We start from the raw sequence: 56479 nt of genomic DNA, 5'->3' as shown, positions 1-56479 counted from the left end.
ACGTCCAGAATGTCGATGTCGCCGTTGGTGGCACGCCCGCCCGCCTGTTCGGCCAGATAGGCCATCGGGACGCATTCATAGATCAGCCGCAGGCGGCCGTTTTCATATCCGGGGCGCGCGTCGGCCGGGTAAAGGAACACGCCGCCCTGCATCAGGATGCGGTGCATGTCGCCCACCGCCGCCGCAAGCCAGCGCATGTTCACGTCGCGCCCCTGCGGCCCGTCACGGCCAAGGCGCAGATCGGCGACCCAGGCCTTCAGCGGCGCCGACCAATGGCGTTCGTTCGATGCGTTCCAGGCAAAGGTCTTGGCCTTCGCGGGCAGGCGCAGGTTCTGGCGTGCGATGCGGAAGGCGTCCACTTCGGCATCGAAGGTGGCGACATGGACGCCCTGCCCCACCGACCAGCCGAAATCGACAGAATGCCCGAAGGACGCATAGCCCGCCGCCACGATGTCTCGGCCCTTGCGCAAAAAGCCTTGGGGCCCGGCAGGCAACACGGTGAACAACAGGCCAAGGGGCGCGCCGATGCCGATGCTGCCAGACCCGTCGATGGGGTCGATGGCCACGTCGAAGGCCCCGTCGGGGTTCAGGGCGACGATCTGCTCAGCCTCTTCGGACAGGACCTGACGCACGCCCGCGGCGCGCAGGGCGGCGATCATGTGGTCATGGGCGGCGACGTCCAGCGCCTTCTGCTTGTCGCCGCTGTCGTTGGTGCCGACGATGGCATCGGGATCGCCGTGCAGACGCCCCGCCGCCAATCGCTGCGCCAGGGGCGGCAGGGCCTGCGCGATGGCCAGCACCACGCCCTCGGGGCCGGTGGCCGACAGCATGTCGGACAGCAACGGGCCGGTCGGTGCACTGTCATTGGGAAGGTGCAGCATGTTCAGCCCTTGCTATACTTGGCATCGACCGCGTCGATGGCGTTCACATTCCCAGCCGAGCGGCCTTGGGCGTCGAAATTCATGGTTTCTGCCAACCACGCATCGGCGATGGCCTTGGCCAGTTCCGACCCGATGACGCGGGCGCCCATGGTGATGATCTGCGCGTTGTTCGACAGCGCCGCGCGTTCGGCGGAATAGGTGTCATGGGTCAGCGCCGCGCGGATGCCCGGCACCTTGTTGGCCGAGATGCAGACCCCGATGCCCGTCCCGCAAACCAGAATGGCGCGGTCATAGGTGCCGTCCAGAACCTGCGATGCCACCCGGTCCGACAGGTCCGCATAAAAGGCATCCGGCCCGGTGTCGGTGCGGCTGATCTGGGACACGTCGTGGCTGCCCTTCAGGTGGTCGGCCAGAATCTGGGCCAGACCTTCGCCTGCGCTATCGCCTGCAATTGCCAGTTTCACTTTATTCCCCCTCGTCAAATGGTTGCGGCGCAGCGCGCCAGAATATCCAGATAGCCCTCGACCGCCCAGGCCGACCGCCCGATGAACAGCCCGTCGATATGCGGGCAGGCGATCAGTTCCTGACAATTGTCGGGATTGACCGAGCCGCCATAAAGACAGGGCACCTTGCGTCCCAGCACGTCCTGCGCAGTGGCGATGATCTCGGCTTGGCGGGCGTCGGCGTAATCCGAGGTGGCAGGAATGCCGTTGTCCCCGATGGCCCAGACCGGCTCATAGGCCAGCAGGATCGTCGCGGCCTTTTGATCGTCCGACAGCCGTCCCAAGGCGCCACGAACCTGCGCCGCCAGCACCTCGGTCGCGCGGCCCGCTTGGCGTTCCTCCAGCGTCTCGCCGATGCAGATCAGCGGGATCAGGCCGTGGCGGACCGCGGCCTCGACCTTGAAGCCGACCGTGGCGTCGGTTTCACCGAAATGTTCGCGCCGCTCGCTGTGGCCCAGTTCGACGATGTCCAGCCCGCAATCGGTCAGCATGGGGGCGCTAATCTCGCCGGTCCAGGCGCCCTGATCGGCCCAATGCATGTTCTGGGCGCCGGTCTTGACGCTGGTCTCCGACAGGATCTGTGCGACCTCGCGGCAGGCGGTAAAGGGCGGGATGACAAAGCGCTGGATGCGCGGGTCGCGGTCCCTGTCCGCGGCGGCAAGGGCGGTGGCGAAGTCCCGCGCCTCGGCCAGGGTCTTGTTCATCTTCCAGCTGGTGCCGATCCAGAAATCCGTCATGTCGTCAGTCCTTCGCAATACTCAGGCCGATGCCCGCACGTTCCAGATGCACCAGCGCGTCGGAGGCAGGCATGGCATCGGTGATGATCGTGTCGAAATCGGTCAACCGCGCCAGCGATTGCAGCGCCGAGCGGCCGAACCGCTGGTGGTTGACCACCAGCACCTTGCGTTCGGCCACCGCCATCATCGCCCGCTTGGTCCGCACGGCATTGTCGTCCATGTGGAACGCCTGCAGCCCCAGCACCGCAGGGGCCGAGATGAAAGCGATGTCCGCACGCAGGCGCGACAGCGAATCCTCGGTCACCATGCCGAAGAAGCCGTTGAACTTGGCGCTGAAGACCCCGCCAAGCGCCATCAGCGTGATGCGCGGCGCGCCCTTCAGTCGGTCGATCACGGCGGCATTGTTGGTGATGACCGTCAGCGGCCCCTTTTCCACCAGGCTGCCCCCCAGCAGCGCCGCCATCGAGCCGTCGTTGACCATGACGGACATGCCCGGCTCGACCAACTCCAGCGCGGCGCGGGACATGCGGGCCTTGGCCTCGGCGTCCTGGGTTTCGCGAATACGGAAGTCGCTTTCGAACTGGGTGCCCGCATCGATGGTCGCCCCGCCACGCACCTTTCGCAGCAGGCCCGCCTGATCAAGATCGTCCAGATCGCGATGGATGGTCATTTTGGACACGGCAAAGCGTTCGACCAGATCGTCCAGATCCACGGCGCGCGTTTCCACCAGCAGATCCATGATCGCCTGTCTGCGTTCGTCGCGTTTCAAAAGCCGAATCCTCCGGAAGCCGTTGCAGGCTTCATAACATCGAACATGGGACGATCAATGCCATGAAATGTTATTTTGTGATTTAAAAATGTTACAAAGCCATGACAGGGGCCGCGCTGCCCATTTTCCGGGCTGGAACCTTCACTGGCATGCATCGTTACGCTGCCGACAATCCAATCGACTTCGAAGGATGACACATGCCCTCCAACGCTCCTCTTTTCGACAGGCTGGCCATCGGCGACATCGACGCTGCGAACCGTATCGTCATGGCACCGCTGACCCGGTCGCGGTCAACCCCGGATGAATTGGCGCAGACCGATCTGCACGCCACCTATTATGGCCAACGCGCCGGTGCGGGACTGATCGTCAGCGAGGCGACGCAGATCAGCACCGAAGGTCAGGGCTATGCCTGGACCCCCGGCATCTATTCCGACGCCCAGATCGAAGGTTGGAAAAAAGTTACCGACGCGGTGCATGCCAAGGGCGGCAAGATCGTCTGCCAGCTGTGGCACGTGGGCGCCATCAGCCATAACGTCTTCCACGACGGCGCGGCGCCCGTTTCGGCCAGCGCCTGGACCCCCAAGGGCGAGGCTTTCGTCGGCGACCTGCTGCCCGACGGCCCGACCGTGCCTCACCCCGAAGCCCGCGCGTTGGACACCGATGAAATCCCGCGCCTGCTGAACGATTACCGCCATGCCTCGGAATGCGCCCGCCGCGCAGGTTTCGACGGCATCGAGGTCCATGGTGCAAACGGCTATCTGATCGACCAATTCCTGCGGTCGTCGGTGAACAAGCGCACCGATGCATACGGCGGCTCGGTCCAGAACCGCATCCGCCTGCTGGTCGAAGCGGTCGATGCCTCGGCCGAAGCTTGGGGACCCGGTCAGGTCGGTGTGCGCCTGTCGCCTCAGGGTGGCCCTGGCGACAGCCATGACGACGATCCCGAAACGCTGTATACCGCTGCCGCCAAGGCGCTGTCGGGCAAGGGACTGGCCTATCTGCACGTCATCCGCCCGAACAACCACACGGGCGACGGCAAGGGCAAGGATCAGGCCGCCGAGCTGATGGCCAAGATGAAACAGGCCTTTGACGGCGTCTTCATTGCCAATGGCGAATTTTCGGCCTCCGAAGCCGCGACCTGGGTGCAGGACGGCAAGGCCGACGCCATCGCCTTTGGCCGCGACTTCATCGCCAACCCCGACCTGCCCGCCCGCATCGCGCAGGACGGTCCCTATAACGAGCCCGACCCCGATACCTTCTACGGCGGCGGTGCCAAGGGTTACACGGACTATCCGACGCTGGATCAGTCATAATCACAGGCGCGTCCGGTTCCAGCCGGGCGCGCGTTACTGCACCAACTGGCGGGCCGTGGCTTCATCCGTGATCAGGCCCGTCAAACGTCCACTGTTCAGCACGGCCCTGATGGCACGGATTTTCTCCTGCCCCCCGGCGATCACGACAATACCGTCATTGCCCGTTCCCGTCAGATCGACCGACAGCGTCCGCGAACTCAACGTCGTTTCCAGAACGCGCCCGCTTTCGTCAAAGAAATGACCCATCATCTCGCCAATGGCACCGCCTGCGTGGATTTCGGCGATCTCATGCGGCTCGATCATACCGGATGCGACCAGCTGAGCGCCTGCATCCACCGTCCCCATTCCCACGAATTTCAACGTCGCGCGGCTGGACAGGTCAAAGATGTCCCGCACCCCCGGTTGGGCCAGCAAGATCGCGCGATCGCTTTCAGAGTTGGCGAAAAACGGCACCGGCAGGACAAACGCACTGGACCCGGTTTTCTCCGCCAAGGAATGCATCACGTCATGCGGATTGGCAGCATAATTGCGTGTCAGCCCGCCCAACAGGGACACGAAATCGACGCCCTTCGCCTCGAAGTGCGGCAGTTGGGCGACGGCGGCGGCCAAGGTGCGACCATGGCCAAGGCCGATGATAGGATGATCGCCGCGTTCGATTTCACGTCGCAGGAACGCAGCACCGGCAAGGCCAAGAGCGCGTAGGGGAATGCCGTCTTCGCCCAGATCGGGGGCAACCTCGCAATGGGTCAGGCCAAAGCGGTCGCACAGCTGATCCTCCAGCTGGACGCATTCGACGATCTCGCCGTCGATGCTGACCTTGACCACACCCTCTGCGACAGCGCGGGCGATCAGGCGGTGCGCCTTGACGCTTGGCACGCCAAGCCGCTTGGCCACCGCCGCCTGCGTCAGCCCGCCTGCGTAATGCAGCCACGCCGCCCTGATCGCCAGACTTTGTTCGGGGTCCGAGGGGGCCCGCCGCGCCATCAGCCCGCCCCCCGCATGATCGCCCGCAGTGCGGCGAGATCCAGTACTGCCGGATTGGCCTTCATCGACGATGATGCTGCGGCGGCCTTCGCCGCCTGTTTCTGCGCGTCGGCATCGATTCCCTGCGCGGTCAACCTGGGCAATCCGGCATCCGCCGACCATGCGGCCAGCAGATGCGCGGCGCGTTCGACATCGGCGTCCGGTTCACCGAATGCCGCGCCGATCCACGCGCCCACCTGATCCAGCCGCGCGGCCAGTTCTGCGTCCTGAACCGCGCGGCGATTGGCCAGCAGGACATGCGGCAACAACGCCCCGCAGATCGCCCCATGCGCCGCGCCCGTCATCCCGCCAAGCGGTCCGGCCAACCCATGCACCGCGCCCAAGCCTGCATTGGCCAACGCCAGCCCGCCCGTCAGGCTGACCCACGCCATGTCATCACGGGCGGCGGGGTCTTCGGATTGCATCAGCCGCGTCAGCGCCGCCAGACCGCGCGGGATGGCATCGCGGCACAGCGCATCGGTCAGGGGGTTGGCGCGGGTGCAGACGAACGGCTCGATCACCTGCGTGATGGCATCCAACCCCGAGGCCAGCGTGACCCCGCGCGGACATCCATCCGTCAGCGCCGGATCGACAATCGCCAGACGCGGCAGCATCTGCGGGTCGCGCAGGCTGACCTTGCGGGCGTGTTCGGGCACACCGATGACAGCATTGCGCGTCACCTCGGCCCCGGTTCCAGCGGTGGTGGGCATGGCGATGAACGGCAGCGGCGGGTGATCCAGCGGCAGACCCCGCCCCACAACCTCAAGATGGTCCAGCATCGGGCGGGTCGCGGGGACCAGCGCGGCGATGGCCTTGCCCGCATCGATGACCGCGCCGCCGCCGATGGCAATCACGACCTGCGCGTGGCGTGCCGCGTCAACGCCTGCTTGCACCAGCGCCACATCGGGTTCACGGGCCACGGAGAAACCGGTGACGACGCATCCCTGCGCCTGCATCGCATCCGCCAGCCACGCGGACCGCGCGGGGTCGCGCCCATGCACCAGCAGCACGTGCTTGCCCAGTGCCGCCACGCGACCGGCGGCATGATCCGCCTGCCCGCGTCCGAACAGGATTTCAGTGGCAGTGGAAAAGGCAAAGGGGCTGAGCATAGGGTTATCCTGTGATGAACAGCCTCAGATATTTAGCTTATCCGCGCCGGTGTCGATATGGCGCGCCCAGAATGCAACACTTTCGGCGATTTGCGCGATGACCTGCCGGTCGTTGGGCTCGCGTTCCTTGAAGCTCAGTTCCAGACAGATCTCGTTATCAACCGCGCCTCCCTGCTCCAAAGCCCGCAGTAGGGGTGCAGGCTGGATAAGACCCTTGGCGTTGAATTCGGCGGTGAAAGGCCGGTGGCCGCCCTTATCCATCAACGATTGCTTGATATGGATGATAGGGCTGACCTTGGGCACCGCGCGGGCCCATGCATAGGGGTTGAAGTTGTCGGGATTGTCGCTGGTGACATCGCCATGATCGATATCGGCCATCATCCACATCGGGATCGCCATATCGGCGGCGGTGATCCGGTCCTGCAAGGTCATGGCGCTGGCGATGGTATCGCCAAATTCGCGACCCACGCTCATCGGTTCCCAGAAGAGATAATCCAGTCCGGCGGCCTTGGCATGATCGGCCACCTCGGCCCAGCAATCGATGGCTGCGCGGATCAGATCGTCCCGCCGCGCAGGATCGTCGAAATCGCGATAGGTCATGATGGCGAATTGCGTGCCCACGCTGGTGCCGCCCAGATCGGCGGTGATATCGGCAAAGGTCTTGAACCAGTCAACGTAATATCGCCGCACATCGGCATCGGGATGGCCGAAATGGTTCAGCCGCCCATAAGGGCCGGTCATGCCGCTGGTTACGCGCACCCCCGTGCGGTCCAGCGCCGCCCGCATCTGGCGGGTCAGGCGGCGGATCACAGGCGCGGGCCAGCCCGGATTAATGAATTCATGCGTCAGTTGCAGGTTGCGGATCCGCAGGTCACGCGCGACCGTCCCGATCAGATCATCGGGTTCGGCCAAGCGGTTCACCAGCGGATTGGTGTTCAGCGACAAGGTCAGAGCCATGATCCTATTCCCCCTTCGCGGTCAGCCCGGATGTTGCGAACCAATCCGCGAAATAGGCCTGCTGCTGCTGGCTCAGGTGCAGATAATGCTTGGTGCGGCGGGTCAAAATGTCCTCGGGGGTTTGTGCCCATTCACGGGTGACCAGATAGCGGACCTCGGCCTCGTAGAGGTTGCCGCCGAAATAGATGCCCAGATCGGCAAGGCTGGTGGCACCTGCGACGACATCACGGGTGCGCGTGCCATACAGACGGCCATAATGATGGATCAGATCGCGCGGCATCCAGGGGTTCAGTTCGCGCAGCAGGTTGGCATAGCTTTCATAATCGGCATTCGCCATCTCGCCCCCCGGCAGAGGCGCGGTTTCCGTCCAATCGCCGCCCATATCGGGGAAGATATCGCGCAGCTTATGCATGCCGCGTTCGGCCAACTCGCGGAAGGTGGTGATCTTGCCGCCAAAGACGTTCAGCAGCGGCGCATCGCCCGTCTGGTCCAGATCAAACACATAGTCGCGGGTAACGGCGGATGGATTGCCCTGCCCGTCGTCGAACAACGGTCGCACGCCCGAAAAGCTGTGCAGCACATCGTCGGGGCGCAGCTTTTCCTTAAAATAACGGTTCACCGCGGCCAGCAGATAGTCGATTTCGGACGGGTCGGCGGTCACATCCTCGGCCCGTCCGTCATAGGCGATGTCGGTGGTCCCAATCAGTGCCTTGCCGCCCTCGTACGGGTTGATGAAGATCACCCGCTTGTCATGGTTCTGCACCAGATAGGCGTGATTGCCCGCCCACCATTTCGGCACGATGATATGGCTGCCCTTGACCAGCCGCACATTGCGGGCGGAATTGGACCCCGCCACGCGGGTGATGAAATCGCTGACCCAAGGTCCGGCGCAATTGACCAGACAGCGGGCGCGGAAAATTCGGATCTCGCCGGTGTTTTCATCGCGGGTGGTGACCGTCCAGGCGCCGTCTTCGCGACGCGCCTGCGTGCAGGCCGTGCGCGTCAGGACGGTTGCGCCCTTTTCGGCGGCCCCTACGGCATTCAGCACCACCAGACGCGCATCATCGACCCAGCAGTCGCTGTATTCGAACCCCTTGTGATAGCTGTCCAACAGCGGCGCGCCTTCGGGCACGCGGCGCAAATCCAGCGTGCGCGTGCCGGGCAGCTTCTTGCGACCGCCCAGATTGTCGTAAAGGAACAACCCCAGACGGACCAGCCATGCGGAACGGTCTTGCGGGCTGTGAGGCAGCACGAAGCGCATCGGCCAGATGATATGGGGGGCGGCGCGCAACAGAACCTCGCGTTCGATCAGCGCCTCACGGACAAGGCGGAATTCGTAATACTCCAGATAGCGCAAGCCGCCATGCACCAGCTTGCCCGACCGCGAGGATGTTCCCTGTGCAAGGTCGTCTTTTTCACACAGAACCACCGACAGGCCACGGCCCGCCGCATCGCGCGCCATACCGGCACCGTTGATGCCCCCGCCGATGACGAAAAGGTCGATCATGTCGCTATTGCTGGTCATCGAAAACTCCTGTGCGGGTGGCGGCAAGGGCGTTCCATGTCGGCGGCAGAGCCGCACGCGCGGCGCCAAAGGCCGGGAACAGCCGGTCATAGGTTGTGGCAAGGGCAGGATCAGGGGCCTCGGACGGGCCGAGCAACGGCGTGACCCATTCGGCAATACATGCATCCATATCGGGATAGGCACCGATGGCGACGCCGGCCATCATCGCGGCGCCTGCGGCACCCGCCTCATCGCGCTGTGACACGCGGACGGGGGCGTTCAGCGAGGCCGACAGAATGGCGCGCAGTCCGGCCGAGCGTGACGCCCCGCCCGTCAGACGCAGTTCGGACGGCAGCGGCCCCATCGCGGCATAGCAATCACGCATTGCCATGCCCAGACCTTCGGCCACGGCGCGGACCATATCGGGATAGCGGTGGCCAGCCGACAGGCCGATGAAACCGGCCCGCGCATCGGCGTTAACGAAGGGTCCGCGTTCCCCCGCATCCGAGATATAGGGGTGATATAAAATCTGTCCGGGCCGTGATTGGTCGAGCCATCCCTCAAGCTGGGCAACCAGATCGCGGTGACTGACCTGTTGCCCCATATCGGACATGATCCCCGCCGCCACCGACAGCACCCAGTCAAGGTTCAGCGTCGCCGCCATATTCGTCTGGACCTGCGTGACGATGCCCGCAATCGGCAGGCAGATGACATAGCCCGTGCCCTGATCGTTCAGCACCACCTGCCCCGCATCAACCGCGCGCAAATGCACGCCTGTCGATCCAACAGTCGAACAGGCCACATCGCCCGCCCCGCCGCGAACGCCCGCGCCAAGCGCCGTCATCACCATATCGACATAGCCAAGTGAGACCGGTGTTCCCGCCAGCAATCCTGTCTGATGCGCCGCATCGGCGGTCAAGGGATGGGTAATCTGCGTGCCGTCGATGATCTCGGGCAGCAGATGGCGGCGACGTTCCAGCCCCAATGCCGAGATGACATCGTCGTCATAGGCGCGGGTGCGGAAGTTGCCAAAGGTAAAGCTGGCCTCGGACGGGTCTGTGGCCCGGATGCCCGTCAGGTTCAGATACAGCCAGTCCTTGCAATGCAGCGCGACCTGTGCGCGATCCAGCAGATCCGGCGCATGAGCATCCATATGCGCCATCTGCGCGCCCTGCTGGCAGGTGTTCAGACCGGTGCCGGTCGCCATGAAGCGGGTGCGGTTCATCGGGCCAGCGGCAAGGCCGTCCACGGTTGGCGCGGCGCGGGCATCCAGCCACAGCCACGCGTCCCCCACCGGACCGTCCTGCCCGACCAGCCATGTGCCATCCCCCTGACCGGTCACTGACAAAGCAGCAGTGCGCTTGGCCAGATCGGGGATGCAATCACCCAAGCCAAGCAGGGCCGTCGCGCAATCATCCCATGTGCGGCCCATGGCCTGGGTCGCCGATCCGCCCGGCCCCGTCTGATAGGTGTTGGGAACCGAAAACGCACCCAGTTGCGTGCCTCCCAGATCAAAGGCGACCGCCTTGATGACCGAGGTGCCCGCGTCGATGCCGATCAGGATATCAGGACCGGACATGGCGCCCGGCAGTGTTGATGGTTGCGGTCATGACTTCCCCTCCCGTTCGCACCGGGCTTTGGACCGGTAGGTGCGCCTTGTGGTCAGTCTTACAGTACCGCATCCCCGCATTAAACGTATTTTTTTACGGACACAGCAATTTATTTCAGTTAAGCTTGCCTTAGTCCCGCGTCAGATCGCGCGGTGACCAGGGGAATCGGGGCATGCCCTGCCCCGCGAAATAGCCGGAGGGGAGGCCGGATCACATGCAGCCATCGCACCAGTTCACCCTGCGCCCCCGGTTCCATCACCACAGCGGGGCCATGACATGACCAGCACATCCTCAGCACCCAAAGCACCCGCCGCATCGCGTCGCGGCCTGTATCTGTCGCTGGCACTTGGCGTCGCGGTTCTGGCCGCCATCGCGCTGGACACCACCGTGGTTCAGGTCGGATCGGACGCTGACGCCCGCCAGCAGGCGTTTTCGGCCGATGATTACGGCACATCCGAATTTCCGCGCATCCAGTCGGTCGTGCAGGAACGCGCTGTCGATGCCGAAACGCTGGCAACGGCGATTGCCGCCGATAAGGATGCGGCGATTGCCGAATACGGCACGCCGGCCTCGACCGGCGCGATCATGATGGTCACCGTAACCGGCGTGGCCGGTGAGCCGCGCGCAGGCGTCTATCCCCTGACCGTCGAAGGGCTGCCCGAAAAGCAGAAAATCCGCGTCCAGACCGGTCCCGCCATCAATGGTACCGAATTGCGCGACGCAACCGGCGACATCGCCTTCGGCGGCTTCAAGAACCAGATCGAATATCAGGACGCCGGTGCGGGCATCAACCGTGCCATGGCGGCACAGATCCTGACGCCGCTGGATACCGCGAACCTGACGGGCAAGACCCTGACCGTCACTGGAGCATTCCGGTTAATCAACCCTGCAAATTGGATGATCACCCCCGTCACCTTGGAGGTCAAATGACCGACCAAACCGTTCTGGCCGCCCGCAACGTCGCCAAATCCTATGGTCATGTGCATGCCCTAAAGGGTGTGAACTTCGACATCAGCCGGGGACAGGTGACGACGCTGTTCGGGGAAAATGGCGCAGGCAAATCGACCCTGATGAAGATCCTGTCAGGCGTGATCCAGCCAACATCGGGCGATATCGTGCTGGACGGCCAGTCTGTCAGCTTTGCCAATGCGAATGATGCGCGCGACCGGGGCATTTCCATCATCCATCAGGAACTGTCGCTGGCGCCCAATATGTCGGTGCGCGACAACATCTTCATGGGCCGCGAAATCAAAGGCGCCACCGGCGTCGATTTCGCCGAAGAAGACCGTCAGGTCCGCGCCCTGATGGCCGAGCTGGAAGAAGACATCGCCCCCGACACCCCCGTCGAGGAATTGCGCCTTGGCCAGCAGCAGATTGTCGAAATCGCCCGCGCCTTGTCGGTGGACAGCCGCATCCTGATCATGGACGAGCCCACCAGCGCCCTGTCAGCCACCGAGGTCGAGGTGCTGTTCAAGGTCATCCGCGACCTGACCGCCAAGGGCGTCAGCATCGTCTATATCTCGCACCACCTGGAAGAAGCGCTGACCATCACCGATCACGCCGTGGTGCTGCGCGATGGGACGATGACCGCCTATGCGCCGCGGGCCGAGATCGATTTGGAATGGATCGTGCGCAATATGGTTGGGGAAAATTACGACCTTGGCAGCCCGCCGGACAGCGACAAGGGCGGCGTCGCCCTGTCTATCCGCGATCTGTCGGTCCCCGACCCCGCAGGCTTCGATCTGGTCGACAAGCTGTCGCTGGATGTCCGGGCCGGTGAGATCGTCTGCATCTATGGCCTGATGGGCGCCGGCCGGACCGAGCTGTTGGAAACCGTTGCCGGTCGGCTGAAAGCATCTGGCGGCGAGGTAGTGTTGCAGGGATACGAGATCTCGCATCTGTCCATCGCCCAGCGCATCGCCCGCAGTCTGGCACTGGTGCCCGAAGACCGTCAGCGCGACGGCCTGGTCCAGACCATGACCGTGGGCCAGAACCTGTCCTTGGCATCCATCGTGCGGTTCACGCGCGGGTTGTTCACCAGTAGCCGTGATGAACGTCAGCTGGTCGATGACAGCATCCGGCAGGTGACGGTGAAAACATCGGGCGGACATGCGGCCATCGGGTCGTTGTCGGGCGGCAACCAGCAAAAGGTCGTCATCGGCAAGATGCTGGCCACCCGGCCCCGCGTCATCATGCTGGACGAACCATCGCGCGGCATCGACATCGGTGCCAAGGCCGAGGTGTTCCGCCTGCTGGCCGAAGGCGCGAAAAGCGGCCTTGCCGTGATCTATTCGACATCCGAGGTCAGCGAATGCCTGTCCATCGCGCATCGGATCATCGTCATGCACAAAGGCCGGATCACGGCCGAATTCGACAGCAGCGTCTCGAAGGAAAAGATCATGGCCGCCTCGGGCGAGTCCGTGGCAGCCTGAGCGCGCGAGGGAGGAAACCATGTCCGCAACAACCATCGCCACCCCCGCGAAAGGTCGCCAGTTGAATATCGGCCGCCTGCTGCTGGAAGGCCGCGCCTTCTTCGCGCTGATCGCCATCATCGTGGTCTTTTCGCTGATGTCGCCCAACTACTTCTCGGTCGGGAATTTCCTGATCATGTCCAGTCAGGTCGCCATCTATGGCATCCTGTCCATCGGCATGCTGCTGGTGATCCTGAATGGCGGGATCGACCTGTCGGTAGGGTCGATCCTTGCGCTGTCCGGCGTCGTCGCTGGCGCGCTGATGCAGGGGGTGGAACTGGATAGCCTTGGCGTCATCCTCTATCCGCCGGTCTGGGCTGTGGTTCTGCTGACCCTGTGCGTTGGTGCTGCGGTCGGGGCCGTCAACGGTGTGCTGATCGCCATCTTCAAGGTGCCGCCCTTCGTCGCGACCCTTGGCGTCATGTATGTGGCGCGCGGCGTTGCGTTGCTGATGACGAACGGGCTGACCTATAACAACCTGCGCGGCACCGAGGCTTTGGGCAATACCGGCTTCAACTGGCTGGGTTTCAACCGGCTGGGCGGCATCCCGATTTCGGTGATCGTGCTGGGCACCATCGCCATCCTGTCGGGGCTGATGCTGGCACGTTCGGCCTTTGGCCGCTGGCTTTACGCATCGGGCGGAAATGAACGCGCGGCTGAACTGTCGGGCGTCCCCGTCAAGCGCGTCAAGATCACCGTCTATATGGTGTCGGGCATGCTGGCCGCGGTCGCAGGTCTTGTGCTGGCATCCCAGCTGACCTCGGCTGGTCCCACGGCCGGCACAACATACGAACTGACGGCCATCGCAGCGGTCGTCATCGGCGGGGCCGCCCTGACCGGCGGGCGTGGCAATGTGCGCGGCACGATGCTGGGCGCATTCGTCATCGGGTTCCTGTCGGCCGGCCTCGTGATTATCGGCGTCAGTTCCTATTGGCAGACGGTCTTTACCGGCGCGGTCATCGTGCTGGCCGTGCTGATGAACTCGCTTCAATACGGCAGCGGCACCCGCAAGGGTTGACCCCCGTCCCCCGCTTTACCGTCCGCAGAGGAGACATGCGGGCGGCCAAGACCGCCACTTGCGGCAAACAGACCAAATTTAGGGAGAGTAGAGATGATGAAGATGACACGCCGGATGCTGATGGCCGCAGTTGCCACCGTTCCCCTGATGGCCGGATCGGCATGGGCCGAAGGTCTGATCACGGTAATCGTGAACGACCCCGCCAACCCCTATTGGTTCACCGAAGGCGAGGTCGCCAAAGCCACCGCCGAGGATCTGGGATATACCGCCAATGTCGCTGCCCACCGTGGTGATACCAATACCGAAAGCACGCTGATCGACACAGCCATCACCAATAAATCGGTGGCGATCGTGCTGGACCCGGCCAATGCCGACGGATCTGTCGGTGCCGTGCAAAAGGCCGTCGATGCGGGGATCCCGGTCTTTCTGGTGAACGCCGAGATCAATCAGGAAGGTCTGGCCAAATCGCAGCTGGTGTCCAACAACGCCCAAGGCGCCGCCCTCGGGGCGCAGGCTTGGGTCGAGGCAATGGGCGAAGACGGCGGCACCTATGTCGAGCTGTTCGGCGCACCCTCGGATAACAACGCCCAGACGCGGTCGAACGGCTATGAGACCGTCCTGAGCCAATATCCAGAATTCGAGAAGGTCGGTCAGGAGGTCGCCAATTGGGACCGCACCCAGGGCTATCAACGTATGCAGTCGCTGTTGCAGGCGAACCCCGACATGAACGGCGTGATGTCGGGCAATGACGAAATGGCGCTTGGTGCCATCGCGGCATTGAAAGAGGCCGGCAAGCTGGACGGCGTTCTGGTCGGCGGCTTTGACGGATCGCCCGACGCGGTCGATGCCGTCAAAGCGGGCGAGATGGCCTATACCGTCCTGCAACCCGTCGCCGTCTTTGCCGAGGAGGCCGTGCGTCAGGCCGACAGCTTTATCAAGACCGGCGAAACCGGCGTCGATGCCGAAAAGCAACTGTTCGATTGCCTGCTGATCACCACGGACAATGTCGACAGCTACAGCGCGCCTTTCGTGCTGGACCAATAAGCACCGGATCGGGGCGCGTGTGATGCGCGCCCCCTCTCTTTGGAAAGTCCCCCATTATGGCGCTGATCCTTGGCATCGATAACGGCCTGACCGTCACCAAAGCAGTGGTTTTCGATGAAACCGGCCGTGTCCTGTCCACGGCCCGCCGCCGTGTGGCGCAATCCATGCCGCACCCCCGCCATGTCGAACGCGATATGGACGACCTCTGGGCGCAAACCGCCGCGGCCATTTCCCAAGCCATTGCCGAATGCGGCCAACCTGCCGCGCAGATTGCTGCTGTTGCCGCTACGGCGCATGGTGACGGCCTGTATCTTCTGGATCGACAGGCCCGCCCGCTTGGGGCCGGCATCCTGTCGCTGGACAGCCGCGCGGGCGATATTGCCGATGGCTGGCAGCGCGACGGCACGGCGCAACTGGCACTGGAACGCACGGGGCAGATGCCGCATGCATCCGCGCCATCCGCCATTCTGGCGTGGGTGCGCAACAACCAGCCCGACCGCTTTGCCCGTATCGGCCATGTTCTGGCCTGCAAGGATTGGCTGACATTCTGCCTGTCGGGCCGTATCGGCACCGACCTGACCGAGGCCAGCACATCCTTTACCGATGTTCGCACCCAAAGCTTTGCACCGGATATTCCTGCCATCTTCGGCCTGAACATCCCCCTGCCCGACATCGCCCTGCCCGATCAGGTCGTGGGGCATGTGACCGATGCCGCCGCGCGCCTGACGGGCCTTGTCGCGGGCACGCCGGTTGTGGCGGGGCTGCATGACGTGACGGCCTCGGCCCTTGGCGCGGGCGGTTATGACAGCGGCACGGTGGCGATTGTCGCGGGCACCTATTCCATCAACGAAACACTGACCACGCAGCCTTTGTCCGATCCGCGCTGGTTCTGCCGCAACGGCATCCGGCGGGGTGAATGGAACGCGATGGCCATTTCGCCTGCCTCGGCGGCGAATTACGACTGGTTTCTGGATACGCTCTGCGCGGTTGAACGCCAGCAGGCGCAGGATCAGGGTCGCGCTCTGCATGCCGATATCATCCCGGAAATCGAGGCGGCGCTGGCCCGACCATCCTCGGCCATCTTCCACCCCTATCTGTTCGGATCGCCGCATGGTCCGACCGCCAGCGGTGCGTTTTTCGGTCTGCGCGGCTGGCAGGATCGTGGCCATATGCTGCGCGCCGTGATCGAGGGCATCGCCTTCAACCACCGCCACCATGTCGATGCCTTGCGCGACGGGTTCCAGCCGCAGGTGGCGCGGCTGACCGGGGGCATTTCGCGCAGCCCGGTCTTTGCCCAGCTGTTTGCCGATGTGCTGGCCATGCCCGTCACCGTCACCGCCACCGACGAGGCCGCCTCCTGGGGTGCCGCCCTCTGTGCCGGGTCGGGCGTGGGGCTGTTTGCATCCCCCCGCCATGATCCGCGTGATCTAGACGCGGTCACGACCCGCTTTTCGCCCGACCCCGACCGCAGCGCGCAGATGGCTGAACGCTATGCGGTCTTCACCGAATTGAACGACGCCCTGCGGCCGATCTGGCCGCGCCTCGAGGCGCTGCAAGGCCCAAGATGACCCGACCGCAAGACATCGACGTGCTGATCCTGGGTGCCGGGATCAACGGGGCGGGCCTGTTCCGCGACCTGTGCGAACAAGGCCTGACCTGCGTCATCGCCGACAAGGGCGATTTTGGGGGCGGCACATCGGCCGCGCCATCGCGGCTGATCCATGGCGGCATCAAGTACCTGGAAACGGCCGAGCTGGGCCTGGTTGCGCAATCGACGCTGGAACGCAACCTGCTGCTGAAGAACGCGCCGCATCTGGTCAAGCCGCTGGCGACCGTCATCCCGATCTTTTCGTGGTTCAAAGGCATGGGTGCGGCCCTGCGCACGCTGATGGGATCGACCACCGCGCCGCGCAATCGCGGTGCCGCCCTGATGAAGGTCGGGCTGGCGATGTATGATTTCTATGGCCGCCGCCACCGCGTGATGCCGCGCCACCAAATGTGGTCCAAAGCGCGTGCGCTGCGGGAAATCCCGCCACTGACGCCACGCATCGTGGCCGCCGGTCATTACTATGACGCGACTGTCAGCATGCCCGAACGGCTGGTCTGGGAATTGCTGGCCGACGGAATGCGGGCGCAGCCATCGTCCCGTGCGCTGAACCATGCCGCTCTGACGGGCAGCGACGGCGATGGAGTCACGCTGACCACTGCGGAAGGGCCGCTGACGCTGCGCCCACGCATTGTCGTCAACGCCGCGGGGCCCTGGATTGACAGGGTCAACGAACAGCTGGGAATGACGACCGCGATGATCGGCGGCACCAAGGGGTCGCATATCCTGCTGGATCATCCCGCGCTGCTGCAGGCGCTGAACGGACGCATGATCTATTTCGAGGCCGATGACGGGCGCATCTGCCTGGTCTTCGATTATCTGGGGCGGGCGCTGGTCGGGTTGACCGACATCCGCGCCGACGACCCCGATACCGTCACCTGCGAAGACCCCGAGATCGACTATTTCCTGTCGGCCATGCGCGGCCTGCTGCCCGGGCTGGATTTTGATCGCGACCAGATCGTCTTTGCCTATTCCGGCATCAGGCCGCTGCCCGCGTCGGATGCCGACAATCCGGGGCTGATCAGCCGCGATCATTCCGCCCCAGTGCTAGAGCCCGCGGGCGACCGCCGCTGGCCGGTGATCTGCCTGGTGGGCGGCAAATGGACGACCTTTCGCGGTTTTGCCGCCGAGGTTGCAGACACGGTGATGTCGCGTCTGGACCGGACACGCCTGCGCGACACTCAAGATGCGCCGATTGGTGGCGGTCGGAATTATCCCACCGATGTGGCGGCATGGGCGCGCGATGCGGCGAAAGCCAGTGGCGCGTCCCCTGCGCGGGCCAAGACCCTGCTGCCGCGATACGGCACGACTGCGGCCGGGATCTTGCAGATCGAAGGGGCCGACCCTCAGATGCTGCGCGATGCCGATTACAGCCATGCCGAACTGATCTGGCTGATCACCCATGAACAGGTGGTCCACCTGCCCGACCTAGTGATGCGGCGGACCGCGCTGGCCGTCACGGGCCAGCTGTCGGCGCGCGATCTGGATTGCATTGCAGGGATTTGCGGCGCGGCCTTAGGATGGTCCCCCGACCGCACCGCATTGGAACTGGAACAGACCCGGGCGATGCTGGTGTCCCGGCATCGCCTGAGGCTGGATCAGGCGGCCGTGGCCTGATCCAGGGTGGCCAGCTGGCCGTCCAGCGCCAGAACCTGGCGCACGGCTTCGGCAGCCTCGGCGCCCTTCTTGACGAAATGATCCGTGAAGAAGGCCGTGTGCAGTTCGGTTTCCTGATAATTGTGCGGCGTCAGCGAGACCGAGAAACAGGGCACGCCGGTTTCCATGCCGGCCTGCATCAGACCCGACACCACGGCCTGGGCCACGAAATCATGGCGATAGATGCCGCCATCGACGACCAGCGCCGCAGCGACGACGGCGTCGTATTTGCCGGTCTGGGCCAGCTTCTTGGCCAGCAGGGGCATCTCGAAGGCGCCGGGGACGTCATAGGCGTCGATGCGGGCGTTGGGGATCAGGCCTTCGGCGGCATCGACGAAACCATCATGGGCGCGGTCCACGATATCTGCGTGCCAACGTGCCTTGATAAAGGCGATACGGGGGGATTGATTAGTCATCTTTCAGGAACCTTACGTTGCTTGCGTCAGGTCCCAGAGCACGAGCCATAACAGACCCCGGGACAGGATCAGCCACGGTTCTCTTCCATCCGGACTATACCGTCGGCCCCGGAATTTCACCGGATCTGCTGACCCCCTTCGAAAAGGGGCGCTCGCGGGCTATCACCGCCGGTGGGGAATTTCACCCCGCCCTGAGAACAGGTTGAACATAACGCCCTGATTGCCCCGCGCAAGAGTGACGCGGCGCAAAAAGCATCACAGCGGTTCGATATCGCCCTGCGCGCGGTCGGCGTGGAATTTTACCACGAATGCATCCAGCGTGCCTGCTGCGATCGCATCGCGCAATCCGGCCATCAGCTGCTGATAGTAATGCAGGTTGTGCCATGTCAGCAGCATGCCGCTGATCATCTCGCCCGACCGGAAAACATGGTGCAGATAGGCGCGGGAATAGCCGGTGCAGGCGGGACAGCTGCAGGTTTCGTCCAGGGGGCGCGGGTCGTCCTGATGGCGGGCGTTCTTGATGTTGACCTGACCGCGATGCGTCCAGGCCTGCCCCGTTCGCCCCGACCGCGAGGGCAGCACGCAATCCATCATGTCGATGCCGCGCTGAACGGCGCCCACGATGTCGTCGGGCTTGCCCACGCCCATCAGATAGCGCGGCTTGTCTTCGGGCAGGAAACCGGGCGCGTAATCCAGCACGCCGAACATCGCCTCTTGCCCCTCGCCCACGGCAAGGCCGCCGACGGCGTAACCGTCAAAGCCGATATCGGTCAGGGCTTTCGCCGATTCCTCGCGCAGGTCGCGGGTCACGCCGCCCTGCATGATGCCGAACAGCGCATGGCCCGGACGGTCGCCAAAGGCGTCGCGCGACCTCTGTGCCCACCGCATCGACAATTGCATGGATTTGGCAACTTCGGCCTCGGTCGCGGGCAGTGCGGGGCATTCGTCGAAGGCCATGACGATGTCAGACCCCAACAGGCGCTGGATCTCCATGCTGCGTTCGGGGGTCAGGTGGTGCTTGGAGCCATCGACATGGCTGGAGAAGGTCACGCCCTCTTCGGTCAGCTTGCGCAGGCCGGCCAGCGACATGACCTGAAAACCGCCCGAATCCGTCAGGATGGGCCGGTCCCAGTTCATGAACTTGTGCAAGCCACCAAGACGGGCGACACGTTCGGCCCCGGGGCGCAGCATCAGGTGATAGGTGTTGCCCAGCAGGATGTCGGCACCGGTTTCGCGCACCGATCCGGGCAGCATCGCCTTGACCGTCGCCGCCGTCCCCACAGGCATGAAGGCGGGCGTGCGGATTTCGCCGCGCGGCGTGTCGATGACGCCCGTGCGTGCCGCGCCATCCGTCGCATTAAGTGTGAATGAGATGCGTTTCGTCATGATGCCGCCTGTCGCTTGAACCGGGTCGCTGGAACCGGACGTATCTAACCGCAGCGTCGTTTGGGCGCAATGCCGGGCCACCACTGGACCGCGGCCTTGGGGTGCCCTATATAATTGGTCGGAATTGAAGGATGAAGTGATGACCGAACCCCTGATGGAAGGCGCGCCGCTGATCACGCCCTCGACCACGGACCATCCGCTGTACGAGGCGATCGTCGAGGCGTGCAAGACGGTGTATGACCCGGAAATTCCGGTCAACATCTATGATCTGGGCCTGATCTACACGATCGAGGCGAACGACCAGAACGAGGTGCGCGTCACCATGACCCTGACCGCCCCCGGCTGCCCCGTTGCGGGTGAGATGCCCGGTTGGGTTGCCGATGCGATCGAACCGCTGCCTGGCGTCAAGCAGGTCGATGTCGAAATGACCTTCCAGCCCCAATGGGGTATGGACATGATGTCCGACGAAGCACGGCTGGAACTGGGCTTCATGTAAGCTTTCACGGCCTGCGGGGTTGAAGCACCGCAGGCCGGATGACTATCTTGAGGGTCAGGAAAAGGATCCCGCCATGTTCGCCATACCCGGCACCGCCCCCGTCACCATCACCGCTCAGGCCGCGACGCAGATTGCGCGTCTGATGGCCGGCAAGGACGCCTATGGTCTGCGGATCGGCCTGAAGAAGGGCGGCTGCGCGGGCATGGAATACACCATGGAACTGGCCCAGACCCCCGATGCCAACGAAGAGGTCATCGAACAGGATGGCGCCCGCGTCATCATCGCGCCCATGGCGCAGATGTTCCTGTTCGGCACGGAAATCGACTATGAGACCGGCCTGCTGGAATCCGGCTTCAGGTTCCGCAATCCGAATGTCACCGACGCCTGTGGCTGCGGCGAATCCGTGCGGTTCGAGCCTTTGGAAGGCAGCCGCGCCCAAAGCTGATCCTTTCGATATTGCGCCTGTGCCACAGCGTGACTAGCCTTCCCGACAGGAGAAGGAGACACCTATGGTACCGCGCAAGATTGCCGCCGGCAATTGGAAGATGAATGGCGACCTGGCGGCATTGTCGCAATTGGACCAGATGGCAGGATCAATCGACGGCGGCTGCGACGTCGTGATCTGCCCGCCCGCCCTGCTGATACATCCGATGGCATCCAAGGCGGCCCCCGGCATCCATGTCGGCGGTCAGGATTGCCACGCCAAAACCAGCGGCGCCCACACCGGCGATCTGGCTGCTGCGCAGTTGCATGACGCCGGTGCTACGCATGTGATCCTGGGACATTCCGAACGCCGCGCCGATCACGCCGAGACGGATGCCGATGTCAGCGCCAAGGCCATCGCCGCGCATCAGGCGGAACTGATCACCATCATCTGCGTCGGTGAAACCGAAGATCAGCGTGACAGCGGAGATACGCTGCAGGTGATCTCGGGTCAGCTGGCAGGCTCGGTGCCCGATTGCGCCACGGCCGCGAACACCGTCATCGCCTATGAACCGGTCTGGGCAATCGGTACTGGCCGTACCCCCACTGACGACCAAATCGCCGAAGTTCATGCCCGCCTCCGCGCTGATCTGTCCGACCGTTTCGACGATGGCGCGCAGATGTCGCTGCTGTATGGCGGCAGCGTCAAACCTGCCAATGCCACCCAGATCTTTGCGCTGCCGCATGTGAACGGCGCGCTGGTCGGCGGCGCCAGCCTGAAGGCCGCGGATTTCACCCCGATCATTCAGGCCCTGTCGAAGGCCTGAGGCATTTTCACCATTGCACCGCCTGATCCACATCGGTAATCAGGCGGCAGGCACCCGTAGCTCAGCTGGATAGAGCGCTGCCCTCCGAAGGCAGAGGTCACAGGTTCGAATCCTGTCGGGTGCACCAGATTTCCCCATTCACGACCGAAACGTTTACGGCTGTCGCGCTGTGATGGTCCAATCCTTGACGCGTTTGGCGGTATGGGCGGCAAAGGCCTTGCGGGCGGGAATGCGCAGCGGGCTGGGCTGGATCGGCGGGCAATCGACCGCGTCAAAGCTGTAGCCGGTGTGGTGCAGTTCCGGCAGGAAGGCGCATTCCACGATCCGGCGGGCGGTATCGCCATACATGTCACGACGACGGCTGGCCTCTTTTGGGCGTTCGGTGGTCTTGGTGGTGATATCGCCGATGGCCACACTGTCGGGCAGGTCCAGTTCCCGGCGGACCTGTTCCAGATCCTCGGTCAGATGCTCTTGCCGGATGCAATAGTCATAGAAGGGAATGCCCCGCACGCCATACAGCACGAAGTCGGTCACGAATTCGCCGCCTTCGACGAATTTGGTGAACTCGGCGCTGTCTTCCAGACGGCTCTTCTTCAGATAGAAGAACTGCGAGATGATCTTTTCCCATGGGTTCCGCTCGACCGTGATGATCTTGTAGTCGGCCACCCGCTCGCCGAACATCATATAGGGATGGGCGATGTTGGAATGCTCCTTGAAGCCGAACTGCTGCTTCTTGCCCCCCTTGTCGATGTCGAACAGGTTCTTCTGCATCGACAGGGCATTGGCCGGTTCATCCGCAAAGCGCGGCTCGCGGCGTTCGGCCAGATCGGTGACGATGTCACCTTCTGTGCAGGCGCGTGACAAAGCGATCTCGACCGTGGTTCCGGCGGTCTTCTTGGTCTTGACGAAAATGAACTTTCTGGAATGGCAGATGATCATGGGGGTCTTGTCGCCTGATGTTGGTGTCGTGATGCGCTTGATCCGGGGGGCCGATACCGGCCCCCGGATGCGCCCTATTTCGACTGCAGTTGAGCAGTCTCTTGTGGCTGTCTGGCGGGTTGGCCCACCAGGTCGAAAATCCGCTCGGCCACGGCCTGACACCAGCGGTCATTGCCGTGCAGCACGTCCTGAGCCTGATATTCCGGCAGCAGTCGCAGCTGATCATCGCCCGTTTCGGCCCGCACGTCGATGACGGTCACGCCGATCGCCGACAGCCTGTCGGCCATCACCTGATCATAGGCCAACCAAGCGTCCTTCTGATTGTCGGGATAACGGCAGGCCCCCAGCAGGAAGGACACCGACGGCACATGCCGCAGCAGCTGTTCGTGGAACCCCACGAAGGTCTCGACATAATCATGCGCCGCTGCCCGCAGGATCTTGCGCGAGAACAGCGCCCCGTTATTGGGATCGGCGGATTGCACCTTGCGGGCAAAACGATAGCTGGCCGCGCCAAGGGACGACACGACCGGCAGACCTGCCGCCAGGATGGTCTGCAGCTGTCCGTCCAGCCGTTCGCGGGCCTTGACCATCACCTGGATGACATCGGCATCGGCGCGGGGAAACGCCTCGTGGATCAGGGCCGATGAGATATGCAGACCGCCGTCATCGGTCGCATAGAACTGGCCGTCGAAATGCTTGGCGGGGGCCGTCATCGAATGCCGGAAGACGATTGCCGGGGCCAGATGCTTCCAGACCGACATCGCATGGCTGTCACCGATGACGGAGGCTTCCAGATAGGCGCGCTCGATCCTAGTTTTCATTGTATTTGTCCAGTTCGACCTCGTCGCAAATCGCATCGCCCTCGGCCAGGGCGATATCGGCCCGCGCCAGCGCGTCCGCATCATCGTCGGGCCGGGGTGGTCCCGCGCTTGCATCATCGACGCCCAGACCTGCCAGGAAATGTCGCATGACAAAGGCGACACCCTCGGCGGTCACCTCGCGCCGGTCGGCTTCGAACATCGGCAGGGACAGCGCCGGATGCGAGACAAGTTCATACGAGGGGAAATAATCCACGTCGTCGTGCAGATCAGCCATCTCGCCCGCAACCGCGCGCAGGATCGATTTCGATTTCACCGTAGATACCAGCACATGCGCGCCGGGAACCGCAGTGGCCGTTAGTGGCACCGGCGATACCGTCAGGATCATCCGCATCTTTGGGTTCACTGCATGCAGAAGGTCGCGAATTTGCTCCAGCTCGTTCAGGATCGTGGCAAAGCGGGCATTGGTGAACTGGTGCCGGTCGGGGTCGAAATCGCCCGCCTGCGTGCCGGGACAGCTGGCATAGACCAAACCCGTCTGCGCATTTCGCCAGGTTTCCGTCAGCCCAAGCGTAAAGATGAAAACACTGCCCTGTTCTATCCCCTGGCGCATCGCCGACAGGGTCGCATCGCGTGCGGCGAACAGGTCATCGGGGCTTTCAAAGCCGCCCGGCTCGATCGAGGGGCGCACCGGGTCAAAGCATTCGTCGCCATCCACCCAGATTTCGCGATCCATCCGCGACGGGTCCACCATCCATTGCAGCCATTGCAGCAGCATCGAGGCCGTATAGACGTTCCCCGCCCGGAACGAAAAAACGCCATAGCCGAACTGTTCCCGCATCTTTTCGGGCAACATCGCTGGCGCCTTTTCAACCAGCATCCGGTTCAGCCCCGCATGGTGCAGCGCCTTGCCGATATGCTGGGCAAAGCACGACCCGACCGTCAGAAAACCGTCGTCCGTCGACAAGGGGATCGTCGGCGACCACAGCTTCGGCAGCAGTTTTCCCGTACCGGCGTGACGGGCAACACCCGTCCGCCAATATGCCTGTGCAGGTAGCTTGCTATAGGGATTCATATCAACCTGACCTTGAACTCGTAAAACATCGTGCAAATGACAATAACATATCGGGCAAGCCGCGGATCAATTCGATGAGGTGGAAACCGCGACCTTTTCAATTTCAGCGGGTTTTCGCACCAGCCAATCCGCGTCGTAGTAATTCGCTTCCACGATCAGGGCGCATTCCTTGCGCAGCTTCTGTTCGCGTTGCTTGGACTGCTGGAGCAGCTTCTTGAACTTGCCGTCCTCGGATCGGTCGGCTTCGGCCATTTGCTGCTTCATTTCGCGTCGGCTGGCGGCTTCATCGCCGATCTTTTGCCAGAAGACCGCCGCATGCGCCCGTTTTTCGTTCAGCGGTGCCAGATAATGGTCCAGCGACCGGAACAGCCCGCTGTCGACCAGCAGATTTTCGAATTCGGCCGTATGATCCGCCTCCTCCAGGCGTTCGATGCCGTGATAATGGTACATGCGGATCTGCGGGCCCGGCGGGAAATCTTTGCCATCGACCGGATAGTTGAACTCGGGGCCCAACTCCTCGAAGCGGGCGCCCGAACGGGCGATGGCCACTGGCAAGGACGCCTGATCCAGCCAGGGACGCTTGGCTTCGTCATCGACGCTGTCGTCGAAATCCAGCGTCATGGCGGTGTCCAGCCACAGCTCTCCGAAGCGGTCGCCCGAAGGCGTCACCTCGGGGAAGGCCACGAAGCCTGCGTTGAAATAGGGCGGGTGTTCGCGGTCGGTCCGCAGCATCTTGACGCGATCCTCGGGGGTGGTCAGGCCAAAGATCGCATAGGTCGCATCCCAGACCTCGATGAAGCGCCGCGCAAAGCCCGCCACCGATTCGGGCACGACGGCGACCGCATCGGGCTGGAACAACCGCAGGTCGTCCATCGGACAGGTGATATAGGTGTCGGTATCGATGAAGATACAGAATTCCGTGTCGCGCCGCTCGGCAACCGCTAGGATCTTGTTTCCGTGCAGGTAAGGCTTGTTATAGCGGCGGCGGTTGAACTCCAGCTCGCGCGTCAACTCGCGGATGGGGGCGTTCATATCCTGATGGAATTGGCGCACGCGTTCGGGAATGTCCTGCAGCGTGCCCTTGGGGCAATAGGGAATGATCACCGCATCAGGGTGATGTTTCCTGAGTGATATCAATAAAGGAGCAGCCGGTGAAATCAGATGTGGCGGATCAATGACATAAATGATCGAGCACCGGCCAGAATCTAATAAGTTATTCAAGTGTCCAGACCTGTGACTATTACCATATACATAAGGCGGAAATCCTTGGGATTACCTATTAACTTTCATAAAATACGGCTTTTTGTCGAGTCCTATCGTTAAGAGAAGGTTAATGCCGTGATGGAATTGCAAAACACGTAGTGCGTGCAATGACCCTGGCGGGGACAATCCCTTTGAAAAGCTGATGTCCCAAAGTGAAAACGACCGCTGCCGTATTTGGCAGCAGTCGTGCGGGCGTGGACTGTGCCCTGCCGAAACATGTGATCCGCTCGGCGGTCAGGCCAAGCGGATGCGCGCGCCCTGCCTCATCATTCGGGCCCATCATGCGGGCCCATCATGCGGGAATGGGTTCACCCGCACGCAGACAGGCCACGCGGCGACGCGGGCCGGGCCGCTGCACGGGTGGCAGCGCTTGACGGCAGGCCTCTACCACCAGCGGACAGCGCGGCGCAAAGGGACAGGCGTCGGGGCGCGTTTCCAGCGCGGGGGGCGATCCGGGGATGGCGTCCAGCCGCGTGCCGCGCGCCACGTCATGCAGGTTCGCCGCCAGCAACCCTTGGGTATAGGGGTGCTGTGGGTTGCGGATGACCTCGCGGGTGGTGCCTTCCTCAATGATCTGGCCCGCATACATGACCGCGATCCGTTCGGAAATTTCGACCGCGACGCCGATGTCATGGGTGACGAAAATCACCCCCATGCCGAATTCCTTCTGCAACTCGCGCAGCAGCAGCAGGATCTGGATCTGCACAGTAGCATCCAGCGCCGTGGTCGGTTCATCCGCCAGCAGCAGCCGCGGACGACAGGCCAGCGCCAGCGCGATCATCACCCGCTGCCGCATGCCGCCCGACAGTTCATGCGGATAGTTCTTCATTCGCCGTTCCGCCGAAGGGATGCGCACACGGTGCAGCATGTCCAACGCGACATCCATCGCGTCTTCGCGGCTGACGCCTTTGTGGCGCATGACCGTTTCCGCGATCTGCTGGCCGATGGTGTAAACAGGGTCCAGCGCCAGCCCCGGGTCCTGGAACACCATCGACACGTCGCCGCCGCGATAGGACCGCAACCGCTTGCCAGACAGCGTCATGATATCGGTGCCGTCAAAGTCGATTGACCCGCCCAGATCGGTGCGCTTTTCGGGCAGCAACCGCAGCAGCGTCTTCAGCGTCACGCTTTTGCCCGACCCGCTTTCGCCCAACAGGGCCAGCGTCTCGCCGTGTTTCAGTTCCAGCGACAGATCGTTGATGGCATGGACATTGCGCGCGCCCTTGAAGCGGACGTCCAGATTGCGGATTTCCAACAGATTATCGCTCATGCCGTGATCCCCTTTCCTGCGTCGGGATGCCCCGAGTTGGCATCATGCAGATGGCAGGCCACCCAATGCGCCGATCCCTGCACGCGCGGCGCCAGAACCGGATGGCGGGACTTGCAGACCGGTGCGGCCAGCGGACAGCGTGTATGGAAACGGCAGCCTGATGGCGGGTCGATGGGGTTCGGCGGATCACCCGCCAGCGGCAGTTTTTCGGTGCGGTTGTCGGGGTCCATCGAGGGCATCGCGGAAAACAGCGACCGCGTATAGGGATGCGCCTGATCGGCCCAGATCTGGTTGACGGGGGCGATTTCCACCACTTCGCCCAGATACATCACCAGGATGCGGTCCGAGATATAGCGGACTACGTTCAGGTCATGGCTGATGAAGATATAGGTCAGCCCGAATTCCGCACGCAGATCGGCCAGCAGGTTCAGGACCTGCGCCTCGACCGATTTGTCCAGCGCACTGACGGCCTCGTCCAGCACCACGACCTTGGGGGACATGGCCAAAGCTCGGGCGATATTCACCCGCTGGCGCTGACCGCCCGACAGTTCATGTGGATAGCGATGGGCAAAGCGGTCCGCCGCCAGCCCCACACGGTCCATCAGGCGACGCGCCCGCCCAAGCGGATCATCCAGACCCTGCACCCGCGCACCAAAGGCCACGCTGTCCAGAATGGTCATCCGCGGGTTCAGCGACGCATAGCTGTCCTGAAACACCATCTGAATATCGCGCCGCAGCGCCCGCAGGTTCATGTCGCGGCCAAGGGTCTTGTCGTTCAGGACGATATCGCCCTCGTCGCGCTCGGTCAGCCCGATCAGCAGCTTGGCCGTCGTGGATTTGCCGCAGCCGGATTCGCCGACGATGCCGAGGGTTTCGCCGGGGGCGACATCGAAGCTGACGCCATCGACGGCCTGCACCAGCGCTTGCGTACGGCCAAGGATGCCGCCCTTGATGGGAAAGTGCTTTTTCAGGTCGCGCACGCTCAGCAGGGGTTTGTCAGTCACGGACATTCATCGCACTCCTTAGACCGTCGCTCAGCAGGTTCAGGCACAGCGAGGTCGCGAAGATCATCACGCCGGGCAGCGCCGCCAGCCATGGGTTCACATAAATGGCCGACCGCAGCGTGTTCAGCATCAGCCCCCATTCGGGTTCGGGCGGGCGCACGCCGATGCCCAGAAACGACAGGCCCGCCGCCAGGATCATGCAGACCGAGGTCAGCGAGGTCGCATAGACGAAGACCGGCGACAGCACATTGCCGATGACATGCACGCGGATCACCGTCAGCGCGCTGGCCCCCGATGCGCGGGCCGCGTCGATGTAATCCAGCTGGCGGACGCCCGAGGTCACCGCCTCGGCCACGCGGGTCACGGGCGGGATGAAGACGATGGTCAGCGACACGAGGCTGTTCAGCACCCCTGCCCCCAGGGCCCCCGAAATGGCGATCGCCAGCAAGACCGAGGGGAAGGCGAAGAACACATCGACCACCCGCATGATGATCGTGTTGGTGACGCCGCCGACATAGCCCGCGATGACACCAAGCGCGCCGCCGATGAAGAAGGCCAGCACCACCGGCATCAGCCCGATGAACAGCGTCAGCCGCCCGCCATAGATCAGACGGGCCAGCATATCGCGGCCCTGTTCGTCGGTGCCCAAGGGATAGTCGGGGGTGCCCAATGGCTTCAGGCGGGCAATCATCGACCCCTTGTAGGGATCGGCCAGACCCAGCCATGGCGCGAAAATGGCCGACAGCACCAGCAGGGCCAGCACGGCCAGACAGGCCATGGCCACCGGATCGCGCCTCAGCCGCGACAGGACAGTCGACCAATAGCCGCGATGGGTGGGCGCCGGAACGGCGGTTTCTACCTGCGACATCGCTCAGGTCCTTTTGATACGTGGGTCGATGGCGGCCTGAGCCACGTCGACGATCAGGTTCATGCCCACAAAGAACATCGCCAGAATCAGGATCGTGCCCTGCAGCAGCGGCAGGTCGCGCTGGAAGATTGCGTTCGACAGCAGGAAGCCCGACCCGGGCCAGTTGAAGACCGTCTCGATCAGGATGGACCCGCCCAGCAGATAGCCCAGTTGCAGACCCATCACCGACAGTGCGGTGGCGGCGGCATTGCGCGCGACATGGCGCAGGACATCGCCGCGGCTAAGGCCTTTGGCATAAAGCGCCTGCACGAAATCCATCGACAGGATGTCTCCGGCCAGCGCCCGCACGGTGCGTGCCACGATGCCGATGGGCACCACGGCCAGCGTCACGGCTGGCAGCACCAGATGCCGGATATGCGCCCAGTCCCAATGCCAGTCCTGCGACCCGCCCGGCCCCGCGCCCATCGATGGCAGCCAGCCCAGATTAACCGAAAAGATGATGACCAGAACAATGCCCAGCCAGTAATTGGGAACCGAGACACCGGTGATCGACAACGCCGTGATGAAGCGGTCCAGAATGGTGTCGCGGAAATATCCCGCCAGAAATCCAAGGAACGTCCCGATCGGAAAGGCGATGACCGCAGCGGCGCCTGCCAACAGCAGCGAATTGCCGACGGCGCCGAAAACCTCGCCGGCGACGGGGCGGCCCGTGGCGATGGAGCGGCCCATCTCGCCCTGCAGCAGGTTCGCGATCCAGATCAGGTATTGCACCGGCAGCGGTTTATCCAACCCGTATGCGGCGCGCATGGCTGCCTGCTGTTCGGCGGTGGCATCCACAGGCATGATCGCCGTCAGCGGATCGCCGGGCGCAATCTGCACCAGCATAAAGCAAACAACCGAGACCCCGAAGGCGACCGGCAGCACAAGGATCAGGCGTCGAAGAAAATAGCTGAGCACGTCGTGATGTCCCGCGAAATGACGCCACCGGCCAAGGGGCCGATGGCGCGGGGTTTCAAATCACTCGGCCATCGTGATGGACGAGAAGTTCTGGTACCAGTTCTGCGACTGCACGAAGCCCTGCACCTTGGGCGACATGGCGCGCGGCGCGACGTCATGGGTCACCATCAGGAACAGCGCGTCATTGACGAATTTTTCGTGCGTGGTGCGCAGGATCGCGTCCTGTTCCTCGGGGTCGAAGGTGGTCTTGATCTGCTTGAACAGGTCCTGCATCTCGTCGTCGCAGTAATGACCCCAGTTGGTGCCGTTCGGGGCGACCAAGTCGCAGTCCAGGTGGCGGATGAAGCCGGTGAAGGGATCCTGGATGAAATAGGTGAAGTTGATCGACTGCGACCCCTCGACCGCCGGATCATCGGCGCCCGCACGCCACAGGTTGATCATCTGGTTCCATTCCACGACCATGAACTCGACGTCGATCCAGGCCTCGGCCAGCGATTGCTGGATGTATTCGTTCATCGGCAAGGGCAGCATTTGGCCCGACCCGGAAGGCGAGATCAGCGCCTTGACCTGCAGGTGGTTGTCGGGGCCGAAACCCGCTTCGGTCATCAGGTCCTGTGCGGCGTCAATGTCATAGGTCAGCTTGAAATCGGGGTTGCCGAACCACTGCGAATTGGGCGGCACGAAGCCCTGCGCCGGGATCATCAGACCACCCAGCAGCGCGCCCATGCCCTCGCGGTCGATGGCAAGGTTGGCGGCCTTGCGCACGCGGATATCGTTCCAGGGCGATCCTTCCAGCCGCGACAGGTGCCACGTCCAGTTGTGCGGATAGGCGTTCGAGGACACGACAAAGCCGTTCCCCTCCATCGCGGGGATGGTGTCGGGGGCCGGTGCCTCGATCCAGTTGACCTGCCCCGACATCAGCGCCGCCGAGCGTGCGTTGGATTCCGGCAACGGGATCAGCACCAGCTTGTCCAGTTTCGGCACGCGCGCATCGTCCCAATATTCGGCGTTCGGGACCATTTCGGCCCGTTCGCGGGGCACGAAGGTTTCCAGCTTCCACGGGCCGGTCCCCGAGGGATGTTCCGCGACCTTTTCCCAATCCTTATCCTGCGCTTCCCAGTTCGCCTTTGAGGACATCATGATCCATGCCAGCTGATAGGGCAGCGTCGCGTCGGGTTCCTTGGTGATGATCTCCAGCGTCAGGTCATCGACCGCGCGATAGCTGGCGATGGCCGGGATGCGCGACTTGCCCTGCGCGGATTGGCGGGGGTCGTATTGCTCGGAATCCTCGACCAGCAGCTTGTCCAGGTTCCAGACGACGTTTTCGGCATCGAAGGTGCTGCCGTCATGGAAGGTCACGCCTTCGCGCAGCTTGAAGGTCCACTTGGTGGTATCCTCGGGATCGACCGACCATTCCGTCGCCAGCCCCGGCGTCAACACGGACGGCTTGTCGGCGCTGGTCAGGTCCCAGTTGATCAGCGCGTCATAGACCGTATAGCCCATGAAGCGCAGACCCTCGCCGCCCTGATCGGTCTGGCCGGTGGTCAGCGGAATGTCGGATGCCGTCATGCCGATCCGCAGCGTTCCCTGCGCGCTGGCACCATGGGCGCCCAGCACCGCAACCGACAGCGCCAATGCGGCAAGGCCTTTTCTGAGGTGAAGCAATGTCATTCTCCATTGTTGGACAGATTCTCGCCGGTCAGATCGGCGTGGGTTCTGGTCGCCCGTTTTTCATGGCCGACCATCGCGGCCCCGGCCCGGAACTGCACGATGCGCGGGTCGGGAAAACCATTCCAAAACGGCGATCCCCGCGCGGCTGCCCAACTGCTGGTCAGATTGTTCAACAATTTCTGCAATGCAGAAAAAGCACTCGGCAAACCCATGATCGGCATGGACTTTTTCGAAAGCCCGACCCGTCCATCACCCATGACTGGGGACAAGACATGATTCTTTTGGCCAATCCGAACGCCAATGCCGCAACTACCGCCCGAATGTGCACCATCGCGGCACCGTTCCTGCCCGATCTGCGCGGGTGGACGGCTCCGCATGGGCCCGACGTGATCCAGACGCCCGGCCAATTGACCACTGCCGGCGATCAGATCGCGGCACTGGAACCGCCCGCGGGGTGTCGGGGCGTGATCGTGGCGGCCTTCGGCGATCCGGGTGCCGATCGGCTGGCGGCGCGGCTGGACTGCCCGGTCATCGGCATCGGCGCGGCGGCGGCACAGGCGGCACGGGGGCGCGCCTTCGGTGTCGCCACGACGACGCCGCATCTGCGCGGTGACATCGATGTCCTGATGCGCAGCCATGCGGGGGGCGCGCCCTATCTGGGGTGCTTTCTGACCCAAGGCCCTGCCCTTGCCGTGATGTCCGATCCGCAACGACTGGATGAGGCGCTGCTGGATGCAGTGCGCGACGCCGCATCTGCCGGCGCGCAGGTCGTCGTCATCGGTGGCGGCCCCTTGGCGCAGGCAGCTGAACGCATCGCGGCCCGCAGCCCCGTCCCGCTGATCCAGCCCATCCCCGAGGCCGCCCGCCTGATGGCGGGCCTGCTGACATGAAACCTTCGCACTCCCGTCAGAAAACTGATGGAAATCAGGCGTAGGCCCAGCGTCATCCGGCGGTCACACCGACCGCCGCCTTGCACAATGACGCAAAAGGGGCCTGGCCATGAACAAGCAGGACATCGCAAACCTGTCGTGGGACGAATTCGACGAATTGCGCGACCCGCGCGCCGAGACCAACGGCTTCGACGCCGTGGTCGAACGCGCCCTGTCGCGCCGGGGCTTTCTGGGTGCGGCGCTGGCCTTCGGGTCGGGCGCGGCGGTGATGGGGACGGGCATCCTGGGGTCGGCGACCTCGGCCCGCGCGCAGGCTTCGGCATTCGCGTTCCAGCCCATCGGCATCGCCACCGATTTCGACATCCATGTTCCGCAGGGCTATCAGTGGAAGCCGCTGGTCCGTTGGGGCGACGCGCTGTTTTCGGATGCCGAGGGTGCCTATTCGCCCGAAAACGGCGTTGCGGTCGAGATGTCGGACAAGGTCTTCGGCGAGAACACCGACGGGATGGAGACCTTTACCGATGGCGACAAGATCATCCTTGCCATCAACTCGGAATACGCCAACCCCGAGATCAACCTGCCTGCCGAAACCGAAGGCATGCCGCAGACCGCCGATCAGGTCCGCATGCTGAAGAACATCCAGGGCGTCACGGTTCTGGAAGTCGCGCAGGGCGACGACGGCTACAAGGTGGTCGTGGACAGCCCCTACAACCGCCGCATCACGCATGAAACACAGATGACCATGGACGGCCCCGCAGCCGGTTCGGCGCTGGTGCAGACCAAGGCCGACCCCGAAGGCATGTCGCCCAAGGGCACGATGAACAACTGCGGGTCGGGCAAGACGCTGTGGGGCACCTATCTGACCTGCGAGGAAAACTTCAACGGCTACTTCGGCGTGGCGGGCGATCACCAGCCGTCCGAGGGCGAGACGCGCTATGGCATCGGTGGCGAAAGCCGCTATGCCTATGAGAAGTTCGACGAACGCTTCGATCTGGCGGTCGAGCCGAACGAGCCCCACCGCCATGGCTGGGTGACGGAAATCAATCCGCTGGACGCACAATCCACCCCTGTCAAGCATACCGCCCTTGGCCGTTTCAAACATGAAAATGCCGAAATGGTGCAGGCCAATGACGGTCGCATCGTCGTCTATATGGGCGATGATGAACGCGGCGAGTTCATGTATAAATACGTCTCGAGCGGGACATGGGCCGAAGGTCAGCCGACCGATGGGTTGCTGTCGGATGGCACGCTGTATGTTGCCAAATTCAACGACGACATGTCGGGCGAATGGCTGCCGCTGACCCCCGAAACCACCGGCATGGCCATGGACGAGATGCTGGTCTTTTCGCGCATGGCCGGTTCCAAGGTCGGCGCGACCACGATGGACCGCCCCGAATGGATCGCCGCCAACCCGCTGCGCTGCGAGGCGTATTGCGCGCTGACCAACAACAAGAACCGTGGCGTGAAACCGAACGAGGGTGGCGATGAAACCCCCGTCGGCGGCCCCAACCCGCGCGAGACGAACAACTATGGCCAGATCGTCCGCTGGCGTCCCACGGGCGAAGATCACGGCGCGACCGGCTTTACCTGGGATCTGTATGTCATGGCGGGCAACCCGACCGTTTATGACAACAAATATGCCGGCTCGGACAACGTGAACGAAGGCAACATGTTCAATTCGCCCGACGGGATGGCGTTTTCGTCCGACGGGATGCTGTGGATCCAGACCGATGGCGAGGACACCAACGAAGGCGAATTCGCGGGTCAGGGCAACAACCAGATGCTGGTCGGCAACCCCGAAACCGGCGAGATCGCCCGCTTCCTGACCGCCCCCAAAGGCGCCGAGGTTACCGGCCTGACATGGTCCCCCGACCGCAAGACCGCCTTTGTCGGCATCCAGCATCCGGGCGGTTCATGGCCCGACAATCAGGGCAAGCCGCGGTCGTCCGTCATCGCCGTCTGGCGCGAGGATGGCCAGACCATCGGCTGATCCCCTGCCCTTCCGATCCTTTAGATGGCGCGCCCGCAACGGCGCGCCATTTCGCTATTCGGCGTGGTCCTGGGCACAAAGGTCGTGATTGCCCAGAACCTCGATCACGCGACAATCGGCGATGGTGCCATGCGAACACTGGGTCAGCATCCGCTCCAACTCCTGCTGCAGCGCCGTCAGCCGCGCGATCCGTGCCTTGACCGCAGCCAGCTGCCGCGTCGCGATGACATCGGCCGCCGCACAGGACCGGTCGGGATCATCGGCCATGCCCAGCAGTTCCTTGATGTCGGCCAGCGGAAAGCCGAGGTCGCGCGCGTGGCGGATGAAGGTCAGCCGCTGCAGCATCGCCTGATCATAGACCCGCTGGTTACCCGCGCTGCGTTCAGGCGCCGACAACAGGCCGATTTGTTCATAATAGCGGATGGTCGGGATCTTGATCCCGGTCCGGCGGCTTATTTCTCCGATACCTGGCATGTTCACCCCTTGAACCTCTAGCGACTAGATATCTTAGGTCTGGGGCAAGCAAGAAACAAGTTCACCACCGAAAGGGCCGCCAGATGGGAAATCGTCGCGAATGGGCCGTCACCGGCATGGATTGCGCCGGCTGCGCCGCCAAGATCACCCGCGCCGTCGAACGCCTGCCGGGCGTCAGCACGCCGCAGGTCACGGTCATGGCGCAAAAGCTGACGCTGGACAGCGACGGCACCACCCCCGACAGCCGGATCGAGGATGAGGTCCGCCAGTTGGGCTTCGGTATCACGCCGCGCGGCGCGGACGCCGGTCATGGCCACGACCACGGGCCGCAGGACGGGCCGTGGTATGCGTCAGCCAAGGGGCGGCTGGTCATCGTCACCGGCCTGCTGCTGGTCGCGGCCTGGGTCATTCGGCTGACCACCGGGGGGGCGGTGGGGCATTGGGCCTTCGTCGCCGCCTGCCTGATCGGCGTCGCGCCCGTCGCCCGCAGCGCCTTTGCCATGCTGCGCCGCGGCCAGCCCTTCACCATCGAAAGCCTGATGACCATCGCCGCTGCCGGTGCCCTGCTGATCGGTGCCGCCGAGGAAGCCGCGCTGGTCGTCTTCCTCTTCGCCGTTGGCGAAGTGCTGGAGGGCGTCGCTGCCAACAAGGCCCGCGACAGCATCCGCGCCCTGTCCGATCTGGTGCCCAAGACCGCGCTGCTGGAACAGGACGGCAAAGCGCGTGAAGTGCCCGCCGCGTCGCTGGAACCCGGACAGATCGTGCTGGTGCGTCCCGGTGACCGCATCCCCGCCGACGGGCGCATCATCGACGGTATCAGCGGCATCGACGAAAGCCCCGTGACCGGCGAAAGCGTCCCCGTCACCCGCGGTCCAGATGAGGACGTCTTTGCGGGTGCCATCAACACCGAGGCCGCCCTGCGCGTCACCGTGACGAAATCTGCCGCCGATAACACCATTTCCCGCATCATCCGCCTTGTCGAAGAGGCCGAGGAGTCCCGCGCGCCGACCGAACGCTTCATCGACCGCTTCAGCCGCTGGTACATGCCCGCCGTGGTGGGCTTGGCTGCGCTGACCATCGTGATCCCGCCGCTGGCCTTCGGGCAGGTCTGGGATGTCTGGATCTATCGCGGGCTGGCGCTGCTGTTGATCGGCTGCCCCTGCGCGCTGGTCATCTCGGTCCCGGCGGCCATCGCCTCGGCGTTGTCGTCGGGGGCGCGGCGCGGACTGCTGATGAAGGGCGGCGCGGTGATCGAGGCTGCCGCCCGCATTCGCCATGTCGCCATCGACAAGACCGGCACGCTGACCCATGGCCGCCCGCAGGTGACCGACGTGCTGCCCGCCCAAGGTGACGCGAACCGCCTGCTGTCGCTGATGGCAGCGATCGAGGCATCCTCCAGCCACCCGTTGGCGCGCGCCATTGTCGGACATGCGGGCGATCTGCCCCTGCCCGCAGCGACCGACGCCCGCGCCATTCCGGGCAAGGGCGTGCAGGCGGTCGTCGATGGCCAGACCCTGACCGTTGCCAGCCCCCGCCACGCAGCCGAGGCGGGCGTTCTGTCCGGCGATCTGCTGGATCGGGCGCAGCGGCTGGAGGAGCAGGGCAAGACCGTCGCCGTCCTGTTTGGCAATGACGTCCAAGGCATGGTCGCGCTCCGCGACGAAGCGCGCGAAGATGCGGCAGAGGCCATGCGGCAGCTGCGCGATCTGGACGTGACCCCGGTGATCCTGACCGGCGACAACCCCCGCACCGCCGCCGCCATCGCAGCGACGCTTGGGACCGACCACCGCGCCCAGATGTTGCCGCAGGACAAGCAGGCGGCCATTCGCGATCTTTCCGCCGATGGCGGCGTCATGATGATCGGCGACGGCATCAATGACGCACCCGCGCTGAAACAGGCCGATGTAGGCGTCGCGATGGGGTCGGGCACCGACGTGGCGCTGGAAACGGCGGATGCTGCGATCCTGCGCGACCGGGTGACCGACATCGCCGCGATGATCCGCCTGTCGCGTGCCACGATGGCCAACATCCGGCAGAACATCGCACTGGCGCTTGGGCTGAAGGGGGTGTTTCTGGTGACCTCGATCTTCGGCATCACCGGGCTGTGGATCGCGATCCTGGCCGATACCGGCGCGACGGTGCTGGTGACGCTGAACGCCATGCGCCTGCTGCGCCATGACCCTGGCCTGGCCGAGGGCGACCGCGCCCCGGCGAAGCCGACCCATGGGCAGCCGCAGCCACGCTGACCAACCAGCACCGGTCACCCCATTGCGATGGGGTGCCGGACGGTTCCGCTTGCCTCGGACGCCCCTTTCCCCCTAAGAGCCGCCCAACACGTCGCGCGCCCCGACTTGGCGGACCGGCGTGCGACAAGGATATGGCCATGGACGACAAGCCCGCAATTCGCATCCGGGATCTGCACAAACGCTTTGGCGCGCTCGAGGTGCTGAAGGGCGTCTCGCTGACAGCCCACCCCGGCGACGTCATCGCCATCATCGGCGGGTCGGGGTCAGGCAAATCGACGCTGCTGCGCTGCATTAACATGCTGGAGCATCCCACCTCGGGGCAGATCGCCATCCAGGGCGAGGATTATCGCATGCGCCCCGCGCGGGGTGGCGGGCTGGAACCGGCCGACCGCAGGCAGGTCCAGCGCATCCGCGCCCAGCTGGGCATGGTCTTCCAGAACTTCAACCTGTGGCCCCATCGCACCGTGCTGGAAAACGTGACCGAGGCACCGATCCACGTCCTGGGCCAACCCCGCGCCCAAGCCATCGACCGCGCGCGGCAGGTGCTGGCCCGCGTGGGGCTGGCCGATAAGGCCGACACCCACCCCATCCACCTGTCGGGCGGTCAACAGCAACGCGCCGCCATCGCCCGCGTGCTGGCCGTCGATCCGTTGGCCATGCTGTTCGACGAACCGACCAGCGCGCTGGACCCCGAACTGGTAGGCGAGGTTCTGGGCGTCATCCGCGATCTGGCGGGCGAAGGGCGCACCATGATCCTGGTGACGCACGAGATGGCCTTCGCGCGTGACGTGGCCAACCGCGTCATTTATCTGCGTGACGGCCGGATCGAGGAGGAAGGCACCCCCGAACAGCTGTTCGGCGACCCGCAATCCCCGCATCTGAAACAGTTCATCCGGTCGGTCATGTGACCCGCCGTCAATTTTCCTGATTTTCGGAAGGATTTCCCATGTTTAGCAAATTCACCCTCGCCGCCGTGGCGGCCCTTGGACTTGCGGGGCCGGCCATGGCCGAAACCCTGAAGGTTGGCGTGTCGGCCGAACCCTATCCGCCCTTCTTCACCCCCGATGCCAGCGGCAGCTGGTCGGGCTGGGAGATTGACCTGATGAACGAGATCTGCACCCGGATCGAGGCCGAATGCGTGGTCACTCCCATCGCGTGGGACGGCATCATCCCGGCGCTGACGACCGGCAAAATCGACATGATCATGGGGTCGATGACCATCACCCCCGCACGGGCCGAACAGATCGCCTTTTCCGACAAATACTATGCCGCGCCCACCGGGCTTATGACGCAGAAGGGGTCGGACATCGAACCGACTGCCGAAGGCGTTAGCGGTGCCTTCGTCGGCGCGCAGTCGGGTTCGATCCAGGAAGTCTATGCCAACAAGTATTACGCCGACACCGCCGGCGCGATCCGCATCTATCAGAACCTAGACGAGGAACTGCAGGACCTTGCAGCCGGTCGCCTTGACGCGGTCATCGGCGACACGCTGGCCATGCAGCCCTTTGCCGACTCCGAGGCCGGTCAGGCCTGCTGCGAATACAAGGGCGCCGTCGAACCCGACCCCGAGGTGCTGGGCTATGGCGCCGGTGCCGGCCTGCGCCAGGAGGATACCGAGCTGCTGGCCCGCGTGAACAAGGCCCTAGCCGAGATCCGCGAAGACGGCACCTATGACCAGATCACGCAGAAGTACTTCACCGTCGACATCTACGGCGACTGATCGACCCTGACAGGACCCGCGAAAGGACCCCCGCCCCATGTTCCAGTCGATCGATTTCAGCCTGCTGGCGCTGGACGCCCCCGGATGGGGTGGCGCGCTGCTGCAAGGCTTCTGGCGGTCGATCCAGCTGGCGGCGGGGGGCTATGCCATGGGCATCGTGATCGGCATTCTGGGGGCCAGCGCGAAACTTTACGGCGGGTTGGTGCTGCGCGATCTGGCGCAGGTCTATACCACCGTCATCCGCGCCGTTCCCGAGCTGGTGCTGATGCTGCTGTTCTATTACGTCGGCACCGACCTGCTGAACCGCGCGGCCCAAGGCATGGGTTTCGCGGGCATCGAGGTGGACGGGCTGGCTGCGGGCATTCTGGTCATCGGGCTGGTTCAGGGCGGCTATGCGACCGAGGTGATCCGCGGTGCCATCCGCGCCGTCCCCCATGGCCAGATCGAGGCAGCCCAGGCCTTCGGCATGTCGCCCATGAAGGTCATGCGCCGCGTCACCCTGCCCGCCATGACACCCCATGCCATGCCCGGCATGGCCAACCTGTGGATGATCGCCACCAAGGATACCGCTCTGCTGGCCGTCATCGGCTTTAGCGAGTTGACGCAGGTGACGCGGCAGGCGGCTTCGGCCACGCGGGCGTATTTCCTGTTCTTCCTGTCGGCGGCGGCGCTTTATCTGGCGCTGACGCTGGTTTCGAACGTGATCCTGCGCCGATACGAGGCCCGCGCCCGTCGCGGGTTGATCGCCGCCCATCAGGCCCGATGATGCGCAACGCCCTGACCCCGATGATGATGCCGCACCGCCTGATCATGGCGGCACTGGCGCTGGCCGGACTGACCGCCATGGCGCTGACCATGCAATGGGATTGGCTGCCCGCGAACCTGCCGCGCCTGTGGGACGGGCTGTTGATGACGCTGGCGATGCTGGCGGGCAGCGTCGTCGCGGGCTTTGCGCTGGCCCTGCCTTTGGCGCTGTTCCAGGTGATGGGTCCGGCACCCCTGCGCTGGCTGTCGCTTGGCTTTTGCACGGTCATCCGCGGCACGCCTTTGCTGTTGCAGTTGTGGCTGTTCTATTTCGGGCTGGGGGCGCTGTTTGCCCAATTCCCTGAAATCCGCGAATCCTGGGCCTGGCCCTATCTGCGGCAGGCCTGGCCCTATGGCTTTCTGGCGCTGACGGTATCCTTTGCCGCCTATCAAGGCGAGGTGATGCGCGGTGCCTTCACCGGCGTCCCCCATGGCGAGTTGGAGGCCGCGCGCGCTGTCGGCATGTCGCCGTGGCTGGTCTTTCGCCGCGTCTGGTTCCCGCGTGCCCTGCACCGGGCCCTGCCGACGCTGGCGGGCGAGATCATCCTGCAGCTGAAGTCCACGCCCCTTGTCGCCACGATCACGGTCACCGATCTTTACGCGGTCATCACCCGCATCCGGCAGACCACGCTTCTGACCTATGAACCCTTGCTGCTGCTGGTGGCCGTCTATCTGTGCCTCAGCGGCATCCTGATCCTTGCCTTGCGCTGGCTGGAAAACCGCGTCCCGACCCAGCGCTGAACCTGAACGAACGGAGCCTTACCATGGCCAAGATCACCCTCCTTGACGGCGGCCTCAGCCGCGAACTGGAACGCTGCGGCGCGACGCTGCGCCAGCCCGAATGGTCGGGACTGGCCCTGATGAACGAACCCGAGAAGGTCCAGCAGGCGCATGCGAATTTCGTCGCGGCCGGCGCGCAGATCGTCACCACCAACAGCTATGCCGTGGTGCCGTTCCATCTGGGCCAGGCACGCTTCGATCAGGACGGCGCGATGCTGGCCCAGCGTTCCGGCGTGCTGGCGCGGGCGGCGGCCGCCACGGGCAGCGACGTCCGTGTGGCGGGCTGTCTGCCCCCCGTCGGCGGATCATACGAGCCGCAGAACTTCGACGCCGCGGATTCGCAGGCGGTGCTGTCGGTGCTGGTTGACAATCTGACGCCGAATGTCGATCTGTGGTTGGGCGAGACGCTCAGCTGCATCGACGAGGCCCGCGCCGCGGCCCGCGCCGTCGCCGATACCGGCCTGCCGCTGTGGATTTCCTATACCCTGCGCGACGAACTGCCCGATCAGCTGGATAGCCCCGTGCTGCGGTCGGGCGAAGGCGTGGCGGATGCGGTCCGCGCGGCCATCGAGGCGGGCGCACAGGCGGTGCTGTTCAACTGCTCGATGCCCGAGGCGATGCAGCCCGCGATCGAGGCGGCCCTGCAGGTCGTCCGCGAGGGTGGCCATGACATCCCGGTCGGCGTCTATGCCAATGCCTTCACCGCTGAAGACGACGGCGCCGCCAACGAGGTCCTGTCCGGCATCCGCAAGGATCTGGACCCCGAAGGCTATGGCACCTGGGTGGATCGCTGGCTGGCGGCGGGCGCGACGATCATTGGCGGCTGCTGCGGCATCGACGCCCCCCATATCGCCGCGCTGAAGTCGCATCTGGACCGTCAGGCCTGATCAGCGCCTTTAAAGCTTCAGGTCCAGCAGGGCCTGACGCATCACCGCCGGATCGGCATCCTTGCCGGTCCAGTACTTGATGCCGATGACGCCCTGCTGGACCAGCATCCCCAGACCATCGGCGGTCTTGCAGCCCTTGTCCTGCGCGGCCTTTAGAAGGCGCGTCAGCGGCGGATTGTGGATGCCGTCGGCCACGACCATATCAGGCGTGATGCTGTCCAGATCGATGTCGGGCATGGCATCGACATCGGGATACAGCCCGACCGAGGTCGCGTGGATCACGATGTCGGTCCCAGCCGGAACGCTGAACGTCCCCTCCCATGCGGCATAGCTGGCCTTGGCGTCGGTGTTGTCGTTCAGCAGGTCCACGACCTCTTGCCCGCGATCCCTGCTGCGGTTGACGATGGTGATTTCGGCAGCACCCGCCAGCGCGACTTCGACGCCCACGGCGCGGGCGGCACCGCCCGCCCCGAACAGCACGACGCGCTTGCCCTTGGGGTCGCAGACCTCTTGCAAGGCCTTGACGAAGCCGCGCCCGTCGGTGTTTTCCCCGATCAGCCGGTCGCCGTCGCGCACGATGGTGTTGACCGCCCCGATGATGCGGGCCGAGGTGCCCAATTCGTCCAGATGCTCGATCACCGCGACTTTATGCGGGATCGAGCAGTTGAAGCCGCGCCACTCCATCGCGCGGGCACCCCGCACGGCATCGCCCAGATCGGCCGGATCCACCTGACAGTTCACATAGCGCCAATCGAGGCCCATGTCGCGATAGGCGGCCTCGATCATGGCGACGGTGGGGTTCTCGGCGGCGGGCTTGGCGAATGAGCCGGTCAGCGGCAGAAGAAAGTTCATGGCATGTCCTTCAGGGTATCGTTCGGTGGTCAGGCAGCGGCGGCGATCTGCCGCCACTGATGTCGAAGATGTTCGCCCACGCGCAGGGCCTGCGCCGCGATGGTCAGGGCCGGGTTCACCGCCGCGCTGGAGGGGAAGAACCCGCCATCGACGACGAACAGATTGGGGTGGTCATGCGCGCGGCACAGATGGTCCAGCGCCGAGGTCGCAGGGTCGGCCCCCATCCGCACCGTCCCGCATTGATGCGACGGTGCCTCGATCCCGAAGCTGTGGCGCAGGACGATCGGAAAGCCCGCGCGACGCAGCTGGCGCCGCATGTGCCGCACGAAGCGGTCGTGGCCCTCGCGCCCGCCCGCGGCATATTCGATCTGCACGCGGTCGCCGGGCAACAGGCGCACGCGGCTGTCGGGGTCGGGCAGATCCTCGGACATGCACAGCCAGTCGATGCTGTGCCGCCCCAGCCAGTCGGCCATCACACGCGGCATCTGCGGATAGGTCGAGCGGATCATCGCGCCGCTGATATTGCCCAGCATCTGCAGGTTGCCCCGCGCATCGGGATCATCGGGCAGCCCGTGATAGAAGTCGTTGACCGACAGCGTCTTGGGGAAGCGCGTCGGGTTAGCGGCCAGCGGACGAACCCCCATCAGCCCGGTCAGATGGTGGTTCATCAAGTAACGCCCCACCACGCCCGAGCGGTTCGCCAGCCCCTGCGGCATCGCCTGCGTGGCCGAGCGCAGCAGGATCAGCGCCGAATTGATCGCCCCCGCCGACAACACCACCAGCGGCGCGGAAATCCGCAGCGGGGTGTTGCCGTGCATCAGCTCGACCCCCGTGATCTCTCCGTCGCAATCATTGGCGATCAGCCGCGTGACCTTGGCACCGGTCCACAGCGTCACGTCGGGATGTTTCAGCAGCGGGCGGATCAACCGCGTCTCGGCATCGCCCTTGGCATCCAGCCGGCAGGCGAAGGCATCGCAGGTCCCGCAACGCTGACAGGCCCCTTGCGGGCCGTAATCGATGGCCGAGGGCATGTGAAAGGGCCGCATGCCCTGCTGCCGCAGGCGGTCGGCCATGTCAGCGATGACGGGTTCATGGGGAATGGGGGCGTGGTCATAGGGGTCACGCGCGGGTTCCGTCGGATCGCCGCCCGCCTGCCCGCGCACGCCGAACAGACGCTCGGCCATGGCATAATGGGGGCGCAGATCGTCGGGGCCGATGGGCCATCCGGTGGACACGCCGCCCGCAAACGCCTGTTCGCCGAAATCGCTGTCGCGCAGGCGGAACATCGCGGTGCCATAGAACTTGGTATGCCCGCCGACGTGGTAATACTGTCCGGGGCGAAAGCGGCGACCATCGGCGTGCTGCCATTCCTCGGTCGTGCGATAGCGGGCCTGGGCAAAGACCGCCTCGGGGTCGGCATTCTGCGGTTCGTTCGGCAGGAAGTCCCCCCGTTCCAGGATCAGGATCCTGGCCCCCGTCCCTGCCAGCTGATGGGCCACAGCCCCGCCGCCGACGCCCGACCCGATGATGATCACATCCGGCGCAATATCCTGATTCATGAAGCCTCCGATGGTCTGAGACCAAAGTAGGACTTCCCCCCGTCCAAACCATTCCCCCGGACGGCCTGTTCTTGTACGATTGCCGCATTCAGGGGTCAGGCGATCGGGCGGAACCATCATGCAGCCATTTTTCGAGCAGGTCGGCATTCCCGATGGCAGGTCCTGGCTGCTGTTCGACCGGCAGCTGCCCGAATTCCCGTTCAACTGGCATTACCACCCCGAATTCGAACTGACGCTGACGCTCAACAGCCGCGGCATGCGCTTTGTCGGCGACAGCATCGAGCCTTATGGCGACGGCGATCTGGTTTTGCTGGCTCCGAACGTGCCCCACGCCTGGCAGTCGGCGGCGCTGACGGGGGGCGTGCCGGGCCCGGGCAACCGGCATCAGGCGCTGGTCTGCTGGTTCGGCGCGGAATGGGCGCGGCAGGTCACGCAGCTGATGCCCGAGCTGGTGCCGGTCGCGGCCCTGCTGGACCGGGCGCGCCGCGGACTGGCCTTCAGGGCGGCGACCTCGGACAGGCTGCGCGACCGGATGCTGGACCTGCGCAACCTGCCCGACATGGAGCGCGTGCTGGAACTGCAGGCCATCCTGGCCCAGCTGGCCCGCGCGCCCGACGCCCGCCCCCTGGCCGGCGGAGAGATCGTCGTCAGCCAGATCCCCCGCGACCGCGAAAGGATGCAACGCGTGCTGGACTGGCTGCATCGGCATTACCGCGACCCGCTGCGTCTGGCACCGCTGTGCGATCTGGCCAATCTGACCGAAAGCCAGCTGCAGCGCATCTTCAAGCGCGCCACCCGCATGTCGATCAGCCAATACGTGAACCAGCTGCGCCTTGGGCAGGCCTGCCAGCTGCTGGTGCGGACCGACCGAAGCATGGGGCTGATCGCCACCGATTGCGGTTTCAGCGACGCCGCCCATTTCGCACGCCAGTTCCGGGCCCATCGGGGGATGACGCCCAGCAGCTATCGCACCGGGTTCAGGCGGGCGATCGGGCAATAGCAATAAGCCTGCACATAGGCGAAAGCATAGTCGCTTATACCTTTGCCAATTTGATCGGCGCCCCACGGTTGTGGGATAAGATGGCAGTTCCCCTCCTCAACCCTCCTCAGGAATATCGCCATGAACATGCTTCGATCGGCGGCGATTGCCGCAGTCAGCCTTGCCCCCCTTTGCGCCGTTCCCGTGCATGCGTCGCCTGCCTCCGACGTGCTGATGACGGTCACCACGTCAGAGGGGTCGCGCGAATACGACCTTGCAGCGCTGCAGGCCCTGCCGCAGACCGAATTCACGACCTCGACCATCTGGACCGAGGGCGAACAGGAATTCGGCGGCGTGCTGCTGTCGGACCTGCTGGAAGACGCCGGGATCACCGAAGGCAGCATCATGGCGACGGCCATCAATGATTATGCGGTCCAGATCCCCCTGGACGAGGTCGATGACATCGCCCCCATTGTCGCCTATCATCTGAACGGCGAAACGATGTCCGTTCGCGACAAGGGGCCGCTTTGGATCGTCTATCCCTATGACCTGTCCGTCGATTATCAGACCGAGATCAACTATTCCCGCAGCATCTGGCAGCTGGACCGGATCGTGCAGGCAGACTGACGGTCGGTCATGCCTGCCCGGCCAAAGGGTCGCCTGATGCGGCTTCAGTCGCTGTCACAGCGATACCGGATGGCGCTTGGCGCCTTTGTCGCGGTGGTCCTGGTGGCCATCGTGACGATCTGGCATTTCAACAGCGACATGCGCAGCCAGATCCGCGATCTTGGCGCGGCCAATTCCGACAGCACCCAATGGTTTCTGGCCCAGTCCGAGGTCGAGCTGATCGCCCTTCGCAACGCCACTCTGGCGCTGCTGGCCGATCGCAACGCCGATGTGGACGGGCTGCGCGATCGCTTCGACATCCTGTTTTCGCGGGTGAACACGGTCGAATACGGCCAGAATTTTACCGGTCTGCGTCAGGTCCCTGCCGTGGCTGCCGCGCTGCCGCGGGTCAAGAACGGGCTGACCGCGGCCATTCCGCTGATCGACGGTCAGGATGCCGCGTTGGTGCAGGCGGCCCCCGAACTGCTGGACCGCTTTGACGCGTTGACGCCGGACCTGCGGACCATCTCGCTGGAGGGGGTGCGGCATTTCTCACAGGCGGCGGACGCGCAGCGATCGACTGTGGTGGTCACCCTGAACGAGCTGTTCGGCATCATCCTGCTGCTGTTCGTCGTGCTGGCCGGGGGGCTGCTGTTCCTGTTCGTGACGGTCGGATCGATCATTGCACAGCGCGACGGCATAACATGGGCGCGCAACCGGCTGAATGCATTGTTCGAAACATCGATCGATGCGGTGGTCGTCGCCGATCATCACGGAAAGATCCGCAATTTCAACTCGGCCGCCGAACGCATTTATGGCTATACCCGCGCCGAGGCCATCGGCGCCGACATCCGCGATCTGCTGACGCCCCCCGAACGGATGGAGGCGGTCGAGGGCCTGCTGGAACGCCTGCGCCTTCGCCAGCCCCTGCCCGTCGCCAATTCATTCGGGGTCACCCAGTCCCGCGCGCTGCACAAGAAGGGGCACACCATCCCGGTCGAGGTCTCGGTGTCGTTCAACGCCGACCGCGACGGGCAGGTGCTGGTCGCCTATGTCCGCGACGTGACCCACCGGGTCGAGACCGAGGCCGAACTGACCGACGCCCGCGACCGCGCATTGGAGGGGGAACGCGCCAAGGCCCGCATGATCGCCGTGATGAACCACGAAATGCGCACCCCGCTGAACGGCATCCTTGGCACGCTGGACCTGATGCGAAACAGCGATCTGACCGCCGATCAGACCCGCTATCTGTCGGCGATGCAGCATTCCGCCGATCTGCTGTTGCAGCATGTGAACGATGTGCTGGATGCCTCGCGGTCCTACAACGAAAAGATCAGCATGAACCTGACCGAATTCGACCCGGCCAAGTTGTTCGGTGATCTGGTCGAAAGCCTGCGCGCCAATGCCGAACAGCGCGGCAACAGCCTGGTCTTTGAAAGCCACGGCACGGATGGCCGTCAGTTGCGAGGCGATGTCGGCAAGATACGTCAGGTGGCCGTCAACCTGATCGGCAATGCCATCAAGTTCACCAAGGACGGTCAGGTCACGGTTCAGCTGGACCGGATCGGCACTACCGGCCGGATCGAACTGCAGGTCAGCGATACCGGCGCGGGCATCGCCGATGAGGATATCGACCGGATCTTCGACGAATTCGTGACGCTCGGGTCCTTCTTCGACCGCGATGCCGAAGGAACGGGGCTGGGGCTGTCCATCGTCCGGCGTCTGGTCGAGGCCATGGGCGGAGAGATCGATGTCGTCAGCGAACCGGGCGAAGGCAGCGCCTTCACCGTCAGTCTGCCGCTTGAGGTGGCCGATGATCAGCCTGCCGCATCGACGACCCCAACCACCGGCGCACACCCTTCGGCACGCCATGACGGCAGCGCGATCCTGCTGGTCGAGGATAACGAGATCAACCGCCTCGTCGCGCGCGAGATGCTGAAGGCCAGCGGCTGCACCGTGACCGAGGCCGTGGACGGACTGGCTGGCGTCGAACAGGCGGCCAGGCAGCGTTATGACCTGATCCTGATGGACATCAGCATGCCCCGTCTGAACGGCGTGGATGCGGCGGGCCAGATCCGCAGAGCGCAGGGTCCGAACGCCACGACCCCCATCATCGCGCTGACGGCCCATGCCCTGCCCGACGAACTGGCCCGTTTCCGCGCCGCAGGGATGGACGATGCCCTGATCAAGCCGCTGGATCGGGCAATGCTGATGTCCATTCTGGAACGCCACCTGCCTGATGCGCCCCCTGCCGAAACGGCATCCGGCGCTGAACTGACCGACCTGCTGGGCGCCGATGCCGCAGCCGATCTGCGCGACCGTGTTCGCCGCGAACTGACCGAGGGCCTGACCTGCCTGGCCGAAGCCCCTGCCCGCATGTCCCCCGACGATCTGGCGCGGCTGGCCCATAAGATGGCGGGCAGCGCCGCGGTCATCGGATGGCGGGACATCAGGGACGATCTGGCACGGCTGGAAACCGGTTTCCGCGCCGCGCACACGCCGAAGTTGCGTGAAAAAATGCGAAATGACGCTTCGTTGTTGCGCGAACGCACGGATTGCACGAAGCTGGATGTCCACACCTGAGGGATATTTCCCCTTGGGTCACGTTTCTGCACGGACAAACTGATGCGCTTATTGATTGCCGACGACCACGATCTGGTGCGCGAGGCCATTGCGGCCTTGCTGAAAGGTCAGGGCATTTCCGACATCACCGGCGTCGATTGCCTGCCCGCCGCGATCGCTGCCATTCAGGCCGAAACCGACCGGCCCTATGACGTGATCCTGCTGGATTACGACATGCCGGGCATGGACGGTCTGGACGGGCTGACGCGCATCATGCAGCTGGTCCCGGATGCGGCGGTGGCGCTGATCTCGGGGACCGCATCGCCGAATATCGCACGTCAGGCGCTTGATGCGGGCGCGCGCGGGTTCCTGCCCAAGACGCTGGCCTCGAATTCGCTTGCGATGGCGATCGGGCTGATTGCCTCGGGTCAGGTCTTCGTGCCCTATGACTTCATGGAGCAGGCGGATGACAACCCCATCGCCAATCTGACCAAGCGCGAAACCGACGTCCTGCGCGGGCTGTGCGAAGGCAAGTCCAACAAGATCATGGCCAACGAACTGCAACTGGCCGAGGTGACGGTAAAGCTGCACGTCAAGACCCTGTGCCGCAAGCTGGGCGCAACGAACCGCACGCAGGCGGCCCTGATTGGCAAAGAAAAGCTGGGCTGATCCGTCGCGACCCTGCGCGCGTACCGTGCGCACCCCAAGGAAACGCTTGCATCCGGTCCCACGCGTGGCCATTCAGGAGGGGTAGGACAGGTGCCCCAGATGAATTTTCCGCAGCTTGCCGGCCTTGGCTGGACCGATTTCTATGACGAACAGATCACGCCTGACGATCAGGACTTGGTGCCGATGCGCATCGCCTCGGTCCATCGGTCGCGGCTGTCGGCGCAGACGGGTCAGGATCAGATCCGGCTGGAACTGCCCATTCATGTGACCACCAATGATTTTGCAGTGGGCGATTGGGTGCTGGTCAACGCCGATACAAATGTCGCCGAACGCCGGCTGGAGCGCGCCTCGCTGTTGCGCCGCCGGAATGAGAACATGCGCGGCCCCCAGCTGATCGCAGCCAACGTTGACACGCTGTTCATCGTCACATCATGCAACGACGACTTTAACGCCGCCCGCCTTGAACGTTATCTGGCGCTGGCGAATGAAGCCGGCACCACCCCCGTCATCGTCCTGACCAAGATCGACAAGACCGATGACGCGGCCAGCTATCGCGATCAGGCGCTGGAACTGCAGCGCGGGTTGCAGGTGGTGATGGTCAACGCCAAGGATCCGGATGCCACCGATGCCCTGCTGCCTTGGTCCGGGACGGGTCAGACGGTGGCGCTGGTCGGCTCGTCGGGCGTGGGCAAATCGACGCTGCTGAACACGCTGGCCGATAAGGCCCCCGACCAGCAGCAGCTGACCGGGGGCATCCGCGAAGGCGATGCCAAGGGGCGCCATACGACGACATCACGGTCGCTGCATGCCATCGCGGGCGGAGGCTGGGTGATCGATACGCCCGGCATGCGGACGCTGCACGTCAGCGACGTCGCCTCGGGGCTGGAGCAGCTCTTCGCCGAGATCACCGAGCTGGCCCCGCAATGCCGCTTCCGCAACTGCACCCACGAACATGAACCCGGCTGCGCGGTGCAGGCTGCCGTCAAGGCGGGTGATTTGTCGGCCGAGCGGTTGGAACGCTGGCGCAAGCTGGATCAGGAAAACACCGCCAACACGCCGGTGCAGACGGGTCCGCGCAACAACCGCGTCACCCTGCCCCGCGGCGGCAAACGCCGCTGATCGACGCCGCCGCCCCGAAGGGCGGCGACAATCAGGTCACGCCTCTGCCGCCAAGCGCGCGGCCTTGCGGCGTTCCACGCGGGCGCGGATGGCGTTCAGATCGGTCGCCGGGGTCGCGGCGAACAGCTGCTGCGTATAGGGGTGGTGCGGGTTACTGAACAATTCCTCGCGGCTGCCCTGCTCGACCGCCTCGCCCTTGGAAATGACCATCACGTCATCGGCGATATAGCGCACCACCGACAGATCGTGGCTGACGAAGACATAGGTCAGCCCCAGTTCGTCCTGCAGATCCGCCAACAGGTTCAGCACCTGTGCCTGCACCGACAGATCCAGCGCCGAGACAGGCTCGTCCAGCACTAGAAGCGAGGGGTTCAGCATCAGTGCCCGCGCGATGGCGATCCGCTGCCGCTGCCCGCCCGAGAACATATGCGGATAGCGGTTGAAATGCTCGGGCTGCAGCCCGACCTTCGCCAGCATCGCCTGCGCACGTTCTCGGCGTTCGGCAGCGGGCACCTTGGTGTTAATGATCAGCGGCTCCATCAGCACGTCCCCGACCTTCTGGCGCGGGTTCAGGCTGCCATAGGGGTTCTGGAACACCATCTGCACCTTGGACCGCATCTCGGGGCCGGGGCGGCGGGCGGCGATGTTAACCGGCTTGCCCTCGATCAGGATTTCGCCGGAACTGGGCGGGTCGATCAGCGCGATGATGCGGGCCAGGGTGGATTTCCCCGAACCGCTTTCACCGACGATGGCCAGCGTCTTGCCCTTCTGGACCTGAAAATCGATGCCCTTCAGGGCGCGCACGGTGCTGCCCTTGGAAAACATGCCACCCGCCGCGTGGTAATCGCGGGTGATGGCGCGGCCTTCGACTACGGGGGTCATCGCACGGGCTCCTCTTGGAAAAAGTCGGACACGGTCGGCAGGCGGTCGCCTGTTGCATGTTCCGGCAGGGCCGACAGCAGCGCGCGGGTATAGGGGCTTTGCGGAGCCTCGAACAGGGACAGCACGTCGGCCTCCTCCATCTTGCGGCCCTTGTATTGCACCACGACCCGGTCGGCGGTTTCAGCCACGACACCCATGTCATGGGTGATCAGGATCAGGGCCATGCCGTAATCCTCTTGCAGCTTCATCAGCAGATCCAGGATCTGCTTCTGGATGGTCACATCCAGCGCCGTCGTCGGTTCGTCCGCAATCAGCAGACGCGGTTCGGACGCGATGGCGATGGCGATCATCACGCGCTGGCACTGCCCGCCCGACATCTGGTGCGGATAGGCCTTCAGCTTGTCCTGCGGATCGGGGATACCCACAGCGGTGAACAGTTCCACCGCACGGTCATGGGCGGCCCGTCCCGACAGGCCCAGATTGATGCGCAGCACCTCCTCGATCTGGAAGCCAACCGTGAAGGACGGGTTCAACGAGGCGACGGGTTCCTGAAAGATCATCGTGATCTCTCGTCCGATCAGCTTGCGCCGACCCGAGGCCGACATCTTCAGCAGATCATGGCCGTCATAGGTCATTTCGTCCGCCGTCACCGTGGCGGTGTCGGGCAACAGTCCCATCACCGCCAGCATGGATACGGATTTTCCGGACCCAGATTCGCCGACGATCGCCAGAACCTCATGGCGGTCGACATGGACGTCGATACCGTCCACGGCGGTAAAGCTGCCGGTGGCGGTGGCGAATTTGACGGTCAGATTGCGGATGTTCAGAATGGACATTCGTCAGCTCCGCTTCAGTTTGGGATCGAGGGCGTCGCGCAGACCGTCCCCCATCAGGTTGATGGCCAGCACAGACACAAGGATCGTCAGACCGGGGAAGGTCACGACCCACCATGCGCGCAGGATGAATTCGCGGGCCTCGGCCAGCATGGTGCCCCATTCCGGGGTGGGCGGTTGCGCGCCCATGCCAAGGAAGCCAAGCGCCGCGCTGTCCAGAACGGCCGCAGAAAACGACAGCGTTGCCTGAACGATCAGCGGTGCAAGGCAGTTCGGCAGGATGGTCTTGAACATCAGGCGAAGATTGCCGGCACCGGCCACGCGGGCGGCGGTGACGTATTCACGCTCCATCTCGCTCATCACAGCGGCGCGGGTCAGTCGTGCGAAATGCGGCTGATAGACGATGGCGATGGCGATCATCGCATTGGTCAGCCCCGGCCCCAGAACCGCCACCAGCACCAGCGCCAGCAGCAGCGACGGGAAGGCCAGGATCAGGTCCATGACCCGCATGATGATCGTGTTGACCCAGCCCCGGAAGAAGCCCGCGACCAGCCCGATGATGATCCCGCCAACCAGTGCGATGGACACGACCACGATGCCGATGAACAGCGAATATTGCGCGCCATAGATCAGGCGGGACAGCATGTCGCGACCGACCGCATCGGTGCCCAGCAGGAACCGGCTGTTGCCGCCCTCTTGCCAGACGGGGGGCAGCAGCAGCGCGTCGCGATACTGCGTGGCCGCCCCATGGGGGGCCAGCAGCGGCGCGAAGATCGCCACCACCACCAGCAGCGAGAATACCACAAGGCCGATGACGGCGCCGCGGTTCTGGCTGAAGTAGAACCAGAATTCCTTCAGCATCCGGCGACGGATGGCGGCGTCGGAAAGTTTGACGGTCGTATCGCTCATGATGCACGGATCCTGGGGTTGATGAGGCCATAGGTCAGATCGACCAGCAGGTTGACCAGCATGACCATGCCCGCGATCAGCAGCAGGCCCGACTGGACCACCGGGTAATCGCGGCGCGAAATGCTGTCGATCATCCATTTGCCGATGCCCGGCCAGGAAAAGATTGTCTCGGTCAGGATGGCACCGGCCATCAGCACGCCGATCTGCAGGCCGATTGTGGTGACGACGGGGATCATCGCGTTGCGCAGCGCGTGCACGCCGATGACGCGGCGCTGCGGCATGCCTTTGGCGCGGGCGGTGCGGACGTAATCCTCGCCCATCACCTCAAGCATGGCGGAACGGGTCTGGCGCGCGATGACGGCCAGCGGGATCGTGGCCAGCACGACGGATGGCAGGATCAGGTGACTGACGGCGGAGGTGAAGGCGCCCTTCTGTCCCGACAGCAGGCTGTCGATCAGCATGAAGCCGGTCGCGTCAGGGAAATAATACATCAGGCTGATCCGGCCGGACACCGGCGTCCAGCCCAGGATGCCGGAAAAGAAGATGATCAGCAGCAGGCCCCACCAGAAGATCGGCATGGAAAAACCGACCAACGCGGCGGTCATCGAGACCTGATCGAACCAGCTGCCGCGCTTGATGGCGGCCAGGACACCGACCGGAACGCCGACCATGGTGGCGATGACGATGGCAAACAGGCCCAGCTCGACCGTTGCCGGGAACAAGGCCAGAAATTCGGTCAGCACCGGTTTCTTGGTGACCAGCGAATTGCCGAAGTCACCTTGGAACAGGCGACCCAGAAACTCCAGATATTGCATCACCAGCGGGCGGTCGAAGCCCAGCTGCGCGCTGAGTTCGGCATGACGTTCCGGCGTGACGCCGCGTTCGCCGGCCATCAGCAGCACCGGGTCGCCGGGCAGGATGCGCACGAAGCCGAATGCGATGATCGTGATGCCCAGGAAGGTCGGGATCAGGAACAGCAGTTTTGAGAGGATGAAGCGGACCATGTGCCCTTTTACCTTTGGGAAAGCGCGGGGCATTGCCCCGCGCGTCCGGTTGCAGAGTTGCGATCGGGCAGATTATTCGGCCAGATCGACGGTCTCGAAGGTGTAATCGCCAAGCGGGCTCATGACGAAGCCGGAAACCTTGTTCGACATCGGCACATATTGCGTGGAATGCGCGATGGTGAACCAGGGGGCCTGATCCTTGAAGACCTCTTGCGCCTTTTCGTAAAGAGCGGTGCGTTCGTCCTGATCGGCGGTCACCTTGGCGTCCTTCAGCAGCCCCGAGAATTCCTCGTTGCACCAGAAGGCGCGGTTCGCACCGCCATCACCCGCGGAATTGCACGACAGCAGCACCGACAGGAAGTTGTCCGGATCGCCGTTGTCACCGGTCCAGCCCAGCAGCACGGCACCATCGCGGCCCGGCTCCATCGACTTCGACAGATACTCGCCCCATTCATATGAGACGATCTCGGCGCTGACGCCGACCTTGGACAGGTCTTCCTGCATCAGTTCGGCCGTACGGCGCGCATTGGGCATATAGGGACGCTGAACGGGCATGGCCCAGATATTCATCGACAGATCGGTGACGCCCTCTTCCTCAAGCATCTTCTTGGATGCCTCGGGGTCATAGGCATCATCCTCGATCGCGTCGTTATAGGACCACATGGTCGGCGGGATCGGGTTTTTGGCAGGTTCGGCAGCGCCCTGGAAGACGGCGTCCACAATGGCCTGCTTGTTGATCGCCATGTTCAGCGCCTTGCGGACCTTGGGATTATCGAAGGGCGCAACGGTGGTGTTATAGGCCAGATAGCCGACGTTAAGGCCGGGCTGCTGGTCCAGCTTCAGGCTGTCATCCGCTTTGATCGCCTCGATATCGGCGGGCGCGGGATAGGGCATCAGGTGGCATTCGCCGGCCTTCAGCTTTTGCAGGCGAACGGCGCTGTCGGGGGTGATGGCAAAGATCAGGTCGTCGATCTTGGGCGCGGTGCCCCAATAGTCGGCGTTCTTCTTGTACCGGATCACCGCGTCCTTCTGGTAGGCAAGGAAGCTGAAGGGGCCCGTGCCGATCGGCATATTGTTCAGGTCTTCCTGACGACCAGCCTCTTCCAGCGTATCGGCATATTCCTTGGACACGATCGACGCGAAGGGCATCGCAATATTGGCCAGGAAGGGTGCTTCGGGCTGGTTCAGGGTGAACTTGACGGTGTGATCGTCGATCTTCTCGATCGACTTCACCAGCGCCGGCATCGCCATCGAGGTGTAATATTCATAGGTGACGCCCGGGATATACTGGTGCCACGGGTGGTCGGCATTGGCCTGACGCTCGTACGAGAAGATGACATCATCGGCGTTAAATTCGCGCGACGGGGTGAACATCTCGTTCGAGTGGAACTTGACGCCCTGGCGCAGGTGGAAGGTGTATTCTGTGCCGTCCTCGGACACATCCCAGCTCTCGGCCAGACCGGGCTCGACCTCGGTGGTGCCCTTCTTGAATTCGGTCAGCCGGTTATAAATCGGATGCCCCGAGGCATCGAATGTGCTGCCGGCGGTATAGGGCGCGGGGTCAAAGCCCTCGGGCGATGCCTCCGAGCAGTAGACGAACGTCTTGGCCTGTGCCGCCACTGTCATCAATGCCAGCGCCGATACGGCGATCATGCCGCGCGAAAGATATGTCATGTGCAAATCCTTACAGTCTCTGTTGAACCTCAGTCGTCATGTCCGGCTTTTTCCGCCGGTTCCATGATGGTCATTCCCTAGGCATACAGCCTGCGCGAATGGCGTTCCATCAATTACAGAGATGTTAGGTATGTTTTTTGCACGTCCTGCAATAAGTTGCCGTTAGGTCAATCATTATGACCCATGAACTTAATTCGAACGTCAGGAAGCCCCGCTTTTCGAGCGGGGCATTGTAACTTCGGTATATTTTTGGTTGCGGGGGCAGGATTTGAACCTGCGACCTTCAGGTTATGAGCCTGACGAGCTACCGGGCTGCTCTACCCCGCGCCAAGTTTGTCCTGATCGTGTTTTTTCATCGTTTCAGAGGGATATGCGTCTCTTTCCAGGTCTGGCGGTGACCTACTCTCCCACGTCTTGAGACGCAGTACCATCGGCGCAGCGGCACTTAACGGCCGAGTTCGGGATGGGATCGGGTGTTTTGCTCGCGCTAGGGCCACCAGACCAGGAAAGAGACGCTCAGCGTGGGCTATTGCCCATGTTGTCCAAGGATGCATTTGGAGGAAGACTTTGAAGTCTGTCTTCTTCCGGATCAAATCAAGCCTATCGAGCCATTAGTACCGGTCAACTGAATGCATTGCTGCACTTACATCTCCGGCCTATCGACGTGGTGGTCTTCCACGGCTCTCAAGGGAGACCTTGTTTTGAGGGGGGCTTCACGCTTAGATGCCTTCAGCGTTTATCCTGTCCGAACATAGCTACCCAGCACTGCCGTTGGCACGACAACTGGTCCACCAGTGGTTCGTCCACCCCGGTCCTCTCGTACTAGGGGCAGCTCCTCTCAAGTCTCCAACACCCACGGCAGATAGGGACCGAACTGTCTCACGACGTTCTAAACCCAGCTCACGTACCTCTTTAAACGGCGAACAGCCGTACCCTTGGGACCTGCTCCAGCCCCAGGATGAGATGAGCCGACATCGAGGTGCCAAACGATGCCGTCGATATGGACTCTTGGGCATCATCAGCCTGTTATCCCCAGCGTACCTTTTATCCGTTGAGCGATGGCCCTTCCACTCGGGACCACCGGATCACTATGGCCGACTTTCGTCTCTGCTCGACTTGTCAGTCTTGCAGTCAGGCTGGCTTCTGCCATTGCACTCAACGACCGATTTCCGACCGGTCTGAGCCAACCTTCGCGCGCCTCCGTTACTGTTTGGGAGGCGACCGCCCCAGTCAAACTACCCACCACGCAGGGTCCCGGACCCGGATAACGGGCCGCGGTTAGACATCAAGAGTGCGAAGGGCGGTATCTCAAGGATGGCTCCACGAGAACTAGCGTTCCCGCTTCAAAGCCTACCGCCTATCCTGCACATCGCAATCCTGATGCCAGTGCGAAGTTGTAGTAAAGGTGCATGGGGTCTTTCCGTCT

The 56479-nt window shown here is 63.8% G+C and carries 53 protein-coding genes, 2 tRNA genes, 2 rRNA genes and 1 riboswitch (2 of these 58 running past the window's edge); of the genes, 24 read left to right on the top strand and 33 right to left on the bottom strand.

Annotated elements, in window-relative coordinates:
* The 5 genes in view from SJY40_RS02815 to SJY40_RS02795 are tightly spaced (at most 14 nt apart) and all read right to left on the bottom strand, a layout consistent with a single transcriptional unit that may run on beyond the window.
* Positions 1–881: the 5' portion of a class 1 fructose-bisphosphatase gene (locus SJY40_RS02815; protein ID WP_378942483.1), read on the bottom strand. It extends 97 nt beyond the left edge of the window; only the first 881 of its 978 coding nucleotides appear in the window; it begins with the start codon at positions 879–881; its stop codon lies off the left edge, out of view.
* 2 nt (positions 882–883) lie between these two features.
* On the bottom strand, positions 884–1345 hold the full coding sequence (locus SJY40_RS02810; RefSeq protein WP_378942480.1) for an RpiB/LacA/LacB family sugar-phosphate isomerase: 462 nt from the start codon (positions 1343–1345) through the stop codon (positions 884–886).
* A 14-nt stretch (positions 1346–1359) separates the two neighbouring features.
* Positions 1360–2121 carry a triose-phosphate isomerase gene (locus tag SJY40_RS02805; RefSeq protein ID WP_378942478.1) on the bottom strand — a complete coding sequence of 254 codons (762 nt, stop codon included), beginning with the start codon at positions 2119–2121 and terminating at the stop codon, positions 1360–1362.
* A gap of 4 nt (positions 2122–2125) precedes the next feature.
* Entirely contained in the window at positions 2126–2890 is a 765-nt protein-coding gene (locus SJY40_RS02800; RefSeq protein ID WP_378942475.1) for a DeoR/GlpR family DNA-binding transcription regulator, read from the bottom strand.
* A complete protein-coding gene (locus SJY40_RS02795; protein ID WP_378942472.1) occupies positions 2887–3087 on the bottom strand; it encodes a hypothetical protein in 201 nt (66 codons plus the stop codon). Before SJY40_RS02795 ends, SJY40_RS02800 begins: the two co-directional genes overlap by 4 nt.
* Here SJY40_RS02795 and SJY40_RS02790 point away from each other — a divergent pair, their 5' ends adjacent.
* Positions 3088–4203, top strand: a complete 1116-nt coding sequence (locus SJY40_RS02790) for an alkene reductase (protein ID WP_378942470.1) — start codon at positions 3088–3090, stop codon at positions 4201–4203.
* A gap of 33 nt (positions 4204–4236) precedes the next feature.
* Here the strand turns inward: SJY40_RS02790 and SJY40_RS02785 are convergent, their stop codons facing one another.
* From SJY40_RS02785 to SJY40_RS02765, 5 genes are read right to left on the bottom strand one after another with little or no spacing between them, the layout of a single operon-like run.
* A complete protein-coding gene (locus tag SJY40_RS02785; RefSeq protein ID WP_378942467.1) occupies positions 4237–5187 on the bottom strand; it encodes a sugar-binding transcriptional regulator in 951 nt (316 codons plus the stop codon).
* On the bottom strand, positions 5187–6335 hold the full coding sequence (locus SJY40_RS02780) for an iron-containing alcohol dehydrogenase (protein WP_378942465.1): 1149 nt from the start codon (positions 6333–6335) through the stop codon (positions 5187–5189). Before SJY40_RS02780 ends, SJY40_RS02785 begins: the two co-directional genes overlap by 1 nt.
* A gap of 24 nt (positions 6336–6359) precedes the next feature.
* Positions 6360–7292, bottom strand: coding sequence for a TIM barrel protein (locus SJY40_RS02775; RefSeq protein WP_378942462.1), 933 nt, complete (start codon positions 7290–7292; stop codon positions 6360–6362).
* Between the two features lie 4 nt (positions 7293–7296).
* Positions 7297–8817 carry a glycerol-3-phosphate dehydrogenase gene (locus tag SJY40_RS02770; protein ID WP_378942460.1) on the bottom strand — a complete coding sequence of 507 codons (1521 nt, stop codon included), beginning with the start codon at positions 8815–8817 and terminating at the stop codon, positions 7297–7299.
* On the bottom strand, positions 8804–10375 hold the full coding sequence (locus SJY40_RS02765; RefSeq protein WP_378942457.1) for an FGGY-family carbohydrate kinase: 1572 nt from the start codon (positions 10373–10375) through the stop codon (positions 8804–8806). The genes SJY40_RS02770 and SJY40_RS02765 overlap by 14 nt, the downstream gene beginning before the upstream one ends.
* Before the next feature lie 307 nt (positions 10376–10682).
* Between SJY40_RS02765 and SJY40_RS02760 the strand changes: the two genes are divergently transcribed.
* From SJY40_RS02760 to SJY40_RS02735, 6 genes are all read left to right on the top strand, one after another.
* Entirely contained in the window at positions 10683–11336 is a 654-nt protein-coding gene (locus SJY40_RS02760) for a DUF2291 family protein (RefSeq protein ID WP_378942455.1), read from the top strand.
* Positions 11333–12838 (top strand): sugar ABC transporter ATP-binding protein, encoded by a 1506-nt coding sequence (locus SJY40_RS02755; RefSeq protein ID WP_378942453.1) that lies wholly within the window; start codon positions 11333–11335, stop codon positions 12836–12838. Before SJY40_RS02760 ends, SJY40_RS02755 begins: the two co-directional genes overlap by 4 nt.
* A 19-nt stretch (positions 12839–12857) precedes the next feature.
* Entirely contained in the window at positions 12858–13895 is a 1038-nt protein-coding gene (locus SJY40_RS02750) for an ABC transporter permease (protein ID WP_378942451.1), read from the top strand.
* 93 nt (positions 13896–13988) lie between these two features.
* Positions 13989–14939, top strand: coding sequence for a D-ribose ABC transporter substrate-binding protein (locus tag SJY40_RS02745; protein ID WP_378942449.1), 951 nt, complete (start codon positions 13989–13991; stop codon positions 14937–14939).
* Between the two features lie 56 nt (positions 14940–14995).
* Positions 14996–16507 (top strand): FGGY-family carbohydrate kinase, encoded by a 1512-nt coding sequence (locus tag SJY40_RS02740; protein ID WP_378942446.1) that lies wholly within the window; start codon positions 14996–14998, stop codon positions 16505–16507.
* Positions 16504–18162 carry a glycerol-3-phosphate dehydrogenase/oxidase gene (locus SJY40_RS02735; protein WP_378942444.1) on the top strand — a complete coding sequence of 553 codons (1659 nt, stop codon included), beginning with the start codon at positions 16504–16506 and terminating at the stop codon, positions 18160–18162. The genes SJY40_RS02740 and SJY40_RS02735 overlap by 4 nt, the downstream gene beginning before the upstream one ends.
* Here SJY40_RS02735 and SJY40_RS02730 read toward each other — a convergent pair.
* Both SJY40_RS02730 and tgt read right to left on the bottom strand, forming a co-directional pair.
* Positions 18144–18617, bottom strand: coding sequence for a 6,7-dimethyl-8-ribityllumazine synthase (locus SJY40_RS02730; RefSeq protein WP_378942442.1), 474 nt, complete (start codon positions 18615–18617; stop codon positions 18144–18146). The two genes, SJY40_RS02735 and SJY40_RS02730, sit on opposite strands and share 19 nt — an antisense overlap.
* A gap of 73 nt (positions 18618–18690) precedes the next feature.
* Positions 18691–18820: riboswitch (FMN riboswitch) on the bottom strand.
* A 52-nt stretch (positions 18821–18872) separates the two neighbouring features.
* The gene (gene tgt, locus SJY40_RS02725; protein WP_378942440.1) at positions 18873–20003 is read right to left on the bottom strand and encodes a tRNA guanosine(34) transglycosylase Tgt; all 1131 of its coding nucleotides are present in this window, start codon (positions 20001–20003) and stop codon (positions 18873–18875) included.
* A 139-nt stretch (positions 20004–20142) separates the two neighbouring features.
* On the opposite strand from tgt, the gene SJY40_RS02720 reads away from it, so the two are divergent.
* From SJY40_RS02720 to SJY40_RS02705, 4 genes are all read left to right on the top strand, one after another.
* Complete coding sequence (locus SJY40_RS02720; RefSeq protein ID WP_378942437.1) at positions 20143–20499, top strand: SUF system Fe-S cluster assembly protein; 357 nt, start codon at positions 20143–20145, stop codon at positions 20497–20499.
* Positions 20500–20572: 73 nt separating this feature from the next.
* Positions 20573–20944, top strand: coding sequence for a HesB/IscA family protein (locus tag SJY40_RS02715; protein ID WP_378942435.1), 372 nt, complete (start codon positions 20573–20575; stop codon positions 20942–20944).
* 64 nt (positions 20945–21008) lie between these two features.
* The gene (gene tpiA, locus SJY40_RS02710) at positions 21009–21749 is read left to right on the top strand and encodes a triose-phosphate isomerase (protein WP_378942432.1); all 741 of its coding nucleotides are present in this window, start codon (positions 21009–21011) and stop codon (positions 21747–21749) included.
* 50 nt (positions 21750–21799) lie between these two features.
* Positions 21800–21876: transfer RNA gene (locus SJY40_RS02705), tRNA-Arg, on the top strand.
* Positions 21877–21902: 26 nt separating this feature from the next.
* Here SJY40_RS02705 and SJY40_RS02700 read toward each other — a convergent pair.
* The 10 genes from SJY40_RS02700 to SJY40_RS02655 all read right to left on the bottom strand — a co-directional run bounded on the left by SJY40_RS02700 (position 21903) and on the right by SJY40_RS02655 (position 31871).
* Positions 21903–22688: a hypothetical protein gene (locus SJY40_RS02700; protein ID WP_378942429.1), complete on the bottom strand. Its 786-nt coding sequence runs from the start codon at positions 22686–22688 to the stop codon at positions 21903–21905.
* A gap of 74 nt (positions 22689–22762) precedes the next feature.
* Entirely contained in the window at positions 22763–23509 is a 747-nt protein-coding gene (locus SJY40_RS02695; RefSeq protein ID WP_378942427.1) for a hypothetical protein, read from the bottom strand.
* Positions 23499–24581 (bottom strand): GSCFA domain-containing protein, encoded by a 1083-nt coding sequence (locus SJY40_RS02690; protein ID WP_378942425.1) that lies wholly within the window; start codon positions 24579–24581, stop codon positions 23499–23501. The genes SJY40_RS02695 and SJY40_RS02690 overlap by 11 nt, the downstream gene beginning before the upstream one ends.
* Positions 24582–24647: 66 nt before the next feature.
* Positions 24648–25685 carry a hypothetical protein gene (locus SJY40_RS02685; protein WP_378942422.1) on the bottom strand — a complete coding sequence of 346 codons (1038 nt, stop codon included), beginning with the start codon at positions 25683–25685 and terminating at the stop codon, positions 24648–24650.
* Between the two features lie 451 nt (positions 25686–26136).
* On the bottom strand, positions 26137–27114 hold the full coding sequence (locus tag SJY40_RS02680; RefSeq protein ID WP_378942420.1) for an ABC transporter ATP-binding protein: 978 nt from the start codon (positions 27112–27114) through the stop codon (positions 26137–26139).
* A complete protein-coding gene (locus SJY40_RS02675; protein ID WP_378942417.1) occupies positions 27111–28124 on the bottom strand; it encodes an ABC transporter ATP-binding protein in 1014 nt (337 codons plus the stop codon). The genes SJY40_RS02680 and SJY40_RS02675 overlap by 4 nt, the downstream gene beginning before the upstream one ends.
* Positions 28111–28986: an ABC transporter permease gene (locus SJY40_RS02670; protein ID WP_378942415.1), complete on the bottom strand. Its 876-nt coding sequence runs from the start codon at positions 28984–28986 to the stop codon at positions 28111–28113. Before SJY40_RS02670 ends, SJY40_RS02675 begins: the two co-directional genes overlap by 14 nt.
* Before the next feature lie 3 nt (positions 28987–28989).
* Positions 28990–29943, bottom strand: a complete 954-nt coding sequence (locus SJY40_RS02665) for an ABC transporter permease (protein WP_378942413.1) — start codon at positions 29941–29943, stop codon at positions 28990–28992.
* A 60-nt stretch (positions 29944–30003) separates the two neighbouring features.
* Positions 30004–31614, bottom strand: a complete 1611-nt coding sequence (locus SJY40_RS02660) for an ABC transporter substrate-binding protein (protein ID WP_378942411.1) — start codon at positions 31612–31614, stop codon at positions 30004–30006.
* Positions 31611–31871 (bottom strand): hypothetical protein, encoded by a 261-nt coding sequence (locus SJY40_RS02655; protein ID WP_378942408.1) that lies wholly within the window; start codon positions 31869–31871, stop codon positions 31611–31613. Before SJY40_RS02655 ends, SJY40_RS02660 begins: the two co-directional genes overlap by 4 nt.
* A gap of 15 nt (positions 31872–31886) precedes the next feature.
* Between SJY40_RS02655 and SJY40_RS02650 the strand changes: the two genes are divergently transcribed.
* On the top strand, positions 31887–32504 hold the full coding sequence (locus SJY40_RS02650) for an aspartate/glutamate racemase family protein (RefSeq protein ID WP_378942406.1): 618 nt from the start codon (positions 31887–31889) through the stop codon (positions 32502–32504).
* A gap of 109 nt (positions 32505–32613) precedes the next feature.
* Entirely contained in the window at positions 32614–34494 is a 1881-nt protein-coding gene (locus SJY40_RS02645) for a PhoX family protein (protein WP_378942404.1), read from the top strand.
* Between the two features lie 54 nt (positions 34495–34548).
* Here SJY40_RS02645 and SJY40_RS02640 read toward each other — a convergent pair whose 3' ends face one another.
* On the bottom strand, positions 34549–34968 hold the full coding sequence (locus SJY40_RS02640; protein ID WP_378942401.1) for a helix-turn-helix domain-containing protein: 420 nt from the start codon (positions 34966–34968) through the stop codon (positions 34549–34551).
* 83 nt (positions 34969–35051) lie between these two features.
* Here SJY40_RS02640 and SJY40_RS02635 point away from each other — a divergent pair, with 83 nt between their 5' ends.
* The 6 genes from SJY40_RS02635 (at position 35052) to SJY40_RS02610 (ending at position 41405) form a co-directional block, all read left to right on the top strand.
* Entirely contained in the window at positions 35052–37214 is a 2163-nt protein-coding gene (locus SJY40_RS02635; protein ID WP_378942399.1) for a heavy metal translocating P-type ATPase, read from the top strand.
* A gap of 137 nt (positions 37215–37351) precedes the next feature.
* Complete coding sequence (locus tag SJY40_RS02630) at positions 37352–38122, top strand: ABC transporter ATP-binding protein (RefSeq protein WP_378942397.1); 771 nt, start codon at positions 37352–37354, stop codon at positions 38120–38122.
* Positions 38123–38160: 38 nt separating this feature from the next.
* Positions 38161–38934 (top strand): transporter substrate-binding domain-containing protein, encoded by a 774-nt coding sequence (locus SJY40_RS02625; protein WP_378942394.1) that lies wholly within the window; start codon positions 38161–38163, stop codon positions 38932–38934.
* 37 nt (positions 38935–38971) lie between these two features.
* Entirely contained in the window at positions 38972–39700 is a 729-nt protein-coding gene (locus SJY40_RS02620; protein WP_378942392.1) for an ABC transporter permease, read from the top strand.
* Entirely contained in the window at positions 39700–40479 is a 780-nt protein-coding gene (locus SJY40_RS02615; RefSeq protein WP_378942389.1) for an ABC transporter permease, read from the top strand. The genes SJY40_RS02620 and SJY40_RS02615 overlap by 1 nt, the downstream gene beginning before the upstream one ends.
* 23 nt (positions 40480–40502) lie before the next feature.
* A complete protein-coding gene (locus SJY40_RS02610) occupies positions 40503–41405 on the top strand; it encodes a homocysteine S-methyltransferase family protein (RefSeq protein WP_378942386.1) in 903 nt (300 codons plus the stop codon).
* 9 nt (positions 41406–41414) lie between these two features.
* Here SJY40_RS02610 and aroE read toward each other — a convergent pair whose 3' ends face one another.
* Together aroE and SJY40_RS02600 are read right to left on the bottom strand one after the other, a co-directional pair.
* Positions 41415–42257: a shikimate dehydrogenase gene (gene aroE, locus SJY40_RS02605; RefSeq protein WP_378942384.1), complete on the bottom strand. Its 843-nt coding sequence runs from the start codon at positions 42255–42257 to the stop codon at positions 41415–41417.
* Positions 42258–42286: 29 nt separating this feature from the next.
* A complete protein-coding gene (locus tag SJY40_RS02600) occupies positions 42287–43816 on the bottom strand; it encodes a GMC oxidoreductase (RefSeq protein ID WP_378942382.1) in 1530 nt (509 codons plus the stop codon).
* Positions 43817–43934: 118 nt separating this feature from the next.
* Between SJY40_RS02600 and SJY40_RS02595 the strand changes: the two genes are divergently transcribed.
* The 5 genes from SJY40_RS02595 (at position 43935) to rsgA (ending at position 49751) form a co-directional block, all read left to right on the top strand.
* Entirely contained in the window at positions 43935–44816 is an 882-nt protein-coding gene (locus tag SJY40_RS02595) for a helix-turn-helix domain-containing protein (protein WP_378942379.1), read from the top strand.
* A gap of 120 nt (positions 44817–44936) precedes the next feature.
* Entirely contained in the window at positions 44937–45422 is a 486-nt protein-coding gene (locus tag SJY40_RS02590; RefSeq protein ID WP_378942376.1) for a molybdopterin-dependent oxidoreductase, read from the top strand.
* Positions 45423–45458: 36 nt separating this feature from the next.
* Positions 45459–47984, top strand: coding sequence for an ATP-binding protein (locus tag SJY40_RS02585; RefSeq protein WP_378942374.1), 2526 nt, complete (start codon positions 45459–45461; stop codon positions 47982–47984).
* A 42-nt stretch (positions 47985–48026) separates the two neighbouring features.
* Positions 48027–48632, top strand: coding sequence for a response regulator (locus SJY40_RS02580; RefSeq protein ID WP_378942371.1), 606 nt, complete (start codon positions 48027–48029; stop codon positions 48630–48632).
* 99 nt (positions 48633–48731) lie between these two features.
* Positions 48732–49751, top strand: a complete 1020-nt coding sequence (gene rsgA, locus SJY40_RS02575; RefSeq protein ID WP_378942369.1) for a ribosome small subunit-dependent GTPase A — start codon at positions 48732–48734, stop codon at positions 49749–49751.
* Between the two features lie 36 nt (positions 49752–49787).
* Here the strand turns inward: rsgA and SJY40_RS02570 are convergent, their stop codons facing one another.
* From SJY40_RS02570 to SJY40_RS02535, 8 genes are all read right to left on the bottom strand, one after another.
* The gene (locus tag SJY40_RS02570) at positions 49788–50633 is read right to left on the bottom strand and encodes a dipeptide ABC transporter ATP-binding protein (protein ID WP_378942366.1); all 846 of its coding nucleotides are present in this window, start codon (positions 50631–50633) and stop codon (positions 49788–49790) included.
* The gene (locus SJY40_RS02565; protein ID WP_378942364.1) at positions 50630–51469 is read right to left on the bottom strand and encodes an ABC transporter ATP-binding protein; all 840 of its coding nucleotides are present in this window, start codon (positions 51467–51469) and stop codon (positions 50630–50632) included. Before SJY40_RS02565 ends, SJY40_RS02570 begins: the two co-directional genes overlap by 4 nt.
* Positions 51470–51472: 3 nt before the next feature.
* A complete protein-coding gene (locus SJY40_RS02560) occupies positions 51473–52375 on the bottom strand; it encodes an ABC transporter permease subunit (RefSeq protein WP_378942362.1) in 903 nt (300 codons plus the stop codon).
* Positions 52372–53379, bottom strand: a complete 1008-nt coding sequence (locus tag SJY40_RS02555) for an ABC transporter permease subunit (RefSeq protein WP_378942360.1) — start codon at positions 53377–53379, stop codon at positions 52372–52374. The genes SJY40_RS02560 and SJY40_RS02555 overlap by 4 nt, the downstream gene beginning before the upstream one ends.
* A 72-nt stretch (positions 53380–53451) precedes the next feature.
* Positions 53452–55053 carry an ABC transporter substrate-binding protein gene (locus SJY40_RS02550; protein WP_378942357.1) on the bottom strand — a complete coding sequence of 534 codons (1602 nt, stop codon included), beginning with the start codon at positions 55051–55053 and terminating at the stop codon, positions 53452–53454.
* A gap of 250 nt (positions 55054–55303) precedes the next feature.
* Positions 55304–55380: transfer RNA gene (locus SJY40_RS02545), tRNA-Met, on the bottom strand.
* A gap of 59 nt (positions 55381–55439) precedes the next feature.
* A 5S ribosomal RNA gene (rrf, locus tag SJY40_RS02540) occupies positions 55440–55554 on the bottom strand.
* An 89-nt stretch (positions 55555–55643) separates the two neighbouring features.
* Positions 55644–56479 (bottom strand): 23S ribosomal RNA (locus tag SJY40_RS02535) (it continues 2000 nt past the right edge of the window).

This window comes from Paracoccus sp. R86501, assembly GCF_042466435.1.
In the GTDB taxonomy this organism is placed as follows: Bacteria; Pseudomonadota; Alphaproteobacteria; order Rhodobacterales; family Rhodobacteraceae; genus Paracoccus.
Note: the sequence above shows the minus strand (reverse complement) of the source record. Positions and strands in the feature narration are given on the sequence as shown.

Coding starts and splice junctions, on each gene's coding strand:
- SJY40_RS02730 (WP_378942442.1), bottom strand. CDS start 18,617: ATGACTAATCAATCCCCCCGTATCGCCTTTATCAAGGCACGTTGGCAC.
- SJY40_RS02670 (WP_378942415.1), bottom strand. CDS start 28,986: ATGTCGCAGGTAGAAACCGCCGTTCCGGCGCCCACCCATCGCGGCTAT.
- SJY40_RS02580 (WP_378942371.1), top strand. CDS start 48,027: ATGCGCTTATTGATTGCCGACGACCACGATCTGGTGCGCGAGGCCATT.
- SJY40_RS02745 (WP_378942449.1), top strand. CDS start 13,989: ATGATGAAGATGACACGCCGGATGCTGATGGCCGCAGTTGCCACCGTT.
- tpiA (WP_378942432.1), top strand. CDS start 21,009: ATGGTACCGCGCAAGATTGCCGCCGGCAATTGGAAGATGAATGGCGAC.
- SJY40_RS02620 (WP_378942392.1), top strand. CDS start 38,972: ATGTTCCAGTCGATCGATTTCAGCCTGCTGGCGCTGGACGCCCCCGGA.
- SJY40_RS02715 (WP_378942435.1), top strand. CDS start 20,573: ATGTTCGCCATACCCGGCACCGCCCCCGTCACCATCACCGCTCAGGCC.
- SJY40_RS02560 (WP_378942362.1), bottom strand. CDS start 52,375: ATGAGCGATACGACCGTCAAACTTTCCGACGCCGCCATCCGTCGCCGG.
- SJY40_RS02700 (WP_378942429.1), bottom strand. CDS start 22,688: ATGATCATCTGCCATTCCAGAAAGTTCATTTTCGTCAAGACCAAGAAG.
- SJY40_RS02690 (WP_378942425.1), bottom strand. CDS start 24,581: ATGAATCCCTATAGCAAGCTACCTGCACAGGCATATTGGCGGACGGGT.
- SJY40_RS02780 (WP_378942465.1), bottom strand. CDS start 6,335: ATGCTCAGCCCCTTTGCCTTTTCCACTGCCACTGAAATCCTGTTCGGA.
- SJY40_RS02625 (WP_378942394.1), top strand. CDS start 38,161: ATGTTTAGCAAATTCACCCTCGCCGCCGTGGCGGCCCTTGGACTTGCG.
- SJY40_RS02645 (WP_378942404.1), top strand. CDS start 32,614: ATGAACAAGCAGGACATCGCAAACCTGTCGTGGGACGAATTCGACGAA.
- tgt (WP_378942440.1), bottom strand. CDS start 20,003: ATGACGAAACGCATCTCATTCACACTTAATGCGACGGATGGCGCGGCA.
- SJY40_RS02675 (WP_378942417.1), bottom strand. CDS start 28,124: ATGTCCGTGACTGACAAACCCCTGCTGAGCGTGCGCGACCTGAAAAAG.
- SJY40_RS02650 (WP_378942406.1), top strand. CDS start 31,887: ATGATTCTTTTGGCCAATCCGAACGCCAATGCCGCAACTACCGCCCGA.
- SJY40_RS02805 (WP_378942478.1), bottom strand. CDS start 2,121: ATGACGGATTTCTGGATCGGCACCAGCTGGAAGATGAACAAGACCCTG.
- SJY40_RS02615 (WP_378942389.1), top strand. CDS start 39,700: ATGCGCAACGCCCTGACCCCGATGATGATGCCGCACCGCCTGATCATG.
- SJY40_RS02765 (WP_378942457.1), bottom strand. CDS start 10,375: ATGTCCGGTCCTGATATCCTGATCGGCATCGACGCGGGCACCTCGGTC.
- SJY40_RS02770 (WP_378942460.1), bottom strand. CDS start 8,817: ATGACCAGCAATAGCGACATGATCGACCTTTTCGTCATCGGCGGGGGC.
- aroE (WP_378942384.1), bottom strand. CDS start 42,257: ATGAACTTTCTTCTGCCGCTGACCGGCTCATTCGCCAAGCCCGCCGCC.
- SJY40_RS02655 (WP_378942408.1), bottom strand. CDS start 31,871: ATGGGTGATGGACGGGTCGGGCTTTCGAAAAAGTCCATGCCGATCATG.
- SJY40_RS02555 (WP_378942360.1), bottom strand. CDS start 53,379: ATGGTCCGCTTCATCCTCTCAAAACTGCTGTTCCTGATCCCGACCTTC.
- SJY40_RS02590 (WP_378942376.1), top strand. CDS start 44,937: ATGAACATGCTTCGATCGGCGGCGATTGCCGCAGTCAGCCTTGCCCCC.
- SJY40_RS02755 (WP_378942453.1), top strand. CDS start 11,333: ATGACCGACCAAACCGTTCTGGCCGCCCGCAACGTCGCCAAATCCTAT.
- SJY40_RS02640 (WP_378942401.1), bottom strand. CDS start 34,968: ATGCCAGGTATCGGAGAAATAAGCCGCCGGACCGGGATCAAGATCCCG.
- SJY40_RS02750 (WP_378942451.1), top strand. CDS start 12,858: ATGTCCGCAACAACCATCGCCACCCCCGCGAAAGGTCGCCAGTTGAAT.
- SJY40_RS02600 (WP_378942382.1), bottom strand. CDS start 43,816: ATGAATCAGGATATTGCGCCGGATGTGATCATCATCGGGTCGGGCGTC.
- SJY40_RS02720 (WP_378942437.1), top strand. CDS start 20,143: ATGACCGAACCCCTGATGGAAGGCGCGCCGCTGATCACGCCCTCGACC.
- rsgA (WP_378942369.1), top strand. CDS start 48,732: ATGAATTTTCCGCAGCTTGCCGGCCTTGGCTGGACCGATTTCTATGAC.
- SJY40_RS02680 (WP_378942420.1), bottom strand. CDS start 27,114: ATGAGCGATAATCTGTTGGAAATCCGCAATCTGGACGTCCGCTTCAAG.
- SJY40_RS02790 (WP_378942470.1), top strand. CDS start 3,088: ATGCCCTCCAACGCTCCTCTTTTCGACAGGCTGGCCATCGGCGACATC.
- SJY40_RS02570 (WP_378942366.1), bottom strand. CDS start 50,633: ATGACCCCCGTAGTCGAAGGCCGCGCCATCACCCGCGATTACCACGCG.
- SJY40_RS02635 (WP_378942399.1), top strand. CDS start 35,052: ATGGGAAATCGTCGCGAATGGGCCGTCACCGGCATGGATTGCGCCGGC.
- SJY40_RS02740 (WP_378942446.1), top strand. CDS start 14,996: ATGGCGCTGATCCTTGGCATCGATAACGGCCTGACCGTCACCAAAGCA.
- SJY40_RS02565 (WP_378942364.1), bottom strand. CDS start 51,469: ATGTCCATTCTGAACATCCGCAATCTGACCGTCAAATTCGCCACCGCC.
- SJY40_RS02785 (WP_378942467.1), bottom strand. CDS start 5,187: ATGGCGCGGCGGGCCCCCTCGGACCCCGAACAAAGTCTGGCGATCAGG.
- SJY40_RS02630 (WP_378942397.1), top strand. CDS start 37,352: ATGGACGACAAGCCCGCAATTCGCATCCGGGATCTGCACAAACGCTTT.
- SJY40_RS02595 (WP_378942379.1), top strand. CDS start 43,935: ATGCAGCCATTTTTCGAGCAGGTCGGCATTCCCGATGGCAGGTCCTGG.
- SJY40_RS02695 (WP_378942427.1), bottom strand. CDS start 23,509: ATGAAAACTAGGATCGAGCGCGCCTATCTGGAAGCCTCCGTCATCGGT.
- SJY40_RS02610 (WP_378942386.1), top strand. CDS start 40,503: ATGGCCAAGATCACCCTCCTTGACGGCGGCCTCAGCCGCGAACTGGAA.
- SJY40_RS02775 (WP_378942462.1), bottom strand. CDS start 7,292: ATGGCTCTGACCTTGTCGCTGAACACCAATCCGCTGGTGAACCGCTTG.
- SJY40_RS02760 (WP_378942455.1), top strand. CDS start 10,683: ATGACCAGCACATCCTCAGCACCCAAAGCACCCGCCGCATCGCGTCGC.
- SJY40_RS02550 (WP_378942357.1), bottom strand. CDS start 55,053: ATGACATATCTTTCGCGCGGCATGATCGCCGTATCGGCGCTGGCATTG.
- SJY40_RS02735 (WP_378942444.1), top strand. CDS start 16,504: ATGACCCGACCGCAAGACATCGACGTGCTGATCCTGGGTGCCGGGATC.
- SJY40_RS02585 (WP_378942374.1), top strand. CDS start 45,459: ATGCGGCTTCAGTCGCTGTCACAGCGATACCGGATGGCGCTTGGCGCC.
- SJY40_RS02660 (WP_378942411.1), bottom strand. CDS start 31,614: ATGACATTGCTTCACCTCAGAAAAGGCCTTGCCGCATTGGCGCTGTCG.